General features: G+C 64.8%; 35 protein-coding genes and 6 pseudogenes. 28 read left to right on the top strand and 13 right to left on the bottom strand.

What is annotated here, in order from left to right; all coding sequences use genetic code 11:
- Positions 1–252 precede the first annotated feature (252 nt).
- From ABLE93_RS23710 to ABLE93_RS23700, 3 genes and pseudogenes are all read left to right on the top strand, one after another.
- Positions 253–690, top strand: coding sequence for an Xre family toxin-antitoxin system antitoxin (locus ABLE93_RS23710; RefSeq protein ID WP_011993111.1), 438 nt, complete (start codon positions 253–255; stop codon positions 688–690).
- The gene (locus ABLE93_RS23705) at positions 690–1,151 is read left to right on the top strand and encodes an RES family NAD+ phosphorylase (RefSeq protein ID WP_348842207.1); all 462 of its coding nucleotides are present in this window, start codon (positions 690–692) and stop codon (positions 1,149–1,151) included. Before ABLE93_RS23710 ends, ABLE93_RS23705 begins: the two co-directional genes overlap by 1 nt.
- 88 nt (positions 1,152–1,239) lie before the next feature.
- Positions 1,240–1,332, top strand: a pseudogene (locus ABLE93_RS23700) (transposase); the annotation flags it as partial.
- 85 nt (positions 1,333–1,417) lie between these two features.
- On the opposite strand, the pseudogene ABLE93_RS27075 reads toward ABLE93_RS23700, so the two are convergent.
- Positions 1,418–3,051, bottom strand: a pseudogene (locus ABLE93_RS27075) (IS66 family transposase).
- Between the two features lie 69 nt (positions 3,052–3,120).
- Between ABLE93_RS27075 and ABLE93_RS23690 the strand changes: the two are divergent.
- From ABLE93_RS23690 to ABLE93_RS23625, 14 genes and pseudogenes are all read left to right on the top strand, one after another.
- Positions 3,121–3,246 (top strand): annotated as a pseudogene (locus ABLE93_RS23690) (IS5/IS1182 family transposase); the annotation flags it as partial.
- Positions 3,247–3,507: 261 nt separating this feature from the next.
- Positions 3,508–4,056, top strand: a complete 549-nt coding sequence (locus tag ABLE93_RS23685; protein ID WP_348842205.1) for a TetR/AcrR family transcriptional regulator — start codon at positions 3,508–3,510, stop codon at positions 4,054–4,056.
- Entirely contained in the window at positions 4,053–4,499 is a 447-nt protein-coding gene (locus tag ABLE93_RS23680) for a pivalyl-CoA mutase small subunit (protein ID WP_011993146.1), read from the top strand. Before ABLE93_RS23685 ends, ABLE93_RS23680 begins: the two co-directional genes overlap by 4 nt.
- The gene (locus ABLE93_RS23675; protein ID WP_348842204.1) at positions 4,496–6,175 is read left to right on the top strand and encodes a pivalyl-CoA mutase large subunit; all 1,680 of its coding nucleotides are present in this window, start codon (positions 4,496–4,498) and stop codon (positions 6,173–6,175) included. The genes ABLE93_RS23680 and ABLE93_RS23675 overlap by 4 nt, the downstream gene beginning before the upstream one ends.
- 10 nt (positions 6,176–6,185) lie before the next feature.
- Positions 6,186–7,181, top strand: a complete 996-nt coding sequence (gene meaB, locus ABLE93_RS23670; protein WP_348842203.1) for a methylmalonyl Co-A mutase-associated GTPase MeaB — start codon at positions 6,186–6,188, stop codon at positions 7,179–7,181.
- Positions 7,178–7,639, top strand: coding sequence for a hydroxyphenylacetyl-CoA thioesterase PaaI (paaI, locus tag ABLE93_RS23665; RefSeq protein WP_011993143.1), 462 nt, complete (start codon positions 7,178–7,180; stop codon positions 7,637–7,639). The genes meaB and paaI overlap by 4 nt, the downstream gene beginning before the upstream one ends.
- 17 nt (positions 7,640–7,656) lie before the next feature.
- Entirely contained in the window at positions 7,657–8,907 is a 1,251-nt protein-coding gene (locus ABLE93_RS23660) for a phenylacetate--CoA ligase family protein (RefSeq protein ID WP_348842202.1), read from the top strand.
- A gap of 405 nt (positions 8,908–9,312) precedes the next feature.
- Positions 9,313–11,292: an AMP-binding protein gene (locus ABLE93_RS23655; protein ID WP_348842201.1), complete on the top strand. Its 1,980-nt coding sequence runs from the start codon at positions 9,313–9,315 to the stop codon at positions 11,290–11,292.
- Complete coding sequence (locus tag ABLE93_RS23650; protein WP_348842200.1) at positions 11,289–12,149, top strand: ABC transporter ATP-binding protein; 861 nt, start codon at positions 11,289–11,291, stop codon at positions 12,147–12,149. The genes ABLE93_RS23655 and ABLE93_RS23650 overlap by 4 nt, the downstream gene beginning before the upstream one ends.
- Positions 12,146–13,093, top strand: a complete 948-nt coding sequence (locus ABLE93_RS23645) for a branched-chain amino acid ABC transporter permease (RefSeq protein WP_348842199.1) — start codon at positions 12,146–12,148, stop codon at positions 13,091–13,093. The genes ABLE93_RS23650 and ABLE93_RS23645 overlap by 4 nt, the downstream gene beginning before the upstream one ends.
- 2 nt (positions 13,094–13,095) lie before the next feature.
- A complete protein-coding gene (locus tag ABLE93_RS23640) occupies positions 13,096–14,184 on the top strand; it encodes a branched-chain amino acid ABC transporter permease (protein WP_011993138.1) in 1,089 nt (362 codons plus the stop codon).
- 66 nt (positions 14,185–14,250) lie between these two features.
- Entirely contained in the window at positions 14,251–15,576 is a 1,326-nt protein-coding gene (locus tag ABLE93_RS23635) for an ABC transporter substrate-binding protein (RefSeq protein ID WP_348842198.1), read from the top strand.
- Positions 15,577–15,701: 125 nt separating this feature from the next.
- Positions 15,702–16,535, top strand: a complete 834-nt coding sequence (locus ABLE93_RS23630; protein ID WP_348842197.1) for an ABC transporter ATP-binding protein — start codon at positions 15,702–15,704, stop codon at positions 16,533–16,535.
- Positions 16,536–16,733: 198 nt separating this feature from the next.
- The gene (locus ABLE93_RS23625; RefSeq protein ID WP_348842196.1) at positions 16,734–17,426 is read left to right on the top strand and encodes an IclR family transcriptional regulator domain-containing protein; all 693 of its coding nucleotides are present in this window, start codon (positions 16,734–16,736) and stop codon (positions 17,424–17,426) included.
- 61 nt (positions 17,427–17,487) lie between these two features.
- Here the strand turns inward: ABLE93_RS23625 and ABLE93_RS23620 are convergent.
- Positions 17,488–17,637 (bottom strand): annotated as a pseudogene (locus tag ABLE93_RS23620) (IS256 family transposase); the annotation flags it as partial.
- A 341-nt stretch (positions 17,638–17,978) separates the two neighbouring features.
- Here ABLE93_RS23620 and ABLE93_RS23615 point away from each other — a divergent pair.
- Together ABLE93_RS23615 and ABLE93_RS23610 are read left to right on the top strand one after the other, a co-directional pair.
- Complete coding sequence (locus ABLE93_RS23615; RefSeq protein WP_348842195.1) at positions 17,979–18,992, top strand: IS481 family transposase; 1,014 nt, start codon at positions 17,979–17,981, stop codon at positions 18,990–18,992.
- Complete coding sequence (locus ABLE93_RS23610) at positions 18,961–19,800, top strand: universal stress protein (RefSeq protein ID WP_348842194.1); 840 nt, start codon at positions 18,961–18,963, stop codon at positions 19,798–19,800. The genes ABLE93_RS23615 and ABLE93_RS23610 overlap by 32 nt, the downstream gene beginning before the upstream one ends.
- 153 nt (positions 19,801–19,953) lie before the next feature.
- Here ABLE93_RS23610 and ABLE93_RS23605 read toward each other — a convergent pair whose 3' ends face one another.
- From ABLE93_RS23605 to ABLE93_RS23570, 8 genes are all read right to left on the bottom strand, one after another.
- Positions 19,954–20,949, bottom strand: a complete 996-nt coding sequence (locus ABLE93_RS23605) for a branched-chain amino acid ABC transporter permease (protein WP_394025593.1) — start codon at positions 20,947–20,949, stop codon at positions 19,954–19,956.
- Positions 20,950–20,959: 10 nt separating this feature from the next.
- Positions 20,960–21,841, bottom strand: a complete 882-nt coding sequence (locus tag ABLE93_RS23600) for a branched-chain amino acid ABC transporter permease (protein ID WP_348842193.1) — start codon at positions 21,839–21,841, stop codon at positions 20,960–20,962.
- A gap of 9 nt (positions 21,842–21,850) precedes the next feature.
- A complete protein-coding gene (locus ABLE93_RS23595; protein WP_348842192.1) occupies positions 21,851–22,570 on the bottom strand; it encodes an ABC transporter ATP-binding protein in 720 nt (239 codons plus the stop codon).
- 1 nt (position 22,571) lies between these two features.
- The gene (locus tag ABLE93_RS23590) at positions 22,572–23,351 is read right to left on the bottom strand and encodes an ABC transporter ATP-binding protein (protein ID WP_348842191.1); all 780 of its coding nucleotides are present in this window, start codon (positions 23,349–23,351) and stop codon (positions 22,572–22,574) included.
- Positions 23,352–23,378: 27 nt separating this feature from the next.
- A complete protein-coding gene (gene pcaF, locus ABLE93_RS23585) occupies positions 23,379–24,584 on the bottom strand; it encodes a 3-oxoadipyl-CoA thiolase (protein ID WP_348842190.1) in 1,206 nt (401 codons plus the stop codon).
- A gap of 280 nt (positions 24,585–24,864) precedes the next feature.
- Complete coding sequence (locus ABLE93_RS23580) at positions 24,865–26,598, bottom strand: FAD-dependent oxidoreductase (protein ID WP_348842189.1); 1,734 nt, start codon at positions 26,596–26,598, stop codon at positions 24,865–24,867.
- A gap of 88 nt (positions 26,599–26,686) precedes the next feature.
- The gene (locus ABLE93_RS23575) at positions 26,687–28,792 is read right to left on the bottom strand and encodes a 3-hydroxyacyl-CoA dehydrogenase NAD-binding domain-containing protein (protein WP_348842187.1); all 2,106 of its coding nucleotides are present in this window, start codon (positions 28,790–28,792) and stop codon (positions 26,687–26,689) included.
- Positions 28,789–30,906, bottom strand: a complete 2,118-nt coding sequence (locus tag ABLE93_RS23570) for an acetate--CoA ligase family protein (RefSeq protein WP_348842186.1) — start codon at positions 30,904–30,906, stop codon at positions 28,789–28,791. Before ABLE93_RS23570 ends, ABLE93_RS23575 begins: the two co-directional genes overlap by 4 nt.
- A 229-nt stretch (positions 30,907–31,135) precedes the next feature.
- Between ABLE93_RS23570 and gcvA the strand changes: the two genes are divergently transcribed.
- The 9 genes from gcvA to ABLE93_RS23525 all read left to right on the top strand — a co-directional run bounded on the left by gcvA (position 31,136) and on the right by ABLE93_RS23525 (position 42,980).
- Positions 31,136–32,029, top strand: a complete 894-nt coding sequence (gene gcvA, locus ABLE93_RS23565; protein ID WP_348842185.1) for a transcriptional regulator GcvA — start codon at positions 31,136–31,138, stop codon at positions 32,027–32,029.
- 491 nt (positions 32,030–32,520) lie between these two features.
- Positions 32,521–33,690, top strand: coding sequence for an acyl-CoA dehydrogenase family protein (locus tag ABLE93_RS23560; RefSeq protein ID WP_348842184.1), 1,170 nt, complete (start codon positions 32,521–32,523; stop codon positions 33,688–33,690).
- A gap of 105 nt (positions 33,691–33,795) precedes the next feature.
- Positions 33,796–35,016: an ABC transporter substrate-binding protein gene (locus tag ABLE93_RS23555; RefSeq protein WP_348842183.1), complete on the top strand. Its 1,221-nt coding sequence runs from the start codon at positions 33,796–33,798 to the stop codon at positions 35,014–35,016.
- A gap of 406 nt (positions 35,017–35,422) precedes the next feature.
- Positions 35,423–36,313: an NAD(P)-dependent oxidoreductase gene (locus tag ABLE93_RS23550; RefSeq protein ID WP_348842182.1), complete on the top strand. Its 891-nt coding sequence runs from the start codon at positions 35,423–35,425 to the stop codon at positions 36,311–36,313.
- Positions 36,314–36,321: 8 nt separating this feature from the next.
- Entirely contained in the window at positions 36,322–37,725 is a 1,404-nt protein-coding gene (locus ABLE93_RS23545) for an MmgE/PrpD family protein (RefSeq protein WP_348842181.1), read from the top strand.
- Between the two features lie 183 nt (positions 37,726–37,908).
- The gene (locus tag ABLE93_RS23540) at positions 37,909–39,360 is read left to right on the top strand and encodes an NAD-dependent succinate-semialdehyde dehydrogenase (protein WP_348842180.1); all 1,452 of its coding nucleotides are present in this window, start codon (positions 37,909–37,911) and stop codon (positions 39,358–39,360) included.
- A 53-nt stretch (positions 39,361–39,413) separates the two neighbouring features.
- Positions 39,414–41,189, top strand: a complete 1,776-nt coding sequence (locus ABLE93_RS23535) for a flavin-containing monooxygenase (protein ID WP_348842179.1) — start codon at positions 39,414–39,416, stop codon at positions 41,187–41,189.
- 245 nt (positions 41,190–41,434) lie between these two features.
- Positions 41,435–42,370, top strand: coding sequence for an SMP-30/gluconolactonase/LRE family protein (locus ABLE93_RS23530; RefSeq protein WP_348842178.1), 936 nt, complete (start codon positions 41,435–41,437; stop codon positions 42,368–42,370).
- 148 nt (positions 42,371–42,518) lie between these two features.
- A complete protein-coding gene (locus tag ABLE93_RS23525) occupies positions 42,519–42,980 on the top strand; it encodes a DUF3237 domain-containing protein (RefSeq protein WP_348842177.1) in 462 nt (153 codons plus the stop codon).
- Between the two features lie 161 nt (positions 42,981–43,141).
- Here the strand turns inward: ABLE93_RS23525 and ABLE93_RS23520 are convergent.
- The 3 genes and pseudogenes from ABLE93_RS23520 to ABLE93_RS23505 all read right to left on the bottom strand — a co-directional run bounded on the left by ABLE93_RS23520 (position 43,142) and on the right by ABLE93_RS23505 (position 45,512).
- A pseudogene (locus tag ABLE93_RS23520) lies at positions 43,142–44,267 on the bottom strand (ISAs1 family transposase).
- A 612-nt stretch (positions 44,268–44,879) separates the two neighbouring features.
- Positions 44,880–45,259: pseudogene (locus ABLE93_RS27070) on the bottom strand (cupin domain-containing protein); the annotation flags it as partial.
- A 124-nt stretch (positions 45,260–45,383) separates the two neighbouring features.
- Complete coding sequence (locus tag ABLE93_RS23505; protein WP_348842176.1) at positions 45,384–45,512, bottom strand: hypothetical protein; 129 nt, start codon at positions 45,510–45,512, stop codon at positions 45,384–45,386.
- Between the last annotated feature and the right edge of the window lie 523 nt (positions 45,513–46,035).

Raw genomic sequence — 46,035 nt, 5'->3', positions numbered from 1 at the left:
TGCCGTCAACCCCGCGGGCCACCCCGCGATGCCGGCATCGCGGGCCCCCGACCGGGGGTTCCTCTGCGCTGTGCTGCGGTGACGACGGCGTCCGGCCCCTTCCTTGTGCAGCGGCATGCGAGTATTCCGACGGCCCCGCCCATGCCTTTGAAATCCCTCGGGGACAATCCTGCTGAAGAAAGCTGCTCTTGCTCTCCGGCAATATGCCGCATATGTCTAAGGCGTATTGCCGTTGACTGCAAGGAGGCTCTCATGTCGATTGCCATAGTCGTGGAGGTTGCCCGCAAGCTGGGAGGCCAGAGCGTGCTCGGCACGGTCGTGCGCTCGCAGGCCGACCTGGCTCTCGCCGTCCGCAACAGGCTTCCCCTGTCGGCTCTTCGTGGGCTCAGCCAGGCGGGCATGAGCGAGCAGGAGATCGAGAGATTCGTGATCCCGCAGCGCACCCGCCGCCATCGCGCCGACAAGCAGCAGCCGCTGACGGTCGATGAATCGGACCGGGCCGTGCGCCTCCTGCGCGTGCAGTCCCTGGCCGAGCAGACCTTTGGTGATCAGGAGAAGGCCAACCGTTGGCTGCGCCGCCCGCTCACCGAGCTCGGCGGCGAGACGCCGCTCGTCGTGGCGCAGACCGAGGCCGGCGCGCGCGTGATCGAGACCATCCTCGGCAAGATCGCCTGGGGCGCGGCCGCCTGATGCGGCTCTGGCGCCTGTCGGGCCGGCAGCATGCGCAGGCGCTGGACGGCGGCTATGGCCTGCATTTCGACGGCCGCTGGAACACCGTGGGGCATGCCGTCACCTATTGCGCGACATCGCCCGCGCTCTGCGTCCTCGAAAAGCTGGTCCATGTGGAGGATCCCGCGCTCCTGCCGGAGCTGGTCATGGTCACCTATGAGATCCCCGACACTGTCGAAATTGAAGACGTACCGTTGGAAGGTCTCCCGACCGATTGGCGGCGGCACGAGGCCTGGAGCCAAGAGAGGGGCGATACCTGGCATGAGGCGCGCGCCTCCTTGCTGCTGCGCGTTCCCTCGGCGATCGTACCGATCGTCGGCTCTCCCGACCTGAACGTGCTGATCAACCACAGCCATCCGACTGCGGCCGAAGTTCGCATCATCGGCGAGGTGCCCTTCTCGCTCGATCCCCGGTTGTTCTGAGGCGAGAAGGGAAGGGCGTCGCCCTGCGGGCCGGGCTGTTGGCTGCGCTGAAGCCAGCAAGCCGTCTTCATCCCAAAGGCTTCCATCCCAGGCACTCCAAGCCTTGCGGGGCGTCGACCTCATTGTGGCGGTGACCTTCGTCAGCGAGATCGGCAACCTGAGCCGCTTCGAGAGCCCCCGAGGTGGGGGTGGAAAACGTGCTCTGATCGAAACGGCTATTGGGCGTTATAAGGCGCTGATCGTAACCGGAGCAGATTCCGGGGCGGCTACGGTCGAGCGGCCTGCCGGATGAGATCTGGCAGGGGTGGGATTGAGGCCTGTGGGTTGATGCCGAGCCGATCGCCGAGATAGGCGAAGAACGAGACGCCGAGCTTCATTCAGGTCTTCATGAGGCCGAGGAAGACGTCCCGCGCCTGCCGTCCGGCGTCGCTCATCGTGCCGCCGGAGATCTTGCGCTTGGTGACGAAGGCGCGGATGTCGTTCTCCGAGCCATTGGTATGCAACGGGATCTCGGGGCGCTCCAGAACCCGCAGCAGTTCGGGTTTTCGGCGATGAAGCCGCGCCAGGAGCCGGTCGAGCAGGTTGTATCCGGTTCGTGGCCGGAAGATGCGGGGTCGAATCGGGCGCGCAGGGCCGCAGCGCATCTCTTGCACGGATCCTTCTGCCAAGCCTTCAGGTCTCGATAGAACCACCAGATCAGCTGACGCACCAGCTCGACCGACTGTCGCTGCTGCGGCGTTGCCGGCACCAGCTTGTGGACGAGCCTCTCCGCATGCACCCAACACAGCGCGTGCTCGCCGACGCGGAACTGGCCGGCGCCATCGGAGACGATCGCCGTGTCGCCCAGCAGGCCGTGGTGATGGATGGCGCCCCACAACGCACCTTCGGTGGCGATCCGTACCGGGTCCGGCGTCACGCCGAGCTGGTCGATGCCCAGCGCCGTCAGGTGCGCCTGCCATGCGGCCCCGTCCGCGAAGATCTTCTGCAGTGCGGCCTCGAGACGATCGATGACCGGTCCCGCCAGATTGCGCCCGCGCATGTAGGCCAGCGCCTCCTTGTTCACGACATGCTCGCCGTGACCGGCGCGAAGCGTGTCCAGGAACGCCGCGCGCGACTTCGAGGCACCGGTGCGGAAGGCCGTGAAGCGATCGTCGCCGATCTGCGTGGTGTAGCCGTCCGCGTGGGCGTGGCGTGCGGAGGTGTCATCCACCGTCACCCACTGTGCCGTCGCAAGGCCCGCGCGAAGCACGTCGCGATCCTCGCTCACGAACTCGTCCACGTGATCCGCTATCAGTCGCACGACCTGGCGCTTGGAGATGGCGATGCCGATCCCGGTCAGAAGAGCCGTCAGCCGCTCCGTCGTCACCTGTCCCTGCACGTGGCAGGCGAGGATGAAGCGCCGCAGGTTCGCACCCCAGCCGCCGACGATCCCCGGCGGCAGCGGCGCTACCACCCTCCCCCCCGCCGGCGTTACCCAGCGCTCGCGGCGATACCGCACGACCTCGGTGACCAGCACCAGGTCGCGAACCAGGATCGTCTCGTACCCCTTGAAGCGCGATCCTGCCGGCACCTCCGCCGGAACGACCACCTCCCGGCTCACCTGATTGCCGTCCCGCTTGCCACCGCGCCGGCGGCGCTTGCCCTTGCCGCGCGACGGCCCTGTCGCCTTCTCCATGCCCGAAGGCTTCGACGTCTTGAACTTCGGCCGGGGCGGCAGCCCCTTCAGCGCGGCGATCTCGTCCTTGAGATCCCGGTTCTCTGCCTTCGCCGACGCAAGCTCCGTCTTCAGGCCGGCATTCTCGTCACGAAGGCTCCGAACCTCGGAAAGAAGCTCCACGACAAGATCGCGAAGCGCCCCAACCGGCCGGTCCCTGACCGTATCAGCGTCTCGTTCCGACATGGAAATCGTGAATCACGACCCCCACTTCCTGAAAAGCCCCTTCGCCCCGGAATTTGCTCCAGTTACGCGCTGATCGGCCGACGTCTGCGAGCCCGCTTCTTTGCCGCCCAGCAGACGGAGGTTGCCATCGGTTGTGCAGTCCTCAACCGCATGCTCGCCTGTGCACGCCTGCACTCGGTTCGCTGCAGCGCATAGAGGACGATATCAAAGACCCCATTGCGCCGCATGTCGCATCCGTGCACCAACGCCCCCAAGTACGGTTCGTCAGACGGTGAAAAATCCGACGATGGCGTGCGCCCGAAATCATGCGCCAGGCGATGGCCGGCAAAATCCGTGGTCGTCATGAATAGGACGGGCTTGCACCTTCATCCGAAGAATGCTAAACGATCGTTTAGTTAGATAGGTGATGTCTTGACCTCGACAGCTTCGAAACGTCAACCAAGCCGCTGGCCTGCCTTGCTGGACGCCGCGGCCATCTTCTTCGCCGAGCGCGGCTACCACGCCACCGCCATGCGGGACATCGCGCGTGTCGCGAACGTCACGCCGGGAGCGGTCTACTTCCATGTGGCGACCAAGCATGCGCTGCTCGTGGCCGTCTATCAGGAAGGCGTGGATCGCATCATCCGCCACTTCGATGAGGCGATCGCGGAGGAGTACGATCCGGTGAAGCGCTTCCGCTGCGCCATCCAGGCCCACCTTGAATCCATCCTCGATGAGAGCGCCTATGCGCGCGTCATCGTCCGCGTGCTGCCCGAGGATGTGCCGGAAGCGACGGAAGAGTTGAAGCGCCAGCGCGAGCGCTATGAGGAGCGCTTCCGCGCGCTGATCGACGGCCTCCATCTTCCTCAGGGCCGCAATCCCAAGCTGATGCGGCTGCTGCTCATCGGCGCTCTGAACTGGACCCCGGTCTGGTATCGCGGCTCCATCGGCGGCCTCGACCCTGTCGTCGATGAGATGGTCGCCTCGTTCGGCATCCAGCCCACACGAAGGACGAGCAAGAAATGATCCATGCCGGCACGCGGCCCCTCCGTGTCCTCGTCACCAAGATCGGCCTCGACGGGCACGATCGCGGCAGCCGGATCGTTGCCGCCTATCTGCGCGACGCCGGCATGGAAGTGATCTACACGCCACCCTGGCAGACCATCCCGGGTGTCGTGAAGCTCGCCACTGAAGAGGACGTAGACGTCATCGGCATCAGCTCGCTGGCCACCGACCACCTGATCGTCCCGAAAATGATGGAGGCGCTGCGCGCCGCGGGGCTCGGTCACGTGGGTGTCGTGGTGGGCGGCATCGTGCCGGAAGCGGAGCAGTCGGCGCTCGCCGCGGCCGGCGTCAGCCGGGTGTTCGGTCCGGGCGCCGCGCGCGAGGAGATCGTGGAGTGCGTGACGGCCCTCGGCCAGAAGTCGCGCGCGGAGCGTGTCGATGACTATTCGGAGGCAAACCCATGAACCAGGCCGCGGTGCAACTTCCACTCCCGGGGTTCGAGCAGGCCTCTGGCCAGTGGCGCTCTGACTATTCCCGCCAGGTGGCCGGCGAGAAGCCGGTCCGCAACCGCTCCGGCATTGAGGTTCAGCCGCTCTATTCGCCGCGCGACTGGGCGGGCGAGCGCTATCTGGATGATCTCGGCTTTCCTGGCCAATACCCCTTCACGCGCGGCATCTATCCATCCATGCATCGCGGCCGCACCTGGACCCAGCGCCAGCTCATCGGCCTCGGCACGCCGCAGGATTACAATGTCCGGGTCCGCCGCATCATTGATGCGGGCGCCACCGCCATCAGTCTCCTGCCGTGCTGCTCGGGCTTCCGCGGCATCGATTGCGACGAGGTGGACCCGGTGCTGCTCGGCACCTGCGGCACGGTGGTGAACACCACCGACCACATGGATGCGGCGCTCGACGGGGTGCCCCTCGGCACCATCTCGACGGCCATGAACGATCCTTCCCCGTTCACGCTTCTGGCCTTCACCCTGGGGGTGGCGCGCCGCCGCGGCATCGACTGGCGCAGCATCACCGGCACCTCGAACCAGAGCGACTATATTTCCCATTTCATCGCCAACCACCAGTTCTACCGGCTGTCCCTGCCGGGGTCGCGGCGGGTGCTGCTGGACCACATCGAATTCTGCCGGCGCGCGTTGCCGAACTGGAATCCCCTGTCGGTAGTCGGCCAGCACATGCAGCAGGCCGGAGCGACGCCCGCCGAGACCATGGGCTTCACCTTGTCCTCGGCGATCCAGTACGCGCAGGACTGCATCGAGCGCGGCATGGACGTGGACGACGTCCTGCGCCGCTTTACCTTCTTCTTCGATATTTCGATCTCCTTCTTCGAGGAGATCGCCAAGTTTCGCGCCGGCCGACGCATCTGGGCGCGGATCGCCCGGGAGCGGCTCGGCGCGAAGGACCCCGCCTGCTGGCGCTTCAAGTTCCACGGCCAGACCTCGGGCGTCGATCTCACCCAGCAGCAACCCTTGAACAACATCGCCCGCGTCTCGGTCCAGGCCATGGCCGGCATCCTCAGTGGGCTTCAGTCCATGCACACGGATGCCTATGACGAGGCCATCGCCTGCCCCAGCGAGGAGACGGCGCGCATTGCCGTGGCCACCCAGAACATCCTGCGCGACGAGGCGCAGCTCTGCGCCGTGATCGATCCCCTCGGCGGTTCTTATTACGTGGAGCGGCTGACCGACCAGATGGAGGCGGAGATCGAGGCAGTGATTGCGCGGATCGACGCGGCCGGAGGCATGTACAAGGCGGCCGAGGTCGGGCTGGTGCAGACCATGATCGGCGAATCCGCGCTCGCCTTCCAGGAGCAGCTGGAGACAGGCGAGCGCAAGATCGTTGGCGTCAACTGCTATCAGGTCGAGGAAGACCCGACCATTCCGCCCGCCGAGCGCCCGGACCCCGCGGCCATGGAGCGGCATGTGGAACGCTTCAAGGCATTCAAGCGCGAACGCAGCCAGGACGCGGTGGCACGCGCCCTCGACGCGCTGGCGCGGGCCGCCAACAGCGAGCGCGAGAACGTGTTCGAGAAGGTGGTGGAGGCGGCCGAGGCCGGCGTGACCCATGGCGAGATGGTGGGCTGCCTGCGCCGCGAGCTGGGCTTCGGCCATCCCCTAATCATCGCCTGACAGGATCGCCATGGCCCCGTCCCCGTCCCCGATCCCGCTGGCGCAGCGGCTGCGCGCCGGCGATCCCCGCGCGGTGGCGCGGGCCATCAGTCTCATGGAGGAAGGCGGCAGCGCCGCCGCCGCGCTTCACGCCGCCATCCTGCCGGCGACGGGACGGGCGCTTACGATCGGCTTCACCGGCCCCCCCGGCGCCGGCAAGTCGACGCTGGTGGACGCCTTCGTGGCCGAGCTGCGCAAGAGCGGCCGTACGGTGGGGGTGGTGGCGGTGGACCCCTCGAGCCCCCTTTCGGGCGGGGCGGTGCTTGGCGATCGCATTCGCATGGGCCGCCACACGGACGATCCGGGCGTCTTCATCCGCTCCATCGCCTCGCGCGGACATCTCGGGGGGCTCTCGCGGAGCATCCATCATGTAGTGGACGTGCTCGACGCCGCGGGCCGCGACGCCATCGTGATCGAGACCGTGGGCGCCGGCCAGTCGGAGGTGGAGATCGTGGACGTGGCGGCGGTGCGCATCGTTGTGAACGCGCCCGGCCTCGGCGATGACGTGCAGGCCATCAAAGCCGGCATATTGGAGATCGCCAGCATCCTGGTGGTGAACAAGGCTGACCTGCCGCTTGCGCCCCGCACGGTCCGGCAGCTCAAGGCCATGCTGAGCCTGCGGCGGGAGGGTGAGGCGGACGTCCCGGTGCTGGAGACCATCGCCAGCGAGGACCGCGGCGTGGCGGAGCTGCTCGCCGCGGTGGACGCCTGCGCGACCTTGCGGCCGGAAGATGCGGCCGCCCGGCGGCGCACCCGCATCCGCCGCCTCGTCGCCGAAGGCGCGGCAGGGGAGATGCGGCGCCGCATTCTCGCCTGGGACGATGCGGCCTTCCTCGAAACGCTTGCGCGGGCGGCGCGAGGCGAGATCGACATCGACACGGCCGCGCGCGCCGCTATGGAGGCGCAGGCCGGTGGCGTTCCACTTCCTGTCGCGGTTCCGCAGAAGGCCGATCGGAGGGCCGGATGAACGCGCCCGCCGATCGCGCGGAGGACCCGGCCGCCGAGGCGTGGCGCTGGGCGCGGTTCATGCTGTCGGGCGACCGGCCGGCCGGTGCCTTCGGCTTCGAGCTCGTCGCCGCCGGTCCGGGCGCGGCCGAGCTGGCGATGACGGTGCCCCCGGTGGCGCTCAACGCCTTTGGCACCTGCCATGGCGGTGTGCTGTTCACCCTGGCCGACGCGGCTCTTTCCATCGCCTGCAACAGCCGGGGCCAGCAATCGGTGGCCCAGACCTGCAGCATCGCTTTCCTGAGGCCCGTGCAGCCCGGCGATCGGCTGATCGCCCGCGCCAGCGAGCGCGCCCGCACCGCCCGCACCGCCATCTATGACTGTGCCGTGGTCAACGGCGCCACCGGTAAGGTGGTCGCCGAGTTCCGCGGCCACTCCCGCACCATCGCGGACCACATGCCCATCGGTCCGGCAACCTGAGACGGGGCGACGCCAGCATGACGGCACTGGAACAGCCGGTGATTTCCGACATCTATTTCACCGCCCGGGAGGTCATGGATCCCGAAGCGCGGGAGTGGGACCTCCTCGGCCGGCTCCCCGGCCTTGTCGCGCGCGCCATGCAGGCCCCCGGCTGGCGCCGCCACCTCGCAGGCATCGATCCGGGCGGCGTGAGGGACCGGCAGGCGCTCGCGTGCCTGCCGGTCCTGCGCAAGGCGGACCTGATGCGGCTCCAGGCGGAATGCCCCCCGCTGGGTGGGCTCGCCTGCGCGCCGGTCTCCTCCTTCAAACGCCTATTTCTTTCCCCGGGACCGGTGGCGGAGCCGGAAGGCCATGGTCCCGACTGGTGGGGAACCGCCCGCGGCCTCCATGCCGCCGGCATGCGGCGGGGCGACATCGCCATCAACTGCTTTTCCCACCACCTCACTCCGGGCGCCCGGTTCGTCGAGAGCGGCATGCACGCCATCGGTGCCGCCGTCATTGCGGGCGGCGTCGGCAACACCGACCAGCAGGTGGAAGCCATCTGCCGCTACGGCGCCACCTGTTATCTCGGCACGCCCGATTTTCTGAAGCTGCTGCTCGACCGGGCCGCGGAATTGGGCAAGAGCACGCGGACGTTGACGAAAGGGTTTGTCTCCGGCGCGGCGCTTCCCTCCTCCCTGCGGGCGTTGCTGTCGGCCCGCGGTGTTTCGGTCCTTCAGGGATACGCCTGCGCCGATGTCGGGCTGATCGCCTACGAGACCGTGCCGGACGACGGCTTGGTCCTCAACGAGGAGCGCCTCGTCGAAATCGTCGATCCCTCCACCGGCACGCCCGTGGAGCCGGGAGCGGTGGGCGAGGTGGTGGTCACGCGCTTCGACGCCGACTACCCGATGATCCGCCTGTCCACCGGAGACCTCTCGGCCGTCAAGCCCGGCCTTTCCCCGTGCGGCAGGACCAATCAGCGGCTCGCGGGCTGGCTGGGCCGCGCCGACCAGAGCGCCAAGGTGAAGGGCATGTTCGTCCACCCCTCGCAGGTGGCCGAGCTCGCTTTGAGGTTTCCCGAGCTCGCCAATGTGCGTCTCGTGGTCCTTCGCGCACGGGAGCAGGACGCCCTGCGGCTCGAGGCGGAATGCGCGAGCGCCGGTGCTGGCCTGGAGCAGGCCATCGCGCAGGCGCTGAGGGACATCACCAAGCTCGGCGGCGAGGTCCTGCTCGTGCCCCCGGGCACCCTGGCCCCGGACGGCCGCGCCATCATCGACATGCGCTGAGCACCGGCGGCCGGCGGCCGGCGATCGCGAAGGCGCCCCGGTCACCCCGCCAACGCGCCAGCGCCCGGCGGACGCCTGCACTCGAACACGCAACGGGCAATCGCCCCTCGAAAGGCGCCTGCCTGCGGCTCGGCCCTGATGGGCCGCGTGCCGGCCGAGAGGTAACCTGGCGTTCCTTCTTTACCTCCGCCGGACCCACCGGCCTGGCGACGCCTCCCAGCGCCCTCCGTGCAGTCGCCAGAGCCCGCCGGGAGAACGGCCAAGCTGGAGCAAATGGGGCAGCCAACAGCGTTCGTCGCCGACAAGCTGATTGAACACTTGTTTAGTTCGATGGCCGCTGCTAGGCTCCCCTCCGATGGTTGAAAGACCATCCAAAATCCAAGGAAGGTCGAGGGAGGATGCAAGGTGGCCGACACCTACGCCGCAGACACCTTTCCCAAGCTGCTGCTCGACAATGCCGCCCGCCGCCCGGCCCGCCCCGCCATGCGGGAGAAGCGATACGGAATCTGGAAGACCTGGACCTGGGCCGACCTCACCCGTGAGATCGAGGCGCTGTCCCTCGGCCTGAAGGTGGCGGGCATCGCGCCCGGCCAGCGCGTGGCGGTCATCGGCGTCAATCGCTCGCGCCTTTACTGGAGCATCCTCGCCGCTCAGTGCGTGGGCGCCGTGCCGGTTCCGCTCTATCCGGACGCGGTAGCCCAGGAGATGGCTTACCTGCTCGCCCATGCGGAAGTCACCGCCGCCATCGTCGAGGACCAGGAGCAGGTGGACAAGCTCCTGTCCGTGCTCCCCGAGCTGCCGGCGCTCCGGCTCATCGCCTATGACGAGCCCCGCGGCATGCGCGATTATGTCTGCGAGGCCTGCGCGCTCACCAGCCTCGACGCGATCATGGCCTCCGGCCGGCAGGAGACTGCCGGCGCAGGCCTCGGCCGCGCCTTCACCGACTTAGTCGCCCGCACCGGGGGCGGCGACACCTCGATCATCCTCTATACGTCCGGCACCACCGGTCGGCCGAAGGGGGCTGTCATCTCCTCCGAGCGGGCCATCAGCGCCGCCCGTCAGACGGTGGCGGCGGACCGCCTCGACGAGACCGACGAGGTGCTCGCCTATCTGCCCATCGCCTGGGCCGGCGACCACTATCTCAACTATGCCCAGGCCTTCGTTGCCGGCTTCTGCATGTCCTGCCCGGAAGAGCCGGAAACGGTGGCTATCGACATCTTCGAGATCGGCCCCACCTTCTATTTCGCCCCGCCGCGGGTGCTCGAGGAGCTGCTTACCCGCATCATGATCTCCATGGAGGATGCGGGCCGCGCCAAGCGCTGGTTGTTCGACCGCTTCATGAATGTGGCGCGCCGCTGGGGCGAGCCGATCCTGAACCGCCGGACCGACGTGCCGCCGCATGGCCGCCTGCTCTATGCCCTCGGCGAGATCCTGATCTACGGCCCGGTCAAGAACGTGCTCGGCTTCTCGCGCATCAAGGTCGCCTATACGGCGGGCGAGGCCATCGGGCCGGACCTGTTCGCCTTCTACCGCTCCATCGGCGTGAACCTGAAGCAGTTCTACGGCCAGACGGAAGCCTTCCTCTACATCTCGGCCCAGCCCGACGGGCAGATCCGCTCCGATACGGTGGGGCCGGCGGCGCCGGGGGTGGAGATTCGCATCGTCGAGAGCGGCGAGGTGCAGTTCCGCTCGCCGGGCCAGTTCGTGGAATATCTCGGCGATCCCGTCCGCACCGCGGAGACCCTGACCCTGGACGGATTCGTGCGCACGGGCGACGCCGGCTTCATCGGCCAGGACGGGCACCTGCGCATCATCGACCGCGCCAAAGACGTGGGCCGGCTCACCGACGGAACCCTGTTCGCGCCCAAATATATCGAGAACAAGCTGAAGTTCTTTCCCAATATCAAGGAGGCCGTGGCCTTCGGCGACGGGCGCGACTTCGTTGCCGCCTTCATCAACATCGACCTCACCGCGCTCGGCAACTGGGCGGAGCGCAACGGCGTGAGCTACGGCTCCTACCAGGAACTGGCAGCGCTGCCGCAGGTCTACGACATCATCCGCGGCCACATCCGCCAGGTGAACCGTGATCTCGCGGCGGAGCCCGCCATGGCGGGCGCGGCCATTACCCGCTTCGTCATCCTGCACAAGGAGCTCGATGCCGATGACGGCGAGCTGACGCGCACACGCAAGGTGCGCCGCGCCTTCGTGCAGGAGAAGTATGCCGGCCTTGTCGCCACCCTCTACGACAATGCCCGCGAATGCTTCGTGAGCACCGAAGTCACGTTCGAGGATGGCCGCAAGGGACGCATCGAGGCCACGCTCACCCTCGCCGAGGTCGACGATCGGGGCCCGCACCCTCACCAGCGCGAGACATTGGCAGCATGACGGCGCTCTTCTCCTCGACGGCCGCCGCAGGAGCGGCATCGGCCGCCCGCGCCGCCCCCGCGCCCATCGCGCGCAGCATCGCCGCCACCGCGCCGCTGCTGGAGATCCAGCGCGTCAGCCTCAGCTTCGGCGGGGTCCGGGCGCTGAACGATGTCTCGTTCGACATCCGGTCGGGCGAGATCCTCGCCATCATCGGCCCGAACGGCGCCGGCAAGACCTCGATGCTCAACTGCATCAACGGCTTCTACCGTCCCACCTCCGGCTACATCGTGCTCGACGGCGAGCGCCGCACCCAGACCCGCCCTTGGTTCGCGGCCCGGCGCGGCATCGCCCGCACCTTCCAGAACGTGGCGCTCTTCAAGGGCATGACCACGCTCGACAACATCATGACCGGGCGCGCGCTGAAGATCCGCAGCAGCATCCTCGGCCAGCTGGTGCGCGTTGGCCCGGCCATGCGCGAGGAGATCGAGCACCGCCGCAAGGTGGAGGAGATCATCGACTTCCTCGAGATCCAGGCCATCCGCAAGGTGCCGGTGGGCAAGCTGCCCTACGGGCTGCAGAAGAGGGTGGAACTGGGGCGGGCGCTGGCCATGGAACCGCGGCTTCTCCTGCTCGACGAACCCATGGCGGGCATGAACCTGGAGGAGAAGGAAGACATGAGCCGCTTCATCCTCGAGGTGAACCAGACCTACGGCACCACCATCACCCTGATCGAGCACGACATCGGCGTGGTGATGAACCTGTCCGACCGCATCGTCGTGCTCGACCACGGCTGCAAGATCGCCGACGGCACGCCGGCCGAGGTCAAGAGCGACCCGCGCGTCATCGACGCCTATCTCGGCCGGGGAGGAGCATGATGCTCGGGTTCGATCCGGCCAAGGTCGGCTTCTTTTTCGAGGTGCTCGCCTCCGGGCTGCTCTCGGGCATTCTCTACGCCCTGGTGGCGCTCGGGTTCGTGCTGATATTCAAGGCCTCCGGCGTGTTCAACTTCGCCCAGGGGGCCATGGTGCTGGTCGCCGGGCTCGCCTTGGTGCGGGCCCTCGGCTGGCTCGAGACACAGGTGCCGTTCTGGTTGGCGCTGATGCTCGCCATCGCGTTCGCGGGCGCGCTGATGACCGGCATCGCCTGGGCGGTGGAGCGCTTCGCCCTGCGCAAGCTCGTGAACCAGACCGCACTGACGCTGTTCATGGCCACCATCGGTATCACCTTCGTGCTGGAGGGCCTGGGCCAGCAGATCTTCGGGGCCCAGGTCTACAAGCTCGACATCGGCCTGCCGCGCGACAGCCTGTTCGTGCTGGAGAGTGTGTTCGACGGCGGGATCCTGCTGAACCAGTTAGATCTGTGGTCGGCCGTGCTCGCGGCCCTGCTGGTGGTGGCGCTGGCCGTCTTCTTTCAGAAGACACAGGTGGGCCGTGCCCTGCGTGCCGTGGCCGACGACCATGCGGCGGCGCAGTCGGTGGGCATTCCCCTGACGCGGGTGTGGTTCATCGTGTGGATGGTGGCCGGCTTCGTCGCCATCGCCGCGGCGGCGGTTTGGGGCTCGAAGGTGGGGGTGCAGTTCTCCCTCGTCTACGTGGCGCTCAAGGCCTTGCCGGTCATCATCGTCGGCGGCCTCACCTCCATCCCCGGCGCCATCGTCGGCGGCCTGCTCATCGGCGCCGGAGAGAAGCTGGCCGAGGTCTATCTCGGTCCTTCCGTCGGCGGCGGGATCGAGCACTGGTTTGCCTATGTCGTCGCCCTCCTGGTCCTCCTGGTGCGCCCGCAGGGGCTATTCGGGGACCGTATCATCGAGCGGATCTGAGCATGTTCTACCGTGAGGCCGGCCACTTCCACGACAAGTACCGGGACGAGATGGCGATCTTCCAGATCCGGGAGGACCGCATCGGCATCCGCCTGCTGCTGATCGCTGCCTTTGTCGCCGTGCCGCTTCTCCACGCGGCCGGCGTGCCGCCCTTCGCCGGCGACTATCTCTTCAGCGCGGTGCTGACGCCGCTCCTGATCCTCGCCACCGCCGCCATCGGCCTCAACCTGCTCGTCGGCTATTGCGGGCAGATCTCCCTCGGCGCCGGTGCCTTCATGGGGGTGGGGGCCTACGCTGCCTACAACGTGTCGGTCCACCTGCCGGGACTGCCGCTCCTCGCCACCTTCCTGCTGGCGGGTGCGGCAAGCGCCGTCGTGGGCCTCGTCTTCGGCATCCCCTCGCTGCGCATCAAGGGTCTCTACCTCGCGGTCGCGACGCTCGCCGCGCAATTCTTCCTGGACTGGGCGTTCCTGCGCGTCGGGTGGATCACCAATTATTCCGCCTCCGGCTCGGTCACTGCGCCGCCCCTCGTCATCGCCGGCTGGCACGTGGACTCGCCGGTGGAACGCTATCTGCTCGTCCTCGCCGTCGCGGCCATCGTGGCGCTCGGCGCCGCGAACCTGGTGCGGGGCAATCTCGGCCGGCAATGGATGGCGATCCGCGACATGGACATCGCGGCCGAAATCATCGGCATCCGCCCCATGCAGTCGAAGCTGACCGCGTTCGCCATCTCCTCCTTCATCCTGGGGCTCGCGGGGGCGCTGTGGGCGTTCGTCAACCTGCGCGCGTGGGAGCCCTACGCCTTCTCCATCGACCGCTCGTTCCAGCTGCTGTTCATCGTCATCATCGGCGGGCTCGGCTCCATCATCGGCTGCTTTTTGGGGGCGGCCTTCATCTGGCTGCTGCCGCTCGCGGTCGAAGGCATCCCGCGCTGGCTCTCGATCCCCATCGCTGCGGATGCCGCGGCGAACCTGACGCTCGGCGTGTTCGGCGCGCTGATCCTCATCACGCTGATCTTCGAGCCCCACGGCCTCGCCCGCATCTGGGCCATCATGAAACACAAACTCCGACGCTGGCCCTTCCCCTACTGACCGAGGGGCAAAAGCGGAGCGCCAGAGCCGGCCCAAGCCGGCCAAACTCCAAGGGAGGAGAAGCCAATGAAGAATCCCACGACGAAGTTGAGTATGCTTCTGGCGGCAGCGCTGCTGGCCCTACCGGTCGCAGCGCGCGGCGAGGAGAACGGGCAGTTCATCCCCGTTCTGTCCTACCGCACGGGGCCGTTCGCGCCAAACGGCATCCCCTGGGCCAACGGCATCGTCGACTATTTCGAGCTAATCAACCAGCGCGACGGCGGCATCAACGGCGTGAAGATCATCTACGAGGAATGCGAGACGGGGTACGCCACCGACCGCGGCGTCGAATGCTACGAGCGCCTCAAGAACAAGGGGCCGACCGGAGCCGCGTTCGTCAATCCCCTCTCCACCGGCATCACCTTCGCCCTCACCGAGAAGGCGCCGGTAGACAAGATCCCCCTCATCACCGCCGGCTTTGGCCGCTCCGAATCGAAAGACGGCAGCGTCTTCACCTGGAACTTCCCGCTGATTGGCACTTATTGGACCGCGGCGGACGTGGCCGTGCAGTATATCGCCAAGGAATTCGGCGGTCCGGACAAGCTCAAGGGCCGCAAGATCGTGCTGCTCTATCATGATTCCCCGTTCGGCAAGGAACCGATCCCGGTTCTGGAGGCGCTCGCCAAGAAATACGACTTCCAGCTTACGCTCATCCCGGTGGCCAATCCGGGCGTGGAGCAGAAGTCGCAATGGCTGCAGATCCGCCAGCTCCGTCCCGACTATGTGGTGATGTGGGGCTGGGGCGTGATGAACCCCACGGCCATCCAGGAGGCCGCCAACGTCAACTTCCCGCGCGAGAAGATGCTCGGCTTCTGGTTCGCGGGCGCGGAGCCCGACGTCGTCCCCGCCGGCGCCCAGGCGGTGGGCTACAAGGCGCTGATGCTGCAGCACGGGGCGGGGCGCGCGCGCGTCCACGACGACCTCGACAAGTACGTCTACGGCAAGGGGCTCGGCAAATCGAACCCCACCGATTCCAGCGGCGTGCTGTTCAATCGCGGCATGGTGGGGGCCATGCTCGGCGTCGAGGGCATCCGCACCGCCATGGCCAAGTTCGGCAACAAGCCGCTCACCGGCGAGCAGGTGCGCTGGGGCATCGAGCACCTCGCGCTCGACGAGAACAGGCTGAAGGAGCTGGGCTTCGAGGGCATGATCAGCCCCATCAAGATCAGCTGCTCGGACCACGAGGGCTCCCACACCTCCCGCATCCAGCAATGGGACGGCAAGCAGTGGAAGGTAATCTCCGACTGGTACACGGCGGACGAGACCATGCTCGCACCCATGCTGAAGGATGCGGCCGGCCGCTACGCCAAGGAGAAGGGCATCACGCCGCGCGACTGCAGCAAGGAGTCCTGAGCACCAGAACGTCCCCCCGCATCACGCAAGTGGGGGGGGGGGACGATCCCGCCCGTCGCATCGACCCACGCGAACCGGTGCCCACTTCGCTCGAACACGCTCGAGCCGATCCAGGGAACGACGCCATGACGCCACAAGCTCCCGCGGGAGATACCGCCCCGGCCATTCTCTCGGTCAACAACATCGAGGTGATCTATGACCACGTCGCGCTGGTGCTGAGGGGCGTCTCCCTCACGGTGCCGGAGGGCGGCATCGTCGCCCTCCTCGGCGCCAACGGCGCCGGCAAGACCACGACGCTGCGCGCGGTGTCGAACCTGCTCAGGTCCGAGCGGGGTGACGTCACCAAGGGCTCCGTCGTGTTCGCCGGCGAGCGGGTGGACCGCCTGACCGCCAACGACCTCGTCCGGCGCGGCTGCATTCAGGTGCTGGAGGGACGGCGCTGCTTCGGCCACCTGTCGGTGGAGGAGAACCTGCTCACCGGCGCCTATACCCGCCGGGACGGCGCGGCCGCCGTCCGGCAGAACCTCGAGGACATCTACGAGACCTTTCCCCGCCTGCGCGAGCGCCGCAAGGCGCAGGCGGGCTATCTCTCCGGCGGCGAGCAGCAGATGTGCGCCATTGGCCGCGCGCTGATGTCGAAGCCTCGCATGATCCTCCTGGACGAGCCCTCCATGGGCCTCGCCCCGCAGGTGGTGGAAGAGATCTTCGAAATCGTCCACGCCCTCAACCAGCACCGCGGCGTCTCTTTCCTGTTGGCCGAGCAAAACACCAACATGGCGCTGAAATACGCTACCTACGGCTACATCCTGGAGAGCGGGCGTATCGTCATGGACGGGCCTACAGCGGACATGCGCAACAATGAGGATGTAAGGGAATTCTATCTCGGCACCGCCAGCGGCGAGGGCCGGAACTTCCGCAACGTGAAGACCTATAAGCGGCGGAAGAGGTGGCTCAATTGACGATGGCCCACCCGTGAGGCTTCGGGCGAAGGGCGCGGCGCGATCTGCTGGAGACCCAGGGAAAGCTCTAACGAGCGGTAGGATCGCGCGATGAAGTTGAAATGCAGGCGGGCCACACTCCAACGCCGGTGAATATGTCCGTCAACCCCCGCGGGCCGGCGTCCGGATCCCGCGTCGTGTCCGCACAGGCAGTCCATGATGAACGACCCCGATCACCGCCAGCAAGCCTCGCACACCCTCTCCCGCGTAACGAAGATGCTGGTGGATCTCGGCTGCCTGCGCCATCTTGGGCCCATCGGCCGCTATGCGCTCGGCAATGCAGTGCTGACGCTCGGCTATCCCCTGATGGTGAGCCTCAGCCCATGGCGGGAGGCACGGTCGGTCATGCGCGAATTGGCGGAGGTGGAGTCCGGGCAGGTCTCCCTCGGCGTGCGGGACCGCTTCTCGGTGGTGTCCATAGAATCCATCCCGGGCCCACACCGCAGCATGGTCATGCCGGACCTCGGGCCGGTGTGGCCGCTTCTCCACAGCGCCATGGGCCGTGCTCATCTCGCCGCCCTGGCGCCGGCCGATCGCGACGCCCTGCTCGCCGACTTCAGGCGACGCGGATTCATATCGTCCTTCGGTCTTGCTCGGCCGGACATCTATGCCGGTGCGGTACCCCTGCGGCTGCGCTGGAACGAGGAGATCATGGCCTTGAACTGCAGCATCGCAGCGTCGCCCTCCCTGGGGCCGGAGGCGTTCACCGCCCTGATCGGCCGGAAGCTGCTGCTGACCGCGCGCGCCATCGAAGCAGCGGTGGAATTGGCCGTGCAGCCGGACGGGCTGATCACCGAGCGCGAGCTGTCACGCATCCCGCTCTCGATACGGCCCCTGCGTCCGAACCCCTGACCGGAATCCGGTGGAAACGCCCGTCTCCCTCGAACACGCCGCAGGCACTGGCCATTGCGGCGAGGGATAATGCATCCTCGTCCATCATCGCCGCCAACGTCGCTAGGCCCGCCGTCAGGCAGAAGCGATCGAAGCTGGCGCCGACCTCCTGCCAAGCCTCATCGACGATTGCAGCCGGCACCACGCCGGCAGATGTGGTAGCTTTCTTCATGGCGTTGCTCTCCTTCGCGGATTCAGCACCCCGAGCTAGCGGCTCAAGGCGGGCAACACCTGCTCTCCTATTTCAACATCGGCCGGGACATCCCCCCGTCGGGGCCAAGGTGTAAAAAGGGCGGGAAGGCTTACTGAATCATAGGGCTATGGCGCAAACATAGTGCTCATCACTATCGCTCGTGGCTCACCACCAACGGCAGGAACCCTCACGTCGATCCCCAGCCACGGTCCAAGCTCTACGCAAACATCAGGCCTGGCGCCAAGGCCATCCCGCCCTGGCTGGTGTTTGATCCCGGGCTTTGATGGTGCAGTCTTTTCGCCGGAGTGGAAGGAGGCACTATGGGCCAGGTTCTTCACGGGAGCGCCACGACGACAGAGGCAGTGCGTCGAGCGATACAACATAGTCAAGAGAGCCTGAGGGCGCTGGCCAAGCGTTACGGGATCAATCAGAAGACGGTCGCGAAGTGGAAGAAGCGCACCTCGGTCGCTGATCTGCCGACAGGCCCGAGGGCTCCGACATCGACGGTTCTGTCGATCGAGGAAGAGGCGGTCATCGTCGCCTTCCGCCGGCATACGCTGCTGCCGCTCGACGACTGCCTCTATGCCTTGCAGGCGACGATCCCGCATCTGACGCGCTCATCCCTGCATCGCTGCCTGCAGCGCCACGGCATCAGCCGGCTGCCGGAGGTGGAGGGCGACAAGGAGCCGAAGAGGCGGTTCAAGTCCTATCCGATCGGCTTCTTCCATATCGATATCGCCGAGGTGCAGACTGCCGAGGGTAAGCTGTACCTTTATGTAGCCATTGATCGCACGAGCAAGTTCGCCTTCGTGCAGGTCGTCAGGAAAACAGGCCGGACCTCGGCGTCAGCCTTCCTCGTGGCCCTGATCGACGCGGTGCCCTACCGGATCCACACCGTTCTGACGGACAACGGCATCCAGTTTACCTTCCCGCCGCGCTATGCCGACGGGCCGACAGCTCGCTACATCACCCACATGTTCGACATGCGCTGCCGAGAGAACGGCATCGAGCACCGCCTGACCAAGGTGAAGCACCCCTGGACCAATGGCCAGGTCGAGCGGATGAACCGGACCATCAAGGAAGCGACCGTCAAGCGCTTCCACTACGATGATCATCACCAGTTCGAAACGCATCTCGCCGACTTCGTCGCCGCCTACAATTTCGGCCGGCGCCTGAAAACCCTCAGAGGCCTCACGCCCTACGAATTCATCTGCAAATGCTGGACTTCAGAGCCAGAGAGATTCATCCTCGATCCAATCCAGCAAATGCCGGGACTGAACAGGGCATCACAGGGTAAGATCCATGGATATCAAGACAATCGCTGTTCTCATTGATACCAGTCCGTCGCGCGAAACGCGGATGGATTATGCGACCAATCTCGCGCGGCGCCACGGCGCGCACCTCATCGGAATATTCCTGCTTCCCCCGGACATCGGCGGGGGGCTGGCTGCCTCCCATGTCCGCGGGCAAGCGGCGATCGCCAACCTTCTGCACCATCAACAAGCCCGCAAGGACGACATGATCCACGACGCGCGGGACATCTTCGAAAAGCACGCCGCCCGGCAGGATGTGCGTTGCGAGTTCCGTGTCCACGCGCCCCGCGGAGAAGATGAACGCCGCCTCGGCGCCCTGCACGCGGATCTCGTCGTCGCTGCATCTCCGAAGGACTCCTGGCTCGACGACGGGCCGCCAGCCGATGTCGTGCAACTTGCGACCGGCGTCCCCTTCCTGCTCGTGCCGGAGAACTGGCGCAACATGGAACCGCCACAGCGCATTCTCATCGGCTGGAATGCAAGCCGGGAATCGCGCCGGGCCATCGGCGATTCCCTGCCTCTGCTGGCGCTCGCTTCATCGGTGACGGTGCTTATCGTGGATCCGCAGGCGACCATCCCCGCGGGAGAGGAGCCGGGGATGGAAGTCGCCATGTTCCTGTTGCGCCACGGTGTACGCCTGACCGTCGATCCCGTGCAGTCACACGGGCGAGCGATCCCCGAGGTCATCTTGGAATACGCTGCGTCCAATGAGCACGATATGATCGTGCTCGGCGCTTACAGTCATGCCCGCGCCCGGGAGATCATGCTCGGCGGCGTGACGCGTTCGCTCCTGGCGCAGTCGCCGATCCCTTTGCTCATTTCCCATTGAGCAGCAGGAGATCCGGGCAATGGTGTGAGTGGGCCTAGCCTGAGCCCTTTTTCTCCCCCGGTTCAGAAGAGAGTCCGAGGGCATAGTCGGGAGGATCATTCGCCTGCCGCCTATCGCGTACTCACAAGGTTTGCCCAGGCGATCGGCATTGCTTCATTCGGGTGTTTTTTTTGCGTTGTAGTGTCTTCCGATGGCGACGATCTCGCCAGCGATGCCGCGGCGGAACAGGGAGACGGCGACGACGAAGATGACGCCCTGGATGACGAGCACCCACTCGCCCAGGCCGGCGAGGTAGTTCTGCATGGTCACGATGACCGCCGCCCCCACCACCGGGCCGAGGATGGTGCCCATGCCGCCCACCAGGGTCATCAGGATCACCTCGCCCGACATCTGCCAGGCGACGTCCGTGAGTGAGGCCAACTGGAACACCAGCACCTTGGTCGATCCCGCAAGTCCGGCCAGAGCGGCCGACAGCACGAAGGCGAGCAGCTTGTACTGGTTCACCCTGTAGCCGAGCGAGATTGCCCGCGGCTCGTTCTCGCGGATGGCTTTCAGGACCTGCCCGAACGGGGAGTGGATGGTGCGGTAGATCACCAGGAACCCGAACAGGAAGATCGCCAGGACGAAATAGTAAAGATGGATGTCCTTCGTGATGTCAATGAAGCCGAGGAGCGCACGGCGCGGCACCGCCTGGAGGCCGTCCTCGCCGCCGGTGAACTTGGCTTGTAGGCAGAAGAAGAAGAACATCTGCGCCAGCGCCAGCGTCACCATGGCGAAGTAGATGCCTTGGCGACGGACGGCGAGCAGGCCGACGAGGAAGCTCAGCACGGTCGAGAACAGCACGCCGGCGAGGATGCCCAACTCCGGCGTGAATCCCAGCACCTTGATGGCGTGGGCAGAGATGTACGCCGAACCGCCGAAGAACATCGCATGGCCGAACGACAAGAGCCCCGTGTAGCCCAGCATCAGGTTGAAGGCGCACGCGAACAGCGCGAAGCACATCACCTTCATCAGGAACACTGGATAGACCGCGAATGGTGCGGCGAGGAGCAACGCGACTGCGATCAGCCCGAGCACCAGTGTCATCGGGAACCTGGATGAGGTCGCGGAGGTGGTGACGGGCGCTGTGGTGGAGGAAGACGTTGTCATTGATGCGCCCTCACTTGGCCGTGCCGAACAGGCCGGCGGGTTTCACCATGAGCACCAGAGCCATGATGACGAAGATGACGGTGGAGGAGGCCTCGGGATAGAACACCTTGGTCAGGCCCTCGATCACCCCGAGGCCGAAGCCGGTGAGGATGGCCCCCAGGATGGAGCCCATGCCGCCGATCACCACCACGGCGAACACCACGATGATGAGGTTGGAGCCCATGGTGGGGCTCACCTGATAGGCGGGGGCGGCGAGCACGCCGGCGAGCGCCGCGAGGCCTACGCCGAAGCCGTAGGTCAGGGTGATCATGCGCGGCACGTCGATGCCGAAGGCCTGCACCAGGTCGGGCCGCTCGGTGGCGGCGCGCAGGTACGAGCCGAGCTTGGTGCGCTCGATGATGAACCAGGTGGCGAGGCACACCACGAGGGAGGCCACCACCACGAAGGCGCGGTAGTTGGGCAGGAACATGAAGCCGAGGTTGGTGCCGCCCGGCAGGGGGTTGTTGTAGGGCAGGCCGGAGGAGCCGTACTGCCGGCGGAACAGGCCCTCGATGATGAGGGCGAGGCCGAAGGTGAGCAGCATGCCGTAGAGGTGGTCGAGATGGTAGAGGCGGCGCAGCAAGGTGCGCTCCATCACCATGCCGATGAGCGCCACCATCACCGGCGCCACGACGAGCGCCCCCCAGAAGGGCACGCCCAGATAGTTGAGCAGCATCCAGGCCCCGAAGGCGCCCATCATATACTGCGCGCCGTGGGTGAAGTTGATCACGTTGAGCAGGCCGAAGATCACCGCCAGCCCAAGGCTCAGCATGGCGTAGAAGGACCCGTTGATGAGCCCGAGCAGCAACTGCCCGAACAGGGCCTGAGGAGGTATTCCAAGAAGTTCGATCATGACTTGCCCTCAGACGCCGAGGAAGGCTTCGAGACGCGCGGCGTTCTCAGCGATCTTGTCGTTCTCCACCATGTCCACCACCCGGCCGTGCTCCACCACGTAGTGGCGGTCGGCGACGGTCGAGGCGAAGTGGAAGTTCTGCTCCACCAGCAGCACCGTGAACCCCTTATTCTTGAGGTTCCGGATGATCTGGCCGATGTGCTGGACGATCACCGGGGCGAGACCCTCGCTAGGCTCGTCGAGCAGCAGCAGCTTGGCGCCGGTGCGCAGGATGCGGGCGATGGCCAGCATCTGCTGCTCGCCGCCCGACAGTTTGGTGCCCTGGCTGTTGCGCCGCTCCTCCAGCCGCGGGAACAGCTCGTGCACCTCGTCCACGGTCAGCCCGCCGGGCAGCACCACGGGGGGCAGCAGCAGGTTCTCGCGCACCGAGAGCGAGGCGAAGATGCCACGCTCCTCGGGGCAGATGGCGATGCCGAGCCGGGCGATCTTGTTGGGCTGCAACCCGACCGTTTCGGTGCCCTCATAGCGGATCGAGCCGGCGCGCTTGCGCAAAAGGCCCATGATGGCGCGCATGGTGGTGGTCTTGCCGGCGCCGTTGCGCCCCAGCAGCGTCACCACCTCGCCGGGATGGACGTCGAAGGTCATGCCGTGCAGCACGTGGCTCTCGCCATAGTGGCCGTGCAGGTCCTTCACCGACAGAAGAGGCGCGGTCCCGTTCAATGCGGCCATCTCAATGCGCTCCACCGGTGCCCATATAGGCCTCGATCACCTGCGGGTTCTTCGACACCTCCGAATAGGGTCCCTCGGTGAGGATCTCGCCGCGGGCGAGGACCGTGATGGTGTCGGAGAGGTCGGCCACCACGGACAGGTTGTGCTCCACCATCAGGATGGTGCGATTGGCCGATACCCGGCGGATGAGGTCCGCGGTGCGCGCGATGTCCTCGCGGCCCATGCCGGAGGTGGGCTCGTCGAGCAGCAGCATCTCCGGCTCGAGCGCCAGGGTGGTGGCGATCTCCAGGGCGCGCTTGCGACCGTAGGGCAGCTCGACCGCCAGATGCCGGGCGTAGGATGTGAGATCAACGTCGGCGAGCAATTGCATGGCGCGGTCGTTGAGGACGTCGAGCGACGTCTCCGCGCTCCAGAAATGGAACGAATTGCCCACCGGACGCTGCAGGGCGATGCGCACGTTCTCAAGCACCGTGAGATGGGGGAACGTTGCCGAAATCTGGAACGATCTCACCATGCCGAGGCGGGCGACGTCGGCCGGCTTGGTGCGGGTGATGTCGTGCCCGTTCAGGTGGATTGAGCCGCGTGTGGGCTCCAAGAACTTGGTGATGAGGTTGAAACATGTGGTCTTGCCGGCACCGTTCGGCCCGATCAGGGCGTGGATCGTGTGCCGGCGAATCCTCAGATCCACGTCCTTGACCGCAGCAAACCCCTTGAATTCCTTCGTAAGGCCGCGGGCGTCGACAATGTCGTCGCCTTTGGTCTGACTTGGTGGAGCGTTCATCAATTCCTCCCCGGATCTCTTCTTGCTTCACACGCGTTCGATGATTGTAGCGATGCCCTGTCCGACACCGATGCACATGGTGCACAGGGCGTAGCGGCCTCCCGTCTCCTCGAGTTGATGGAGCGCCGTGGTGATGAGGCGCGCGCCGGACATGCCGAGCGGATGGCCGAGCGCGATCGCCCCGCCATTTGGGTTCACGTGCGCGGCGTCGTCCGGCAAGCCGAGCTCGCGCAGCACGGCGAGCCCCTGCGAGGCGAACGCCTCGTTGAGTTCGATCACGTCCATGTCGGGAAGGGTGAGGCCGGCGAGGGCCAGCACCTTCCGGGTCGCCGGCGCGGGACCCATGCCCATGATACGCGGCGGCACGCCGGCCGTAGCCATGGCGACGATCCGGGCGCGGGGCTTCAGGCCGTGGATGAGGGCCGCGGCCTCGGAAGCGAGGATGACGGCGCAGGCACCGTCATTGACCCCCGAGGCGTTGCCCGCGGTCACCGAGCCGTCCGGCCGCACCACGCCCTTCAGCTTCGCCAGCTGCTCCAGGGTGGTGTCGGGGCGGGGGTGCTCGTCCAGCTCGACCAGCTTCGCCTCGCCCTTCTTCTGCGGGATGAAGACCGGCACGATCTCGCGGGCGAACCGCCCGGAGGCCTGGGCCCGGCCGGCGCGCTGCTGGCTGCGCAGGGCGAAGGCGTCCTGGTCGGCACGCGAGACCTGGAAGTCGTCGGCCACGTTCTCCGCCGTCTCCGGCATGGAATCGACGCCGTGCATCGCCTTCATGGCCGGGTTCACGAACCGCCAGCCGATGGTGGTGTCCTCGATCTTCGCGGAGCGGGAGAAGGCGCTGTCGGCCTTGCCCATGACGAACGGCGCGCGGCTCATGCTCTCGACCCCGCCCGCGATCATCAGCCCGGTCTCGCCCGCCTTGATGGCGCGGGCGGCGGTGCCGATGGCGTCCATGCCCGAGCCGCACAGGCGGTTGACGGTGGAGCCCGGCACCTCCACCGGCAGCTTCGCCAGCAGCGCCGCCATGCGGGCGACGTTGCGGTTGTCCTCGCCGGCCTGGTTGGCGCAGCCGAGGATCACGTCATCGATGGTGCCCCAGTCCACTGACGGATTGCGCGCCATCAGGGCGGCGATGGGGATCGCCGCCAGATCGTCGGCGCGTACCGTGGAAAGGGCGCCGGCATAGCGCCCGACGGGGGTGCGGACGGCGTCGCAGATGAAGGCTTCACTCATGGCATCAGGCCGCGCGCGGCCCCTCCTTGTCGGCCAGAAGCCGAGATCAGTGTCCGGACGTCCCGGCGCCCGTCTGGGCGAGCGCCTGTCCCAACGCAACACACCGCGGCGTTGCAGATGGGACGCACGGTAGCGGTCATCGCCCATAAGCCGACCGAAGGGCGTTCAGGGCGGCGACCATAGGAAGCCTTCGAGAGCCAGCTTTGAAAGCTGACGGGATCATCCCCCATGAGCCGATTAAGCCTTGCGTTGGCGGTTGGCGGTGAGACGCCGAGGGCGTTTAATGCGCGTTAGGCGCATTGTTGGCAATATGACGCGCGGCGATAAAACCAAACGTCATGGCTGGTCCGATCAGTGCTCCGCCGCCTGGGTAGCGGCCGCAGAAGATGCTGGCCCTGTCGTTGCCGACGACATAGAGCCCGGACACCACGGAGCCGCCCGGCGTCAGGACACGTGAATACTGATCGGCCTTCAGGCCGGCAAAGTTTCCGATGTCGCCAGCATAAACCCACACCGCGTAGAAAGGCGCTTTGGTGAGGGGCGCCACATTCGGGTTGTGAGGGTTGCTCGCATCGCCGAGGTAATATCCGTAGGTCGTCGTGCCTTTGCCGAACTCCGAATCCTTCCCGCTCATGGCGTTCTCGTTGTAGTTCGCGACCGTTTTGCCGAGCTCGTCCGGATCAACCCCGATCTGCGATGCGATCGCTGCAATCGACTCCGCCTTGTAGAGGTAGCCGGCGTCGATCAATGCTCTGGTCGATAGGAAGGGCTTCGCATAGCCGAGGCCATATTTCGAGAAGGCATTGTGGTCGCAGATCAGGAAGGCCCCGGTGGGGCGGCCGCTCTCCGGAGAGGCAATCATGCGCGCGACCAGATCATGGTAAGACATGCTCTCGTCGGCAAACCGGCGTCCATTCCGTAGCACGGCGATTACTCCGGGCTTGCCCTGATTGACCGAGTGGATGATAGCTCCGACCGTCCCATCCGGGTGGGGAACGCGGGAAATCGGCATCCAGGCTCCGGCATTTGGAATGTCCGATGTGACATAGCCCCCCGCCGACTCCGCCATGCGCGCGCCGTCGCCCACATTGCCGGGCGCGGTCAGCGAGATGTGCTCACCCTCCAGCGCAGGATGGGAATAGATCTTCGACCGGCGTTCCGTATTCTGGGCGAAGCCGCCACTGGAAAGCACCACGGCCCGCCGCGTCCTGACCCGGACAAGGCGTCCGTTGCGATTGACGATCGCCCCCGTGACCCGGCCGTTTTCGAGAATGAGCTCGGTGGCGGGTGCGAACGTCCACAGGGGTGTGCGCAGGCGAAACAGGGCGCTGGCAAGGCGGGCCACCAGGGCATTGCCGTTGACGAGCGTTTGCCCCCTGCCGTAGCGAACGGTGTCGTAACCGTATTTGAGCAGCAGGCTTGCGACCCGGATGGTCGAGCGAACCGATCGGCCAACCTTGTAGAAGTGGCTCAGGTCCGATCCTGACGAGATACCCATGCCGAAGAGGGAGAGCTCGCGTGGCAGTGGCCGCAGGCGCCGCAGCTCGGCACCGAGGATCCGAGCATTGACCGGCTCGACTTGCAGCGAGCGCCCATATGTCAAGGCACCCGGTTGATTCGAATGGTAGTCTGGCATTTTTGTGCTGATGAAGGGGATGCCGACCTCGTTCATGAAGAAGTCGATCATCTCCAGTCCACGCGCGAGATATGTCTCGATCAACGCCTCATCATAGGCATTTCCCAGCTCGGCTTGCAGATAGCGACGGCAATTGTCGATATCATCTTCAACACCCGCCTTCGCCGCCAATGAGTTGCCCGGAATCCAGACATAGCCGCCCGAGACGGCCGTCGTGCCGCCAAAGACCGGCGCCTTCTCCACCACGAGGACATCCAGGCCGGCCATCCGTGCGGTGATGGCTGTGGCCAGTCCGCCGGCACCGGACCCGACAATCAGGACATCGCACCAATGGTCGTCGCCACAGTCAACGCGGTCGCTGGCGTGTTTGTTGAACATGGGACGTTCTCTCGCTCTGAAGATATGATTTTTCTTGAGACATCGTTGCAGCAGCCGCGCGGCGGGGCCTCGCTTCGAATGGCGGCCCCTAGCCTCTGGCCCGGACGGGCCCCCGGGCAGAGGGCGGCCTGAGGAGAAGGGACAGGTCCCCGCGACGGGTGCCGGGGCCGGCGAGGGTCACGAGCGAATCGCAGTCGCTGATGAGCCGCCCGGGGTCCTCGTTCCGCGCCCAGTGAACCGGGCCACCCGCCCAGCGCGGAAAGCCGTAGCCGTTCACCAGAACCACGTCGATGTCGTCCGCATTCATCGCGGCGCCATCGGCAAGGGCAACGGCCGCCTCGTTGGCCAGAGCGAGCAGCGCCCGGCGAACGATTTCCTCGGCGGTGAAGGAATGGCGCGTGCGCCCAGCGTCCGCCGAGGCGGCCAGAATGATGGCTTCCACCTCCGGATCGGGCGCACCGCGCGCGGGGCCATCCTTATAGCGATAATAGCCGGCTCCGGTCTTGCGACCGAGCCGTCCCATTTCGCACAGCAGGTCCGGGATGGTGACGTAACGCGCGGCCGGGTCGCGGGTGGAGGCCTGCTGCAGGCGCATGCGCCAGGCAATGTCGAGGCCGGAGAGATCGGCCACGGCGAACGGCCCCATGGCGAAGCCGAAGGCTTCCAGGGCCTTGTCCACGTCCTGCGGAAGGGCCCCCTCCTCGAGCATGAACTCGCAGTGGCGACGATAGGCGGCATAAAGGCGGTTGCCGATGAAGCCGAACCGATTGCCGGCCACCACCGGCTGCTTGCCGAGCCGGTTCGCCAGGGCAAGACCCGTGGCGAGGGCGTCTTCAGCGCTGTCCTTGCCGCGCACTACTTCCAGCAGACGCATCACATGGGCGGGGCTGAAGAAATGCAGGCCGATCACGTCCTGCGGCCGACCCGTCGCGGCGGCGATGGCGTCCAGATTGAGATAGGAGGTGTTGGAGGCCAAGACCGCGCCGGGCTTGGCGAGGCCATCAAGGGTGCGGAACACCGCTGTCTTCACGGCGAGGTCTTCGACCACGGCCTCTGCGATGAGGTCACAGTCTGCAAGGGTGCCGAGGTCGAGGCCCGCCGTCAGGCGGGCGCTCATAGCGTTCACATCCGCTTCGGTCAGGCGTCCGGTTTCCACACGCCGGGCGATTTGGGCTTTGATGGTGGTAAGACCCCGTTGGAGCGCCGCCGGGTCTCGCTCGACCAGCACCACGGATAGATCCGTCTGGAGGGCGGCCAGCGCGATGCCCGCGCCCATGGTGCCCGCGCCCACCACACCGAAACGGGCGAGGGGACGCGGCGGCACTTTGTTGAGGCCACCGCCGCGGGCGGCTTCGCGCTCTGCGAAGAAGAGGTGGCGGATCGCCTTTGCCTCGGGTGAAACCCTCAAGCGTTGAAAGTCGGCTCGCTCGTCGGCCAATGCCCGTGCGGCTGGCACGCTGCGGGCGGCGCGCACGTGCCGGATCGCAGCAGCAATGTGGGGAAGGTTGCGGCCGGCCTTAAGGGCCGTTGCGGCGGCCACCTCCTCGTCGGCGCCGTCGTCGGGTACGGCACGCTCAATCACCAAGCTCTTGCGACCGGTGAGGGTAAGTGCAAGGGCCGTGGCGGCCGCGCGCAGGTTGCCCTTCGCCACCTGATCGATCATGCCGTAGCGCAAAGCCTCTTCGGCTTCAACGCGGCGGCCGGAGCACACGAGATCGATGGCGAGGGTGGTGCCGACCATGCGGGGCAGGCGCTGGGTGCCGCCAGCGCCGGGGATCATGCCCAGCGTTGCCTCGGGCAGGGCCACCACCGTGGCGGCGGTTGCGATGCGAGCGTCGCAGCCGAGGGCCAGCTCGAAACCACCGCCTAGCGCTGCACCGTGCAACGCTGCCACCACCGTCTTCGGGCAGTCCTCGACGGCGCGGATTACCGCCGGCAACTGAGGCTCGGCCAGTGGCAGGTCGAACTCCTTTAGATCGGAGCCGGAAATGAAGGAGCGGCCGTCACCCATGATCACAACGGCCGCAACCGAGGGGTCAGACGCTACCGCGGTCAAGGCTGCAAGTAGCCCTTCGCGCACCGCTAGGGAGCCGGCATTCACCGGTGGATTGTCGATGAGAATGACGGCGACGGCCCCCTCCCGCTCGGTGCGGACCGCGGGGCGGGGCTCGGCGGCAGGCGCTGAAGAGGTCATCGGGCGTACTCCGCGACACGCACGAGTGCGTCCACGGCGACCACGCCCTCGCCCTCAGGCAGTATGAGGACGGGGTTGATCTCGGCGTCCAGCACCACTTGGTCCCTCAGAGCGGCAAGGCGAGAGACCGCGACAATGGCGTCCGTCAGAGCGTCCAGGTCACCCCTGGGCTTGCCTCGATAGCCCGCGAAGATCTTCATCGCCCGCACCTCCTGGATCATGGCGCGAGCACCGTCACGATCCACCGGGGCGAGCCGGAGGGCGCGGTCGTGGTAGAGTTCGGTGAAGACACCGCCCGCTGCGAGAATCACGATCGGCCCCACCTGCGGGTCCCGCCGCAGGCCGATCAACGCCTCACCTAGGCCTCGCTGCATGGGCTGCACCAGGATGCGCGAAACGCTCGTGCCGGGCCGGCGTGCCTCCACCGTTCGGCGGATGTCTTCGATGGCGCGGGCAAGGGCCGCCTGGTCCTGGATGCCTAGCACGACACCGCCGACGTCTGTCTTGTGCGCAATGTTGGCGTCGAGCACCTTCGCCACGACGGGATAGGGGAAGGGCAGCTCCGGAATGTCGGTGCCCGGTGCCACGAGCGCGACCGGCGCGTGGGTGATGCCGACGGAACGAAAGAGATCGTAGGCCTCCGCCTCATCGAGCATGCGCGCGGGACCAGAAGTGGCGTAAGACGGCTCCAGCAAAGGCAGGTCCGGCCGAGGAGGGCGGCGGGAGAAGGCGGCGGCGATGACATCCCCGCAGGTTTCCGGCGACCGGAAATTCGGGATGCCGGCCGCGGCGAGGTGCAGGAGGGCATTCGGCGCGTCGGGTACGACGAAGGCGGCGAAGGGGCGTTCGTGCGTGCGAGCGGTATCCACCAGTGGCTTGACCGCCAGATCTGGCTGAAAGCGGGCGGAGGAGCCCACCGTCGCCAGCACCAGGTCGAACTCCGGCGCCTTGAGCATCACGTCAAGGGTCGCTTTCATGACGTCGTAACGGGTGCCCGCGAGAGTCAAGTCGACGATGCGGCCGTGCCCGCCATCCACGCCCGCCGCAGCGAGCCGCTCCCGGGTCGCGTCCGAAGGTGCGACCACGGACACGCCACGGATTGCAAGCTGGTCCACGACCATGGCGGCGCCTCCGCCTGTGGTGGTCACCACCCCGACGGTCGGCGCGCGGTGGCGAGGGCTGGACGGTAATCGCTGGAGCAGGGGCAAGATGTCGATGAGCCCCTCGAAGGACTCGACCCGGGCGATGCCGCATTCGCGCAGGAAGGTGTCGGCAATGTCGTCTGCACCGGCGAGGGCGCCGGTGTGGGACACGGCAAGTTCCGCCGCCTCTGGCGAACGACCTAGCTTGTACGCGGCGACCGGCTTGCCCCGCTGCGCCGCCTGGAGAGCAAAGGCCTGCAACGTGTCAGCATGGCGCATGGTCTCGATGAAAAGCAGGTAGCCGGTAATCTCGGGATCATCGAGGGTCGCGGCGCAGATCTCGCCCATGGAGAGGTCGCTTTCCGCCCCAACCGAGACCAATCCCGCGAAGCCAACACCGCGTGCCTTGCCACGCGAGAGGAGCGCGCCGATGAGGCTGCCGGAGTGTGACCCGACAAAGACGGAGCCCACGGGCAGGTTGGGTTCGGCGAAGGCAGCGTTGGCGGTGAGAATCAGCTTTTCCTTCAGGTTGGCGACGCCGATGCTGGAGGGGCCGAGTACCCGCACGCCGTGGCGCCGCGCCACCTCCTTCAGCCACATCTCGTTGACAGCGCCTTCCGGCCCCGCTTCCGAGAAACCGCCGGCCAGGATCGTCGCCACCGGAATTCCGAGCCGCCCGCATTCCTCCACGGTGGTTATGGCCGCCTGCGTGCCGGTGAGGATGAAGGCGTGGTCCGGCACCTCCGGCAATGCCGACAATGAGGGAAAGGCGGGCTCGCCCTGCACCGTTGCGCGAGAGGGGTTCACCGGATAGATGCGGCCGGCGAAACCCGCCCGGCGCAGAAAGGCGAGCGGGCGCGCCGCCGTCTTCGTCATATCGTCCGAGATGCCGACGAGGGCGACGGAGCGCGGATGCAGAAGGGCCTGGGCCCAATGGGGCGCTGAAGTGGAGATGGCGGGCAGGGAGATCATGATACACACTGCTTGGGTGACGGATGCGGGGGCGCCCGACACCGGGTTTCATGGAAAGCGGCCAAGCCGCCGGTTCTTCTGCCTTGGCGACCCTGCCGAAGGCGTCATGTTCGCAGAAGGTGACGGGCATGCCGATGCCAGCTTGAGTGTTCCCGTCTTTTTTCGGTCTTGCCGGGCGAGAGCAACTTCCTACTTGTCGGCCCATCATGAGATTTAGTAATGTAGTTACATGAGCGCCCGTTTACCGCCCTTGAATCCGCTGCATGTATTTGTGTGTGCGGCGCGGCATTGCAGTTTCACCCGGGCGGCAGAGGAACTCAGCGTCAGCCAATCCGCCGTGAGCCGGCAGGTTGCTGTCTTGGAGCATTTTCTGGGGTTGCGCCTTTTTTTGCGCGAGCGCCCGGGTTTGAGGCTCACTCCGAACGGGGTGCAGTATCTGGCCGAGGTGGGACCTGCTTTCCAGGCCATCGTGGACGCCACCGACCGGCTCACCCAAACCTCCGAGCGCGAACCGCTGCGCCTCCAAGTTTACCAGACCTTCATGGCCAAGTGGCTGATGCGCCGCCTCCCAGAGTTCCAGGCGCTCCATCCCGAGGTGCAGATCCGAATCAATTCCAGCGTGGTTCCGGTGGACTTCACCCGCCACCGGGTGGATGCCGCCATCCAATTGGGCAACGGTGACTGGCCAGGTATGCAAGTAACGCTCCTGTTCGGAGATTCATTCGAGCCCGTGTGCAGCCCGAAGCTCCTGGAAACCGGGCCGCCCATCGAGAGACCGCTGGATCTCCTGCGGTATCCGGTCCTGCATTCCCATTATCGCCGCCGCGACTGGGATCATTGGTTCGCCTCCCTCGGCCTCGTCATGCCGAAGGAGGAGCAGCCGACGATCTTCCCGAGTTCGCTGCTCACCTATCAGGCGGCCGTGGACGGGCTCGGCATTGCCATGGGCCAGCCAACCATGCTGAAGACGGAACTCGACAACCGCAGCCTTGTTTGCCCCTATCCCCACTCGGTCAAGCGAGACCTCGGCTATTATTTCGTGATCCCGGAGGCCATGGGCAACCGCCGTCGCCTGCGCAATTTCCGCAACTGGCTGGTCAAGGAGGCCGGCAAGGATCGCTGATGTCCGCTCCAAAGAGGGCTGGCCGGCGCACTCGCGAAAAGTTTTGTTCAACCCGGAGACCTGCCTGAGCGGGCGATAGACGCAATTGCCCTCCGGTGATGGACCTCAGCCGCAGCTCTACCGATTTGGAAAGCTCTGCTGGAAACATGATAAAAAGTCATGCTTCTATGATATCTTTGAAGTGTTAAGTCCTTTCACTGCGGGGCAACCTTCCCCGTGACGCAGCCCGGCGAGCCCCAGCAACACGCTGATCCGGAGCGGGTCGCAGGGAGGATTGAGCTAAGCCGCAACGGTGGAGTGCTTTCGCGCCGTTCCAGGCTTATCAGTGCACCGACTCCATTCCGCGCTGGCGACCCGGCATCCCCGCCGGAACGCCCCCGACAACGTTGGCGGCAACGGGAATGTTGCGTGATCGATCCGTCGTGCGTTGTTGGTGCGGCAAACCCTCCGCGGAAAGTTACTGGACAGATTGAGACATTGGATACACCTAGATGAAATTCGCAATGACCGAAGAGCAGCAGTTGTTTGCCGATTCTGTGCGGCGGTTCGCGGAAAACAACCTGCGTGAGGGGGCTCTCAAGCGTGCCCATGACCCGCGCTTTCCCTTGGATGTGGCTCGGGAACTGGCTGGACTGGGCTTGCTCGGTATCACCATTCCGCAGGGGGACGGCGGCCAGGGGGGTACCCTCATGGACGCGGTCATCGCCATTGAGCAGATCGCAGCCGTATGCCCGCGCAGCGCCGACGTGGTGCAGGCTGGAAATTTCGGCCCGATCCGCACCTTCGCAGAATATGCCAGCGCTGAGCAGAAGCGCCGCTTCATGCCCGATCTCTTGGAGGGGCGCAAGGTCATCAGCCTCGGCATGACGGAGCCAGACGCCGGCTCCGCCCTGACTGAGTTGCGCACCACGGCGCGCGAGGATGGCGACAGCTATATCGTCAACGGCACGAAGGTGTTCTCCACTCACAGCCCCGATGCCGACCTGTTCCTCGTGTATGTGCGCTTCGGGCCCGGCGTGAAGGGCATTGGCTCGGTTCTCCTGGAGCGCGGCATGCCGGGCTTCTCCATTGGCCAGCCCTCGCCCTTCATGAGCGGGGAGGAGTGGTGTCAGCTCTATTTCGAGGACTGCCGCGTCCCCAAAGCCAATCTGCTGCTCGGCCCCGGTGGGTTCAAGAAGCAAATCTCTGGCTTCAATGTGGAGCGCCTCGGCAATTCCTCTCGTGCCCTCGCCCTTGGTCGCTACGCCTTCAACCTCGCCCGTGACCATGCGATGACGCGGCGCCAGTTCGGTCGCGCCCTGTGTGAATTCCAGGGGCTCCAGTGGAAGTTCGCTGACATGGCGTTGAAGCTCGAGAGTGCACAACTTCTGCTTTATCGCGCCGCTACCAATGCAGGAGAGGATGGCCTTCCGGACCCATACGAGACCGCCATCGCCAAGGCAGCCTGCAATCTTGCCGGCTTCGATGTGGCGAACGAGGCGGTGCAGATCATGGGCGGAATCGGTTACAGCCAGGAGGCTCTGGCCGAATACTGCATGCGCCGCACCCGTGGCTGGATGATTGCCGGCGGCTCGGTCGAGATCCTGAAAAACCGTATCGCGGAGCATGTCTTCGACCGCCGCTTCGACCAGCGGGCGCAACAGGCGGTGGCTGCCGAATAGCAAATGCCGCGCATTCACGCGCCTTTCAAACTCATGTATTCAGAATTCGATTCTAGCGTGCACTGAGATATACCCTGTACATAATAATAAACACTGGAGGAAAGAATGCGTACGATGCATTGTGTTGTCGCCATATCAGCTCTGCTCATGGCATCACCACTTAGGGCGGCAGAGCAAGATACAAAGCCAATTCGCATCGCTGTGATGAACGATCAGAGCGGCATCTACTCTGAAGTCGGAGGGCTAGGCTCCGTTGTCGCGGCTCGTCTCGCTGTTGAGGAGTTCGGGGGAGAGATCAACGGCCGCAAGATCGAAGTGGTTGGCATCGACCATCAGAACAAGCCCGACATTGCCGCGGCAGCGGCCCGCAAGGGCATCGCGGTGGACGGGTTCAATGTCATCGCCGATGGTGCCTCGTCCGCAGCGGGCCTTGCGATCAACGAAGTGACCAAAGCCAATGACACGATCTTCATAGCGGCCGGTGTTGCGTCGACCGAGCTCACCGGAAAGGGTTGTGGCCTGACGACCTTCCAATTTACCTACGACACCTACGCGCTGGCAAACGGAACGGCAAACGCTGTCGTAAAACAGGGTGGTGATACATGGTTCTTTATCACTGCTGACTACGTCTTCGGCCATGCCCTTCAGAAGGAGGCGACCAAGTTCATCGAAAAGGCTGGGGGCAAGGTGGTTGGCTCGGTCAAGCATCCGACGGGAACGCAAGACTTTTCCTCATTCCTTCTGCAGGCGCAAGCCTCTCGGGCAAAGATCATCGGCCTTGCAAATGCAGGCGCGGATACCGTCAATGCCGTGAAGCAGGGCCAGGAGTTTGGCCTCCTTGATGGAGGGCAAAATTTTGCTGGCCTTCTTATCTTCCTGTCTGATGTGCATGCGATGGGTCTGAAAAATGCCAAGGGCCTCCTGCTGACGACGTCATTCTATTGGGACCTGACGGAGGAGACCCGCAAGTTCTCGTCGCGGTTTGGCGCACAGATGAACGGACGGATGCCCACCATGATTCATGCGGGCGTCTATAGCGGCGTGAAGCACTATCTGAAGGCAGTGAAGGCGAGCGGATCCGTCGATCCACGCGTGGTGGCCCGGAAGATGCGGCAGACGCCAGTCAACGACGCATACAATGCCAATGTGGAAATTCGGCCCGATGGTCGCGTCTTGCATGACATGTATCTCATGCGGGTGAAGTCGCCGGCCGAATCCAAGGGGCCTTACGATTATTACAAGGTGGTCGACAAGATTTCCGGCTCGGATGCCTTCAGGCCGCTGTCCGAAAGCGAGTGCCCGCTGGTCCAGCATTCCCAGAATTGATGGACTATCTCCCGGTGCCGAGCTTGGGCTCTCTTGTTCTATCCATGGGAACGTACTCCCGATGGAACAAGAAAGACGGTGCATCGGGATGCGGGAAGAAGACCGGGCAGCGCCATTCTTCGAACTTCGGAGTGCCAGAGCGCGACGGCGCGGGCGTCGTTGAATTTCTGGGTGTTTCCAGACAGGGCGTGGCTGAAGCGCTTTTGGATCGACGGGATGGCAGTTCGTTGCGTTTTGGCCCAAGCATTCTGCAGAACCCAGTACTGGTCGATGGTCGAGCTAATGTTCAACGATAATGTTGAATAAGGTGGCGTGTTCAAGAGGCGGCTTCGGGAAGACGTGGCCTGTGGATTTCGCCGCATTGATCGATCGCCAGGGTCCGAATATTTCCCAAGGAGTACGTGACATGAAGGCAATCGGGAGCCTCGGCTTCATCGGCCTCGGCGTCATGGGTGAGCCCATGTGCGCCAACCTCGTCCGCAAGAGCCCACTGCCCGTCACCGGCACTGATTTGAAGCGCGAACCGATTGAGCGTTTGACTGCCATCGGTCTCAAACCGGCCGACACCATCGCTGGCGTGGCGCGGGCGGCGGACGTGATTTTTCTCTCCCTGCCCAGCGGCGCGCAGGTGGAGGAGGTGTGTTTCGGCCTTGGCGGCATCGCCGCCGCCAAGGGCCGGGTGCACACCGTGGTGGACATGAGCACCAGCCCGGTGAAGCTTACCCGCGAGCTCGCCGAGCGCATGGCAGCCCATGGCATTACTTTCGTGGATGCTCCCGTCGCCCGTATGCGGCAGGCGGCGAAGGACGGCACGCTCTCCATCATGGTCGGCGGCACGCCGGAGGTATTCGGGGCGGTGCGCCCGTTCCTCGCCACCATGGGCACGGACATCACCCATTGCGGCGGTATCGGCAGCGGGCAAGTGGTGAAGGTTCTCAACAATATGGTGGTCTTCATGACCGTCAACGCGCTGGCCGAGGCCCTCGCCATCGGCCGCGCCGCCGGGGTCGATGGCGCGCTGCTGTTCGACGTGATGTCCAAGGGCTCCGCCGACAGCTTCGCCCTGCGTACGCCGGGCCTCAAATCGCTGGTACCCGATACGTTCCCAGAGCAGACATTCCCGACCGACTACGCCATCAAGGACATAAAGCTGGCCCTCGAGCTGGCGAGCCAGGGAGGCATCGACGCACAGGCAGCGAAGCACACCCGGGAGATGTTGGAGGCGACCAGCAAGGCCGGGTACGGGCGTGCCTACTATCCCGCCATGATCCGTCTCATCGAAGCCACCAAGGTCTGAACCGCGCCATGGTGGATGCTGCCCCCACGATACCTCCCACTGGCGAGACGCGCGCCCTTCTCTCCTTTGTCGCCGGCCTGTCGTGGCACGACCTCGACGACGAGGTGAGACACGCCGCGTGCCGGCACCTGCTCGATACCGTCGGCGTCATGGTGGCGGGCTGCGCCGGCGACGTGGCGGCACGGCTCGACGGCGTGCTGGCTGCGGTGAGGCCGGCTGGTGCTGTTCCCGTCCCCGGCCGAACGCGTCGGGTAGATGCGCTTGACGCCGCTCATCTGGGCGGCACGGGTGCCCATGGAATCGAGCTTGATGACGGCTATCGCCAGGGCTCCGTGCATCCTGGCGTTGCCGTGGTGCCTGCGTTGCTCGTCCATGCCCATGGCCGGCAGGTATCCGGCGTGCGCCTGCTGGAAGCGCTGGTGGCTGGCTACGAGACGGTGACGGCGGTGGCTCGGACCTGCCATCCGGACCTCCGGCAGCGCGGCTTCCACCCGACCGGCTGTGTAGGGCCGCTGGGAGCCGCGATGGCTGTCGGCCGCCTCGCAGGCCTGGACGAGGCTGGTCTCGGCCACGCCCTCGGTCTCGCCGCCAGCGGCGCCGGCGGCCTGTTTGCCTTTCTCGGCGGGGGTGGGGACGTGAAGCGCCTGCACGCTGGCCACGCCGCCCGCGAGGGGCTGATCGCGACGCTGCTCGCGGCCGGGGGCGTTGGCGGGCCACCGGATGTGCTCGAGGCAGCGGACGGCTTTTTCCAGGCCTTCGCCTTCGGTCGCGACGCGCGGGCGCGGCGGCTCACGCTTCCTCCCGCCGCGCCATTCGGTATCACCGACTGCTACATCAAGCCCTACGCCTGCTGCCGTCATATCCAGCCGGCCGTGGAGGCACTGATGGGCCTCGTCGCCGAGCACGGCTTGAATGCGGATATAGTGGAGGCCATTGAGGTCGAGACCTACGCCATCGCCGCCAAGCACGGCGATACCGGCTGGAGCGATTTCGCCAGCGCCCAGCTCTCCTTTCCCTTCATCATGGCGCTGGGCCTCGCCCGCGGTGCTATCACCTTGTCCGATTTCACGCCGCAGGTGCGGCAGAGTCCGGCGCTGGCCGCGATCGGCGCGAGGGTCTCCGTTCGGGTCGATCCGGATCTTGACAGGCTTTATCCCGACTTTCGTCCGGCCCGGGTGACGGTGCGCACGCTGGGCGGCACCCTCGTGCGAGAGGCAAAAGAGGCGCTCGGCTCGCGCCTCGTGCCCTTCGATGATGCGGGGCTGCACGGCAAGTTCAGCAGCCTCGTCGCGCCCGTGCTCGGGACGGAGGCGGCGGAGCGCCTCCTTGTGGAACTGCTTGCCGTGGAGGAGAGCGCGGATGTCTCTTCTCTTTTGGAACTGGCCGCGCTACCAGCGGACGCGGTTCAGTGAGCCCGTCTGCCCATGAGGTTCCGGCCCTGCGCCACGCCTTCCTCCACGGGCGCGAAGTGCACACCTGCTGCTCGTGGTCTGCACTCGGCGGGTACGTGCGCTCCGTCACCCCGCCTGTGCCGATATCGCCAACGTGCTTCTGCCGCCTGCGGCTTTCCTCGACTGTGACTAGGACGTCTCGCCATGGCTTTCGCCTATCCCGAACTGCATCTCGTTGTCGCCGGCCGCCAAGTCAAAGGAGGCGGGCGGACGACCGAGCCGGTGCTGAACCCGGCCACGGGTGCGCGCCTCGCGGACTTGCCTCTCGCGACCGAAGCCGACCTGGACGAGGCGCTGGCCGCTGCCGACGTGGGCTTTTCCGTCTGGCGGCGGGTTTCCGCAGTGGATCGGGCCAAGGTACTGAAGTGCACCGCCGACCTCATGCGCGAACGGCGAGAGTACCTTGCCTTTCTCGTCACCAGCGAGTTGGGCAAGCCCCTCGCTCAAGCGCGTCTTGAGGTGGAACAGGCCGCCGGCATGTTCGAGTGGTATGCAGAAGAGGGCAAGCGCTCTTACGGGCGGATCATCCCGTCGCGGGCGGAGGGCACGCGCCAGATGAGCGTGCGGGAGCCCGTCGGTCCCATTGCCGCCTTCTCCCCCTGGAACGCACCCGCCATCACTCCGTCGCGCAAGATCGGCGGGGCGCTGGCGGCGGGCTGTTCGGTCATCGTCAAACCCTCGGAGGAGACCCCCGCCACCGCGCTCGCCATCGCGGGCATGCTGGAGGAGGCGGGCCTGCCGGCGGGCGTGCTCAGCATGGTGTTCGGCCATCCCGCCATGATCTCCGGCAAGCTCCTGTCGTCGCCGGTGATTCGCGGCATCACATTCACCGGTTCCACCGCCATCGGCAAGCTGCTCGCCAGTCAGGCGGTGCAGAGCATGAAGCGCATGACCCTGGAGCTTGGCGGCCACGCACCAGTGATCGTGTTCGACGACGTGGACGCGGAGAAGGTCGGCGTAGCCGCCGCAACCGCCAAGTACCGCAATGCCGGACAGGTCTGTACCTCGCCCACCCGATTCTACGTGCAGGCCGGCATCTATGAGCGCTTCGCCCGCGCATTCGAGGAAACGGCGAAGGCCATCACGGTGGGCGATGGTTTCGATCCGGCAACGGGTATGGGGCCGCTCGCCAATGCGCGCCGCGTGGAAGCTATGGAGGAGTTCGTGGCGGATGCGCGCCACCGCGGAATCCGCCTTTCCGCCGGAGGTGAGCGTTGCTGCAATGCCGGCTTCTTCTACCGGCCGACCTTGCTCACCGATTTCAGCGACGACTGCATGGCCGCGAATGTGGAGCCCTTCGGCCCGCTCGCCATTGCCCGGCCGTTCGAGACCTTCGACGAAGCAATTTTGAGCGCCAACCGCCTGCCGTTCGGCCTTGCCGCCTATGCGATGACAAACGATGTGCGCCGCGCTCATGCGGTCGCTGAAGCGATAGAGGCCGGAAACGTGATCCTCAACCACTGGACGGTCTCCTTGCCCGAAACGCCATTCGGCGGTGTGAAGGAGAGCGGCTTCGGTAGCGAGGGCGGGCTGGAGGGGCTCCAGGCATTCCAGAACACAAAATTTATCAGCACCCTTGCGCTGCAAGGATTCTGATGTTCATCAGAATCCAGGCTTCCTGGCCACGCAGCTAAAAGAACGGAGGAAACATGAATAACCTCTACACGCCGTCATTGGACCAGGCACCAGAGCAGATCGTTCAGGCCTGGCTCACCGGACTGAACTCAGCGATGCGATCCGGCGATCTCGACGCGGTACGGATACTGTTCCGTCACGATGCTCATTGGCGTGACATCGTAGCGTTGCGATGGACCCTGGGCACGATCAGCGAGAAAGATGCGATCGCGCCTGCCTTGCTCGATGCTGCCCGCGAAAGTGGTGCCCGGGATTTCCGGATCGACGAGGAGCGTGCCGCCCCGACATTTGCCGAGCGGGCGGGTGACGCGGTGGTCGAAGCGATCTTGCGTTTCGAGACGGCTGTGGGGCACGGTGAGGGGGTGGTGCGCATCAAGCGCGCCGACGCGGTGGATTCCGTCCCCCGGGCCTGGACCCTGCTGACTGCGCTGCAGAGCATCGGTGGGCATGATGAGGAAACCGTTCGCCTGAGTCGGGAGGAACCGCCTTTCGAGCGGGATTGGCATGGTCCGAACTGGCTGGACAGACGAGAGGAGGAACGGCGGTTTGCCGACCGCGATCCCGTTGTCCTGATCGTTGGAGGAGGGCACTCCGGCCTGAGCGCAGCTGCCGCACTCAAGGCGCAGGGGATTGATGCGCTGGTGGTGGATCGCATGGCGCGCATAGGCGACAACTGGCGCAATCGCTACCACTCGCTGAAGCTGCACAACAAGACGCCCAGCAATCATCTGGCATATCTGCCGTTTCCTTCGACCTGGCCGAACTACATCGCCAAAGACAAGATCGCCAATTGGCTGGAACTTTACGTCGAAGCGTTGGACATAAATTTTTGGACGCGCACCCAGTTCGAAGGCGCGACCTATGACGAGGCGGCCGCCCACTGGTCGGCTCGCTTGCGTCTGGATGACGGCTCGCAGAGGGTGATGCGCCCGCGCCACATCATCATGGCCACCAGCGTCAGCGGCACGCCCAACATTCCAAAAATTCCGACGCTAGAGAATTTCAGCGGGGCCGTCGTGCATTCCAGCGCCTTTAGGAATGGGGCTGAGTACAAAGACAGGAATGTCTTCGTCTTTGGCACTGGCACCAGCGCGCACGACATTACCCAGGATCTGCACGGCCATGGCGCCTATGTCACCATGGTGCAGCGCAGCCCGACGGAAGTCATCAATATTGAGCCGAGCGCTCAGCTGTATGACGGCATCTTTTACGGCAAGGGGCCTTCGATCATCGACCGGGATCTGGTCAGCGCCTCCATTCCGCTGGAAGTAATGAAGCAGTCACACCGGCTATTGACGGTGAAGGCGCGCGAGTACGATGCGCCTCTGCACAAGAGATTGCAGGAGGCAGGCTTCCGACTGGACTTTGACGAGTTCGGTTGGCCGCTGAAATTCCGGACCCGTGGTGGCGGTTATTACTTCAACGTGGGCGGCTCCGACCTCATCGCCAACAAGGAGGTTGGGCTGCTGCAGTACCACGACATCGAGGGGTTTGAAGCCTCCGGTGTGCGCATGCGGGATGGAGGGCTCGTACCAGGCGAGCTTGTGGTTCTGGCGACCGGCTACAAAGGGTTGGATCACGTCGTGCGCACGCTGTTCGGGGAGGATGTATCCAAGCGCGTCGGCAGCATCTGGGGATTCGACGAATCCCAGGAGCTCCGCAGCATGTGGATGCGGACTGGCCAGCCTGGCCTGTGGTTCACAGGCGGCGCATTCTCCCAGTGCCGCATCTATTCAAAGTATCTCGCTCTGCAGATCAAGGCTGCCGAGTTGGGGCTTCTCCCGGCCTAGGCCAAATCCGTCGTATCGGCGGCAGACATCGTTAGGTCCTCCGGGGTCAAGACTCAACGGCACGGAAGCTATTGGATTCGAGAGCATTTCCCGATGCCTGAATCTTCGGAGAATGTCTTTCATCTCGGTTGGATGGTCTAGTGTTGAGTTTTGGCCCCGGTGGCCGCATCGCTCTGGGGTAAGTGGCGATGTCGCCGGCCATACGGCGTTTCACTCCGTATTCGAAGGTTGTGAAGGAAATCGTGATGGAGTCTCCTGAACTACACATCCTTGCCCATGGACTACTCTTCCCGGAGGGTCCGGTATTTTGTGCAGACGGCTCCATCATGCTGGTGGAGATTGCGCGCGGCACTGTCACCCGAATCTATCCTGACGGTACTGTTGCCGTTGTCGCCGAAACGGGCGGCGGGCCAAATGGAGCTGCGCTTGGTCCGGACGGCGCTCTTTATGTCTGCAACAATGGTGGCTTTGAGTGGCTGGAGACGCGGGATGTGCTCCGGCCGACGCTCCAAGCGTCCAATTATTCCGGTGGACGCATCGAGAGAGTCGATCTCGTCACGGGAGCAATCCGGGTCCTCTATACGTCCTGTGAGGGGCAGCCGCTGCGCGGGCCCAACGATATCGTGTTCGATACCCATGGGGGCTTCTATTTTTCGGATATGGGCAAGGTCCGAATGCATGAACGTGACCATGGCGCATTGTACTATGCGTCCATTGATGGCACCCACATCACAACCGTTGCAGCACCGTTGCTGGCGCCAAACGGGGTTGGCCTGTCTCCCGATGGTCGGATTCTATATGTAACGGAAACAGATACGGCACGGCTTTGGGCGTTTGATATCCAGGCTCCGGGGGTGGTGCGCAAGCTACCTTGGCCCTCACCGCACGGCGGCCGGCTTGTCGCCGGGCTGGGAGGCTACCAGCGGTTCGACAGCCTTGCCGTGGATGAGGCCGGCGTGATCTGTGTCGCGACCCTCGTATCCGGCGCCATCAGCGAGATCAGTCCCGACGGGACTTTGCTCCGGCAATGGACAATGCCTGATCCTTACCCCACCAACATCTGCTTTGGTGGGGATGACCTGCGTACCGCCTATATTACTCTGTCCGGCAGCGGCAGGCTCGCCACCATGCCGTGGCCTTCAGCAGGTTTACCACTGAACTTTACCGGTCGCACCGCGTGAACACGGCTCCTGACCGGAGCGAACCACGCAGTGGGGACCGCAGAAGTTCTAGGCCACGGCATCTCGCGCGCACCAATTTCGGAGCCCAAATACCAATGCGATCTACAAAGCTCGCCCACTGCCAGTTCCAGCCTTCATGGAGGCCCTCTTGAGCAACGAAATTTCCTTAAAACCTCTATTTTACCTCAAACTTCGCGTCGGCGCGCACCATAATATGGGTGTGACTCCACGGGGCTATCGCCGAGTTGCCCCCGTTTCCGGCGGTCGATTTGAAGGACGCGTGTCGGGGGAGGTTCTCCCGGGTGGAACCGACTGGATCACGCTCAATGATGATCAGTCCTGCATGCAGATTGATGTCCGCTTGCCGCTCAAGACCGACGAGGGAAGCTTGGTCATCTTGCACTATGCCGGCATACGCGCGGGAGACCCCGAGATACTGGCACGCGTTTCGAGCGGAGAGGCCGTTGACCCTGAAAGTTACTATTACTACGTGACCGGAAGCTTTGAAGCATCAGAACCCAACCTGTCTTGGCTGAACCGGCTGGTTTGCATCGGGAAGGGATCACGACGATCAACCGGGCCGGAATACGCGTTCTTTGAGGTTGCGTGAGCCGTCCACGCTTCATGCCGCCAATCCCTACCTATTTTGCAACGGGTTCATTGACACTTCCGCTCATTCGCATATACTTCTTATACTCCACTTTATACAGTATATACGTTGTCATCATCGATGAAATCCCGCGCCGGAAGTGCAGGGCTGTTCAGCGCTGATTACAGAGCGCGGTATGCGAGGATGAGATCGAGGCTGAGTGCTCCGTTCCAGAGGGCTTGAGCGACGTTGGTGGTGGCGTTGTGTCGGAGGATGTTGAGAGCGAAGCTTCTGGCGCGAGCCATGATGCCGGGGTTGTGGCGGATGCGGCTGCGATCCTCGTTGCAGGAGACGTCGCGGACATAGGGGTTGCGGTTCTCGATGCCCCAGTGGCCGCGGATGATCTCGGCCCAGATGGGCGCGGCGAGGCCTTGGGCGGATGAGACGTAGAAGGAGACCTCGGCGCGTTGCGTCCACCGGCCGGTGGCGGCTTGGCGGAGCCAGGTCTGGCGCGTGACGCGGATGATGTTCTTGATGAAGGGCTGCCATTCGCTTTTGGCGAGGGCGTCGCCGACGGGAAAGACGTCGACGGTGCGCTGCTCCTGGCGGGATCGGGCGATGTCGCGCGAGGAGGCGGTGTCGCTGGGCTGGCGCCTGTCGGCGATGGCGCGGACGTCGGCGTCCAGATTGGGCTGGTTCTCCTTGAGTTGGACCAGGAGATGGTTACCGGTCTCCAGGGCGGTGGCGAAGGTTTTTTTGGGCGTGCATGGCATCAAGGGTGAACAGGCGCCCGGTCAGGCCGAGGGTGGCGATCAAATCCTGGGCGGCGGGGATTTCGTTGCTCTTATCGTCGATCGCCAGGTGGCCGAGGATGATCTGGTCATCGCTGGCGAAGGCGCTCAGCACATGGGCCGCCTTGCGGTCGTTGAAGGCGTCAAAGCTGCCGCGCAGCGTCTTGCCGTCGATGGCCACGCAAGCAGGCTTGGCCGTGTCCCGCTCGTCGTGCGCCGGTGTCGGCAATCCAGCCGCGTGCTGGCGGAACACGGTCTCGACCGCGGCCGCGTCCAGGCCGCGGAGGATGAAGCGCACCGTCGAGTAGGCCGGAGCCTTTCGCACCGATATCCCGAACGCGGCGTTCAGGCGCTTGAGGTGGGCGCGGATGAAGGCATGGACCTGACGATACGACTGCGCTCCGGCCAGCATCGCCAGCACCGTGAACAGCAGGATCGGCGCCTGCGGGTACATCTGACCCTGACCTCGACGCGGATCGGGGATCTGGGAAAACAACGACAGCAACGTGCTGGCCATCCGAGCAACCCTCATAAACGGTTGCTCCCCATAGATTCAGACAAAAGGCTTCGAGGGAATAGCCTTCTTCGCCTCCAGCCCGGCCGCGCCGACCACCAAAGATCCTAGGGTTGAACAGCCCTGCCCATGCTGCCCATCAACGACAAACCAAGCCTGTGGCAAAGACATGGGCCGAAGAAGCCTGCACGTCACTCTTGATTACGGTCATAAGAGTGGAGTGGGAGCTAAAGAGCGGAAGTCTTGTAGCGCCCTTTGGAATGGAGGGGTCGAGAATGATTTGCCACAGCTTGGTATATTTGAAATCAACTGCGCGGCTCCCAAAAATAATATAATTTCGTCATTAGATATTTTCGGAACTACAACAAGATAACGACATCGGAGGCGGTGGCTAGGACTGGGATCGTGTCCCCAGGCGTGGTGTAGGTCTTGGCTGAGGTGGTCACCGGGGATGTTCCGGTAGGGTCTGGTTGCTTACACCAACGCCAGACCGAAAGACCCACCGATGACCACCGACATGATGAACTTCCGGGATCTTTTGGAACGGATTTGACCCGCTTCGGACGGGGCATTGTCGGGCACTGATCAAGGATCATATGCCGCGCCGATCCACACTCAAGTCGGAGCATGCGACGGGTATTGCTCATCGGATACCGGCTCGAGCCAAGTAATGTGCTTGCCGTCCAGCGCTTCCTGGATCGCCAGATGCCGCATGGCGCTATGGGCGGATGCACCGTGCCAGTGCTTCTCGCCCGGCGCGATCCATATCGTGTCTCCGGGCCGAATTTCCCTCGCGGACTCGCCATCGAGCTGAAACCATCCTTCTCCAGACATCACATATAGGGTCTGGCCAAGTGGATGCGTATCCAGCTCGGGGACAATTCCGAGATCGCGCAGAGGAGCGCCGAACCAATCTCGGCGAGTTCCTCGCGCGCCCTCTCGGAATGATCCTTCGCGTAGCGGCTGAGATCTCGGCCGACGCGGCGAGGGTCGGCGCGTTCCTTGCGGGTGAGGATGCAATGCGCAAGCTCGGCGCGCAGTTCCGGGCGGTCAGATTTGTGAAACGCCAGGGAAGCGGCTTAGAGTAGATTGCATTGATCCGCCGGCTGCGGTGGCCAGCTAGATCCTCGGTACGATCGGATGATCTGCCAATGCCGCGAATGGCACCGAATTAGCGGCGATCCAGAGAATTGACGATTGTTTGAGACCGGCAATTTCCACGGCTGTGCCTTCGAGCACGACTTTCATGGAATGACATCCCACCAAGTCATCCGCTTCAACGCGCATTAGAAATGCATTGCATGCAACACGAAGAAGCGCGCTTCCCACTTCAAAGTTAAGGTGCAAATCGGTTCCACTACGATTTATACTCGTACATAGCTCCATTAAGCTTCCGTAAAGTCGATCGATAGACATATCTCCTTTTTGCACCAGTATACTTGGTTCAAATATAAATTTCCGCATATATGCCTCCTTCCACGCCCCTGTCGTTGAAATCGCATTTTGTGAATGCACTGCGCATTGAGTTAGCATATTTTCCGAATATACGAGCGAATATTGTGTAATTCAATCAAACATATCTTTCTCAATGTGTATTGAGATCGAATCATCCCGTCGAGAATAGATTACACACACTCGATTTCCAGCGGTAACGTTCAGAAGCTTGCTATCGCTGTTGCTCTTTTTGTCCATAGTCCAACCCATCGTAACCGCCGTTCTCAGGCCACGGCCTTGAGTGGCGCGGGGGCATAGGCCCAGGGCAGCAGGTCAT

The organism is Xanthobacter pollutisoli (assembly GCF_040044995.1).
Taxonomy (GTDB): domain Bacteria; phylum Pseudomonadota; class Alphaproteobacteria; order Rhizobiales; family Xanthobacteraceae; genus Xanthobacter.
This window is presented reverse-complemented; position numbering and strand designations above follow the sequence as displayed.

Bases quoted from the DNA above. Each gene is read 5' to 3' on its own strand.
- ABLE93_RS23605 (WP_394025593.1), bottom strand. From the start codon at position 20,949: ATGACAACGTCTTCCTCCACCACAGCGCCCGTCACCACCTCCGCGACC.
- pcaF (WP_348842190.1), bottom strand. From the start codon at position 24,584: ATGAGTGAAGCCTTCATCTGCGACGCCGTCCGCACCCCCGTCGGGCGC.
- ABLE93_RS23555 (WP_348842183.1), top strand. From the start codon at position 33,796: ATGCGTACGATGCATTGTGTTGTCGCCATATCAGCTCTGCTCATGGCA.
- ABLE93_RS23590 (WP_348842191.1), bottom strand. From the start codon at position 23,351: ATGAACGCTCCACCAAGTCAGACCAAAGGCGACGACATTGTCGACGCC.
- paaI (WP_011993143.1), top strand. From the start codon at position 7,178: ATGAACGCGCCCGCCGATCGCGCGGAGGACCCGGCCGCCGAGGCGTGG.
- ABLE93_RS23545 (WP_348842181.1), top strand. From the start codon at position 36,322: ATGGTGGATGCTGCCCCCACGATACCTCCCACTGGCGAGACGCGCGCC.
- ABLE93_RS23575 (WP_348842187.1), bottom strand. From the start codon at position 28,792: ATGACCTCTTCAGCGCCTGCCGCCGAGCCCCGCCCCGCGGTCCGCACC.
- ABLE93_RS23560 (WP_348842184.1), top strand. From the start codon at position 32,521: ATGAAATTCGCAATGACCGAAGAGCAGCAGTTGTTTGCCGATTCTGTG.
- ABLE93_RS23505 (WP_348842176.1), bottom strand. From the start codon at position 45,512: ATGAAAGTCGTGCTCGAAGGCACAGCCGTGGAAATTGCCGGTCTCAAA.
- ABLE93_RS23660 (WP_348842202.1), top strand. From the start codon at position 7,657: ATGACGGCACTGGAACAGCCGGTGATTTCCGACATCTATTTCACCGCC.
- meaB (WP_348842203.1), top strand. From the start codon at position 6,186: ATGGCCCCGTCCCCGTCCCCGATCCCGCTGGCGCAGCGGCTGCGCGCC.
- ABLE93_RS23570 (WP_348842186.1), bottom strand. From the start codon at position 30,906: ATGATCTCCCTGCCCGCCATCTCCACTTCAGCGCCCCATTGGGCCCAG.
- ABLE93_RS23595 (WP_348842192.1), bottom strand. From the start codon at position 22,570: ATGGCCGCATTGAACGGGACCGCGCCTCTTCTGTCGGTGAAGGACCTG.
- ABLE93_RS23630 (WP_348842197.1), top strand. From the start codon at position 15,702: ATGACGCCACAAGCTCCCGCGGGAGATACCGCCCCGGCCATTCTCTCG.
- ABLE93_RS23600 (WP_348842193.1), bottom strand. From the start codon at position 21,841: ATGATCGAACTTCTTGGAATACCTCCTCAGGCCCTGTTCGGGCAGTTG.
- ABLE93_RS23640 (WP_011993138.1), top strand. From the start codon at position 13,096: ATGTTCTACCGTGAGGCCGGCCACTTCCACGACAAGTACCGGGACGAG.
- ABLE93_RS23615 (WP_348842195.1), top strand. From the start codon at position 17,979: ATGGGCCAGGTTCTTCACGGGAGCGCCACGACGACAGAGGCAGTGCGT.
- ABLE93_RS23675 (WP_348842204.1), top strand. From the start codon at position 4,496: ATGAACCAGGCCGCGGTGCAACTTCCACTCCCGGGGTTCGAGCAGGCC.
- ABLE93_RS23535 (WP_348842179.1), top strand. From the start codon at position 39,414: ATGAATAACCTCTACACGCCGTCATTGGACCAGGCACCAGAGCAGATC.
- ABLE93_RS23580 (WP_348842189.1), bottom strand. From the start codon at position 26,598: ATGTTCAACAAACACGCCAGCGACCGCGTTGACTGTGGCGACGACCAT.
- ABLE93_RS23650 (WP_348842200.1), top strand. From the start codon at position 11,289: ATGACGGCGCTCTTCTCCTCGACGGCCGCCGCAGGAGCGGCATCGGCC.
- ABLE93_RS23680 (WP_011993146.1), top strand. From the start codon at position 4,053: ATGATCCATGCCGGCACGCGGCCCCTCCGTGTCCTCGTCACCAAGATC.
- ABLE93_RS23645 (WP_348842199.1), top strand. From the start codon at position 12,146: ATGATGCTCGGGTTCGATCCGGCCAAGGTCGGCTTCTTTTTCGAGGTG.
- ABLE93_RS23610 (WP_348842194.1), top strand. From the start codon at position 18,961: ATGGATATCAAGACAATCGCTGTTCTCATTGATACCAGTCCGTCGCGC.
- ABLE93_RS23705 (WP_348842207.1), top strand. From the start codon at position 690: ATGCGGCTCTGGCGCCTGTCGGGCCGGCAGCATGCGCAGGCGCTGGAC.
- ABLE93_RS23635 (WP_348842198.1), top strand. From the start codon at position 14,251: ATGAAGAATCCCACGACGAAGTTGAGTATGCTTCTGGCGGCAGCGCTG.
- ABLE93_RS23540 (WP_348842180.1), top strand. From the start codon at position 37,909: ATGGCTTTCGCCTATCCCGAACTGCATCTCGTTGTCGCCGGCCGCCAA.
- ABLE93_RS23550 (WP_348842182.1), top strand. From the start codon at position 35,423: ATGAAGGCAATCGGGAGCCTCGGCTTCATCGGCCTCGGCGTCATGGGT.
- ABLE93_RS23530 (WP_348842178.1), top strand. From the start codon at position 41,435: ATGGAGTCTCCTGAACTACACATCCTTGCCCATGGACTACTCTTCCCG.
- ABLE93_RS23710 (WP_011993111.1), top strand. From the start codon at position 253: ATGTCGATTGCCATAGTCGTGGAGGTTGCCCGCAAGCTGGGAGGCCAG.
- gcvA (WP_348842185.1), top strand. From the start codon at position 31,136: ATGAGCGCCCGTTTACCGCCCTTGAATCCGCTGCATGTATTTGTGTGT.
- ABLE93_RS23625 (WP_348842196.1), top strand. From the start codon at position 16,734: ATGAACGACCCCGATCACCGCCAGCAAGCCTCGCACACCCTCTCCCGC.